This is a genomic window from Pseudomonas sp. P1_F1_2 (assembly GCF_056405815.1).
In genome coordinates, this window is the sequence record NZ_JBFUBK010000052.1 from 1 (window position 1) to 40,400 (window position 40,400).

Consider the following 40,400-nt stretch of genomic DNA (forward strand, 5'->3'; position numbering starts at 1 on the left):
TTCCCGCGCAGAGCGTGGGAGCGTGGGAGCGATCAGGCGGGCGCTCAACGCAGAATCACCGGCGCGGTATCCGGTGGCAGGTCGTTGTGTGGCTCCGCCTGCCCCGATGGCTGATCGCTGCCGTCCCCGAGCTGTTCGCTCAATTGCCGCGCCACATCCTCGCCCAAAGACCTCGATACTTCGCGCACCACCCGAGGCCGGTTCAGTGAAACGTGGATGTCCCGATCATTCACCAGCTTGGTGTCCTGAGCCTCACCCATGGCGGTGAAGGCCGAGGTGATCTCGTAGGTCCTGGTATTGATCAGGCTGAAGTCCGCCACCAGAGTCAGCGCCAACACCGCCGAATAGCTGTCGGTATTGGCCAGTTCGTTCATGTCCTGGGTGAAGTCGATGTCTGACAGCGTGCCAAACAATACGTAGTCGGCCCCCTTGAAATGGCCGGCCTTGATGCGTTCGATCACGTCATACACATCGGTTTTGGTGCTGACGGTGTAGGGCGTCCCCTGAATCAGCTGGAACATCCCGGTCTTGAGCATCTGACCTTTGATGTCCCCGCTGAATCGGCGGATTTCGGTCTGTTCCAGGTAGCTGTTCTGCGTCGTGTACTCGTCATAACGGGACGAGCCGCTGGCGCCGTAATAGTCCTGCTGATGATCGTCCCGGGCCGAAATCACGTGGACGTATTGATCCACGCTGGCCTCATAGGCAATGTCAGTGACCGCGATTTTCGGGGCCGCCTGAACGCCCAGGGCGCCGGTCAGGGCCATGATGCCAATCCATGCACGCATTGCTCAGCGCTCCGTGGTCTTGCGGATTTCTTTTTCGTCCATCCAGTCGGCCAGCCCGCTTTCGACGTCGATCAATTGCAGGCTGAACGTGTAGAAGACGTCCTTGTAATCGTTGCTGCGCTTGACGATTGAGCTGATCGACCCTTCCAGGCGATAGCGAGCGGCGATCATGTTGCCGGTTTTGGCCACGGTACTTTTCTTGTACAGGCCGCTCTGGTTTTGCAGTTTGAGGTGATCGACCTGGCTCTGCATGTCGGTGTTATCGCTGGCAAAGCGTGCAGTGCCGGAGCGCATCAGTTGGGTCTTGATTGACGTGGTGATGTCGCGAGTGTCGATGTACTCGCTGGTCTTGTTTCGCACGTCGTACACCTGGACCACCGGACGGCCTTTCAAGACCCCAGACTGGGCGAGTGAGCGGGTCATGCTTTCAGCGATCATTTGCAAATCGGTGGAACCGAATTCGTTGGTCACCAGCTCCACGGCTTTCGGATCACCGTAACTGATGTTGCCGCTGCCCAGCACCGGCGAGTGATTGGCCGCGCAGCCGCCGATCAGCAGGAGGCTGAGGGCGAGGGACGAAACACGTACAAGCATGGGCGTGGTCTCAAGTGGACGGTTCATGGCGTGTTGATTTCCAGGCGAAAGTCCACGGCTTGTGGTACCGGGGCGATGGCCGGCAGGAAGCTCGTCTGCTCGGCGTACAGGGTCAGGCTTTTCCAGGACTCGGCTTCGACCACTGGAAAACCTTCGGGGCCGAGCCATAGATAGCGGTAGTAGAGCGTCCGGTTATCGGTATCGGTGTTGCTCAGCTGCGTATTGACCGTCAGGAACCCGTTTTCCCGAGCCATGCGCATGGGACCGATAGCCAGGCTCTCAATCGGGCCGGTGGCCATGACTTTACTGGCTGCAGTGGGCGGCGCGGTGGCGCAGCCGGCCAACAGGGCTAGCGCGATAACGACGAAGCATTTCAATCCCATGAGGCGCTCCATTCAGGGTTGAGCACGGCTGGTGACAGCCTGCGGTGTTGGAGGGGGGGCGAGATCCAGGGCGACATCTGCGGCGAAAACCCGGTTATTCACCGCGCGCAGGCTGAAGGCCTGATAGGTCTGGCCGATCTTGAACCTGACCGGTGGGCGTTCCGGCGCATTGGGCAGGGTCAGTTGATGCTCGCCTTTCTTGAGGCGCAGGCGAGCGACGTATGTTTTGTCCGGCAGCGTGCGCCAGCCTCGTGTGTCGGCATCCTCTCGCTGGGTTTGCTGCAAGAGGGTTTCTTCAAGTTTCTCGGGCCTGTGTTTTTTCAAATAGGCCAGGTACTCGACGTTGGACCGGGCGCGATGAAGCGTGCGCTCAATGATGCCCGGCATGTCGTCACGCAAGGTGCGCCGCGACATGTCGCCATAACTGTTGAGCAACGTCAGTTTCTGTTTTTTTCCATCCACCGTGATGAAGTCCACGGGCGGTGTGGACGTGTCAGGGACGAGGATCGGGAACGACATGTTGGTGATGTAGGTTTCGCCCTCGACGTCCACCGAAATCGGCACACGCACGGAGTTGCGTGCAGGGGCGAGGCCGGTTTGCACGATCAGCAAGACATCACTTTCACCGGCCTTGAGCGGCGATTTGTCCAGGTTGCGCAGCGCCTGTTCAAGCAGCGGCGTGTTGGGGCGCAACTCCACGGCTTTGCGATAACCCGGTGCGGCGAGGTCTTTTTCACCCAGCGTTTCATAGACGAAACCTGCCAGGTAATGACTGAACGCACTTTGGTAGCTGTTTTTCAGCGCAATGACTTCGGGGGCATCAAGGGTTGCAACCGGGTAGCCCTGAAGGTCCTGGTATTTCAGGGGCACGCCTTGCTCTTGGGCCTGGTTTTCAAGTGCCAGGTATTGCAAGTCGCGCTTTTCGGCAATGGTTGCCTCGCGCTCGTGGGTTTTCTTGATCATCACCCGAGCGAGGTCGGGTTGGGCGCTGGACAGGCACGTCAGAGCCATTTGCGTGGTCAGGGCGACCTTCTCGAAGTCGTAGCCATCGTACAAACGCACTTTGTCATTGGCGCCGTAACTATTGAACTCGGTGAAAGCTTTGAAGGCGCCGAATCGTGGCGAGTTTTCCCACCCCTCAATCAGCCGGTCGGCGTAATCCCAACTGGCGTAACTACCGGTCATATCGCCAGTGAGCCGCAGCAGTTCGCCCTTCTCAAAGTTATAGAGCAGGTCGCCCGGGGCAATGGGATTGTTTCGATCCAGTACAGCAACGGCGGAGTCGATCTGGCCGGCTTTGAAATAGTCGAGGGTCTCGCTCAGCTCCGCGTTGTAGTCCCGCATGGTAGGGCAACCGCTCAGTAGCAAGCATGCACCGAGCACAAACATGAAGCGCAGGCGAGTAGCCATTTGCAGTGTGTCTTCCTTGAAGAAAAGCCGCCAAGAGGCGGCACACTGTAGAGCGCAATGATGGCACTTTGTTCCGCGGCTGCTGGCCTCAGTTGCAGACAAAGCTTGAGTGAAAGTGATTGGGAGGGAACAATGTGTTACTTCGTATTACCAATTGAGATTCATTCATGACTGCCCCGTCCCGTTTTCTGGCCTGGCTGGTGTTTCCACTGTTTGCCTTGTGCAGTTTCAATCTGCTGGCCGACACCGTGGAAGGTGCGCCGCAAGCGTTGCACCTGCTCGATTACATCAGCGCGGACTACCCGCAAACCGTGCAAGCGGGCAAGGTGATTGATGAGTCCGAGTACCGCAGGCAGCTGGAATCCATCAAGACGTTGCAGGGCCTGATTGCGGCGATGCCGGCCAAGCAGGAGAAGGCGGGGTTGGAGCAGGGCGTGAGCTCGCTGCGCAGTGCCGTCACTGCCCGTCAGGAAGGTGCGGACGTGGCCCGTCAGGCGCGGCAACTCGGTGCGAAACTGGCCGTGACTTATGAAGTCAGTCAGGCACCGATCATTACGCCGGACCCGACCCGTGGTGCGCCGCTGTATGCCCAGCATTGCTCGGTTTGCCACGGTGATGCGGGCGCTGGCGACGGCCCGGCGGGTGTCGGGCTGATGCCACCACCGTCCAATCTGCGAGATACGACGCGCCTGGATCATCTGAGCCTCTACGCGCTCTACAGCACCGTGGGCCTGGGTATTGAAGGCACCGACATGCCGGCTTTTGCCGATCAACTTGATGATCGTCAGCGCTGGGACCTGGCCACCTACATCGCCAGCTTCAGCGCCGACCCGGCGGCTGCAAAATCCGAAAAGACCTACAACATCGCCGACCTGGGGCGTCAGACGCCGGCAGAAGTGCAGGCCGCCGACGGTCCACAAGCCGCTGCGACATTCCGTGCGCAGCGGGCGCAACCGCCGCAGGTCAAGCGTGGCCCGGCGCAGTTGCTCGACTACACCGCTGCCACCCTCGACAAAAGCATCGCGGCCTACCGCGCCGGCGATCACGATCAGGCCTATGACCTGTCTGTCGCCGCGTATCTGGAAGGTTTCGAACTGGTCGAAAGCTCCCTGGACAACGTCAATGCCGTCGTGCGCAAAGACACTGAAAAATCGCTGATGGCCTACCGTCAGTCGTTGCAGGACGGGTTGCCGGTGGCAGAAGCCGAGCAGCGCCTGAACACGGCCAAGGCCAAGTTGAAGGAATCCGCTGACCTGTTGGGCAGCGATGGTTTGAGTTGGTCGCTGAGCTTCATTTCCGGTTTGCTGATTTTGTTGCGCGAAGGTCTGGAAGCGATTCTGGTGTTGGCTGCGATCCTGGCGTTCCTGCGCAACACTGGCCAGCAATCGGCCGTGCGCAGTGTCAATGTCGGCTGGGGACTGGCGCTGTTGGCCGGTCTGGGGACGTGGGCGCTGGCTGCATATGTGATCGATGTCAGCGGTTCGCAGCGCGAATTGCTGGAAGGCGCGACGGCGCTGTTTGCCTCGGTCATGGTGCTCTGGCTTGGCGTGTGGATGCACGACCGTCGTCACGCTGCGGCGTGGCAGGATTACATCAAGAGCAGCCTGGTGGGCGGCGGCGGCCGTTTCGGCTTTGCGATCCTGGCGTTCTTCTCGGTGTATCGCGAGTTGTTTGAAGTGATTCTGTTCTACGAAACCCTGTGGTTGCAGGCCGGACCTGCAGGGCACAACGCGGTGCTGGCCGGCGGCGGGACGGCGCTGGTGTTGCTGGTGGTTTTGGCGTGGGTCATCTTGCGTGGTTCGGCGAAGCTGCCGCTGGCGTTGTTCTTCAGCATCAACGCCGGCCTGTTGTGCGCGTTGTCGGTAGTGTTCGCCGGGCATGGCGTGAAGGCGTTGCAGGAAGCGGGGATCTTTGGTACCCGGCCGGTGCCGTTCTTTGATTTTGACTGGCTGGGGATTCACGCGGATGCCTATTCGCTGGGCGCTCAGGCGGTGGCGATCATTGCGATCTTCGTGTTGTACGGTCGCAGTTGGGTGGCCGAGAAGCGTCGGGTGCAGGTTTCCTAAACAACATTCGCTGCGCTCACAATCGCGGGCAAGCCATGTTCCCACGGGTTTAGGGTTAACCTTGTGGGGGCGAGGCGGCTCGCGATTTTTTTTGAAAGAGGAAAACACAATGCGTGTCTGGATCGACGCCGACGCCTGCCCACGGGCGGCCAAGGATCTGGTGGTGAAGTTCGCCCTCAAGCGCCAATACGAAGTGGTGCTGGTGGCGGGGCAGCCGCAGATCAAGCCGGGGCTGGCACTGGTGAAGTTGATCGTGGTGCCGAGTGGCCCGGACGCCGCCGATGATTACCTGGTGGAGCACGCGGTGCCGGGTGAACTGGTGATTTGCAGCGACGTGCCGCTGGCGGATCGTCTGGTCAAGAAGGGGGTGGCGGCACTGGACCCGCGTGGCAAGGAGTTCGATGCGCAGAACATGGGCGACCGGCTCGCGGTGCGCAACCTGTTCACCGACTTGCGTGAACAGGGGCAGATGGGCGGCGGGCCGGCACCGTTTGGCGAACGCGAGAAGCAGGCGTTCGCCAATGCACTGGACCGGATACTGACGCGGCTTACCCGCAAGCCCTGAGCCGTACCGAGAACCTGTGGGCGTGTGTCAGGCGTCGTTTTCGTGGGTCAGTTCGAGCACGCGGTCGACCATTTTGTTGATGCCGGACGCCGCTTCGCTGATGCTTTGCGCCAGCATGTAGGCCGGTGTACACACCAGCTTGCGCGCCTTGTCTTCGACGATTTCAGTCACGGCGCAATCGGTGTGGGTGGCGCCCATTTTGTTCATGACCGCAGCGGTCTCGGCATCATTGCCGATGGTGCAGTTCACCCCTGGCCCATAGATCTTCGCCGCCAGCGCTGGCGAAATACACATCAAGCCCACTGGTTTTCCAGCCTCGGCAAAGGCTTCGGTCAGCGCCAGGACATCCGGTTGCACGGTGCAACCGGCGCCTTCGATGGCGAAGTTCGACAGGTTCTTCGCCGAGCCGAATCCCCCAGGAACGATCAACGCATCGAAGTCGTCGACGTCGGCCTCGCGAATGTCCTTGATGTGGCCGCGAGCAATCCGTGCCGACTCCACCAACACGTTGCGTGACTCGGGCATCTCTTCGCCGGTCAGGTGATTGATCACATGCAATTGCGCGATGTTCGGGGCAAAGCACTGCACCTGAGCACCACGCTGGTCCAGTCTCAGCAGGGTAATCACGCTTTCGTGGATTTCGGCGCCGTCGTACACGCCACAGCCGGAAAGGATCACTGCAATTTTTTTGCTCATGGGCTTTTCTCCAGATTCATGGCGTTAAATGTCCACTAATTTGTCGCTCGTTGCCATAGGGTTAATTCGCGGCTACACCTAGCATCTGTCCTCGGATTCCGATCAGGGCGCGTCATGGACTTCATTCTGTATGCAGTGCCGTTTTTCTTTGCGCTGATCGCTGTCGAGCTGCTGGCCGACCGTTGGCGCGGGGTCAGCCATTATCGCGTGGCGGATGCGATCAACAGCTTGAGCACTGGCGTGCTGTCGACCACTACGGGCCTGTTGACCAAGGGTGTCGGGCTGGTCACCTATGCCTTTGCCCTTGAGCATGTGGCGCTGTTCCAGTTGTCGGCCGAGAGTATCTGGGTCTGGGTGTTTGCCTTCGTCCTCTACGACTTCTGCTACTACTGGCTGCATCGTATGGGGCACGAGCGCAATATCCTCTGGGCGGCGCACTCGGTGCATCACCAGAGCGAGGAGTACAACCTGTCCACGGCGTTGCGCCAGACCAGCACCGGCTTCTTGCTGAGCTGGATTTTCTACCTGCCGATGGCCGTGCTCGGTGTTCCGCTGCTGGTGTTCGTCAGCGTGGCGGTGCTGAATCTGCTGTATCAGTTCTGGGTGCACACCCGGCACATTCCCAAGCTCGGCTGGTTCGAATGGTTCTTCGTGTCGCCGTCCAATCATCGGGCTCACCATGCACAGAACGCTCTCTACATGGATCGCAACTACGGTGGGGTGTTCATTATTTGGGACCGCCTGTTTGGCTCGTTCCAGGAAGAAGACGACAACGAACCGGTGATTTTTGGCGTGACGACGCCGTTGGCGAGCTGGAACCCTCTGTGGGCAAACCTGCAGTTTTATGTGCAGTTGTGGGATGACGCGCGGCGCGCCGAGAGCACGTGGGACAAGCTGCGGATCTGGTTTATGCGCACCGGTTGGCGGCCGGCGGATGTGGCGGCCAGCTACCCGATGAACAAGCCTGAGTTGAGCCAGTTCCGCAAGTTCGAGGTGCCGCTGGACGGTCGTCAGCAACTGTATGTGGCGTTGCAGTTTTGCGCCTACATCGCGTTGGGCAGCTATTTGATGAACCTGGAACGGAGCCTGCCGACCGCCGCCTTGGTGCTCGGCTGGAGTGCGGTGGCGCTGGGGTTGTTTGCCTTGGGCGTGGCCCTGGAGAATCGCCCGTGGGCGTTGACGCTGGAGCTGCTGCGGCTGGCATCGAACGTGCCGCTGGTGTGGCTGGCGCCGGTGGTCGGGTTGTGGCCGGCCAGCACGGTGGGCTGGATCGGCCTGCTCAGTTACAGCGTGTTGAGCGCTATCGGTCTCTACTGTTGCACAAACCGCTTCACTCGCTTGGCGTCTTAGTCGCTTCGACGGTAGCCTGTCTGGCTTTCAAGGCTTGCTCCTCGGCGTATATCTTCTTCGCCAGACGCGCATTTTTGAACCGTCGGCGCAGCCACAGGCCAAGTCCCAGCACCAGCAAGGCGCCGAGTACCCACAATTCATATTTCTTGACGCTGCCGAGCATGCCTTCCAGTACGGCGCCAAAGTGGTAGGCCGCCGCCGCCAGGGCCGCCGCCCAGATCGCGGCCCCAATCCCGTTGAGCAGCAGGTAACGTCCCGGTGGATAGCCTGACAGGCCGATGGCCACTGGCATCACCGTGCGCAAACCGTAGACAAAGCGGAAGCTCAGCACCCAGATGTCCGGGTGCTTGCGGATGTGCTCCAGCGCCCGGTCGCCCATCATTTGCCAGCGCGGCTTGCGTGCCAGCAGTTTTCGCCCGTGCTTGCGCCCCAGGAAGTACCACAGCTGATCGCCGGCATAACTGCCGAAGAACGCCACGACCACCACCAGGTTGATGTCCATGTATCCGCGGAACGCGAGGAAGCCTGCGAGCACAAGAATGGTTTCGCCTTCGAAGAACGTGCCGAGGAACAAGGCAAAGTAGCCAAAGTCATGCAGAAATTGTTGGAGCATTGTCTGGGTGCTGGCGAAATGAACGCGCAGCCTAACCCTTCGTGCACATTCATGAAAGTGTCCAAATGTGTCTCGACGTGAACATTTCCTACAATGACAATGGAATGCGGCTACCTGTCACAGGGGTGCACATAACTGTCATGCGTTGGTCATAATGGTCGCTTATAACTGTCACGCTCGCCCGTAAGCGCGGGCTCAGGAGTCTGCCGTGAGCTTTACCCCCGCCAACCGTCTGTTCCCCGCAACCCGCCTGCGCCGCAACCGTCGTGATGATTTTTCGCGTCGACTGGTCCGTGAAAACGTTCTGACCGTTGATGACCTGATCTTGCCGGTGTTTGTGCTGGACGGTGAAAACCGTCGTGAAGCGGTGACTTCGATGCCGGGCGTCGAACGCCTGACCATCGACCTGTTGCTGGAAGAGGCGGCCAAATGGGTCGAACTGGGGATTCCTGCGCTGGCACTGTTCCCGGTGACACCGCCTGAGCTCAAATCGCTGGACGCCGCCGAAGCCTGGAACCCCGAAGGCATTGCCCAGCGCGCCACTCGCGCGCTGCGGGCGCGGTTCCCGGAGCTGGGTGTGATCACCGATGTTGCCCTCGATCCGTTTACCACCCACGGTCAGGACGGCATCCTCGACGAAGAAGGCTACGTGCAGAACGACATTACCGTCGACGCACTGGTCAAGCAGGCCCTGTCGCACGCTGAAGCCGGTGCACAGGTGGTGGCTCCGTCCGACATGATGGACGGTCGCATCCAGGCAATCCGTGAAGCCCTTGAGGTGGCCGAGCACGTCAATGTGCGCATCATGGCCTACTCGGCGAAGTACGCCAGCGCCTATTATGGTCCGTTCCGTGATGCGGTCGGTTCGGCGCTGAACCTGGGCAAGGCCAACAAGGCCAGCTATCAGATGGACCCGGCCAACAGCAACGAAGCCCTGCACGAAGTGGCGGCGGACTTGTCAGAAGGTGCGGACATGGTCATGGTCAAGCCAGGCATGCCCTACCTGGACATCCTTTACCGGGTCAAAGAAGAATTCAAAGTGCCAACGTTTGTTTACCAAGTCAGCGGCGAATACGCCATGCACATGGCGGCAATCCAGAATGGCTGGTTGAGCGAGGGGGTTATTCTCGAATCCCTGACCGCTTTTAAACGTGCAGGCGCCGATGGCATCCTGACTTACTTCGCCGTCCGTGCCGCTCAATTGTTACGAGAGCAAAAATAGCCCTCCCAGGAACATTTCATGAATACCGAAGGACTCACTGAAGTTGCTGTAAAAGAGGCTCAACCCGTGGTCGAGCAAATCGCCGAAACCCCACCGGAGCTGGAGCCCGCTCCGCCCGTGGTGGTGGCCGAAGCCGCCGCAGCGGCGCCAGCGATTGCCATTCCCGGACTGGATGACAGCAGCCTGTACATCCATCGCGAGCTCTCGCAACTGCAATTCAACATCCGCGTGCTTGAGCAGGCGCTGGATGAGTCCTATCCATTGCTTGAGCGGCTGAAGTTTCTGCTGATCTTCTCCAGCAACCTGGACGAGTTCTTCGAAATTCGTGTGGCAGGTCTTAAAAAGCAGATCACCTTCGCCCGTGAACAAGCCGGCGCCGATGGTCTGCAACCGCATCAGGCCCTGGCCCGCATCAGCGAACTGGTACACGGTCACGTTGACCGCCAGTACGCGATCCTCAACGACATTCTGTTGCCGGAACTGGAAAAACATCAGGTCCGCTTCATCCGTCGCCGCTACTGGACGGCCAAGCTCAAGACTTGGGTTCGCCGTTACTTCCGCGACGAAATTGCCCCGATCATTACGCCGATCGGTCTCGACCCGACGCACCCGTTCCCGTTGTTGGTGAACAAGAGCCTGAACTTCATCGTCGAGCTCGAAGGCGTCGACGCCTTTGGTCGCGATTCCGGTCTGGCGATCATCCCGGCGCCGCGTTTGCTGCCGCGGATCATCAAGGTGCCGGAAGAAGTCGGCGGCGCCGGCGACAACTATGTGTTCCTGTCGTCGATGATCCACGCCCACGCCGATGATCTGTTCCAGGGCATGAAGGTCAAGGGCTGCTACCAGTTCCGCCTGACCCGAAACGCCGACCTGGCGCTGGACTCCGAGGATGTCGAAGACCTGGCGCGCGCATTGCGCGGCGAGCTGTTCTCCCGTCGTTATGGCGATGCGGTGCGTCTGGAAGTGGCCGACACTTGCCCGAAACACCTGTCCGATTATTTGCTCAAACAGTTCAACCTGGGCGAGACCGAGCTGTATCAAGTCAACGGTCCGGTGAACCTGACGCGCCTGTTCAGCATCACCGGCCTGGACAGCCAGCGCGAACTGCAATACCTGCCGTTCACCCCGCAGATCCCGAAACTGCTGCAAAACAGCGAAAACATCTTCAGCGTGATCAGCAAGCAGGACATCCTGTTGCTGCACCCGTTCGAATCGTTTACCCCGGTGGTCGACCTGCTGCGTCAGGCCGCCAAAGACCCGCACGTGTTGGCTGTGCGTCAGACCCTGTACCGCTCCGGCGCCAACTCGGAAATCGTCGATGCGCTGGTGGATGCGGCGCGTAACGGTAAAGAGGTCACGGCGGTCATCGAGTTGCGTGCGCGATTCGACGAAGAGTCCAACCTGCAACTGGCCAGCCGTCTGCAAGCGGCCGGTGCGGTAGTGATCTACGGTGTGGTCGGCTTCAAGACCCACGCCAAGATGATGCTGATCCTGCGTCGCGAGGCGGGCGAAATCGTCCGTTACGCACACTTGGGCACGGGCAACTACCACGCTGGCAACGCCCGTCTGTATACCGACTACAGCCTGCTGACCTCCGACGACGCCTTGTGCGAAGACGTCGGCAAACTGTTCAGTCAGTTGATCGGCATGGGTAAGACCCTGCGCATGAAGAAGTTGCTGCACGCGCCGTTCACCCTGAAGAAGGGCATGCTCGACATGATTGCCCGAGAGACGCAGTTCGCCCTCGACGGCAAACCGGCGCACATCATCGCCAAGTTCAACTCGCTGACCGATCCGAAGATCATCCGCGCGCTGTACAAGGCCAGTCAGTCCGGGGTGCGTATCGACCTGATCGTGCGCGGCATGTGCTGCCTGCGTCCAGGCATCGCCGGGGTTTCGCACAACATCCACGTACGTTCGATCATCGGCCGCTTCCTGGAACACACCCGGGTCTTCTACTTCCTCAACGGCGGTGACGAGCAGATGTTCCTGTCCAGTGCCGACTGGATGGAGCGCAACCTCGACAAGCGGGTCGAGACCTGCTTCCCGGTGGAAGGTCGCAAGCTGATTGTGCGGGTCAAGAAAGAGCTGGAGCTGTACCTCACCGATAACACCCACAGCTGGAGCCTGCAGTCGGACGGTCGATACATTCGTAACACACCGACCGGCAACCAAAACCCGCGCAGCGCCCAGGCGACGTTGCTGGAACGTTTGGGCAGTCCGATCCTGACCGTGCGTTAACGCGAACCCGGTGGGCAAAAAAAGGGCGATCCATGTGGATCGCCCTTTTTTTCACCTGCCTCCCTGTAGGAGCACAGCTTGCTGGCGATGACGTCCATTAGATCGCCATCGCCAGCAAGCTGAGCTCCTACCGAAGGGTGTTTTAGCGTGCGTTCAGAACGATATCGACGCGGGTGAGCCATTCCGCTTCAATGGCGAAGTCGGCCTGGGTCAGCTGGTTGTCGTCCAGCCATTTGTCCGGGAATACCACTTCCAGGCTGTTGCCATTGGCTTTCAATTCCACCTGAGGCATTTGCTGGGTGCCGCGGATGTGATGGAACAGGATCGCAAAGCGCAGCAGCACGCACAGACGGATCAGCTTGGTGCCGTCATCGCCGATCTCGGCGAATTTGTCCTTGGGAATATTGCGTCGGTGACCGCGCACCAGCAGCGCCAGCATTTGCTGGTCTTCGCGAGAGAACCCGGCCAGGTCCGAGTGCTCGATCAGGTAGGCGCCATGCTTGTGGTACTGATAGTGGGCGATGTCCAGGCCTACTTCATGGACCTTGGCAGCCCAGCCGAGCAGTTCACGCCAGACACCATCGTCCAGGTCCCAATCCTCGGCCACTTGATCGAAGGCGTGCAGCGCCTTGCGCTCGACCCGCGCCGCTTGTTCCAGGTCGACGTGATAACGCTCCATCAGCGAACTGAGTGTGCGTTCACGGACGTCTTCGTGATGATGACGGCCCAACAGATCGTAGAGCACGCCTTCACGCAGGGCGCCTTCGCAGTGGTCCATGCGTTGCAGTTCGAGCGAGTCGAAAATCGCTTCGAGAATCGCCAGGCCTGCCGGGAAAATGGCCCGGCGGTCGGGCTTGATGCCGTCGAAGTCGATTTTCTCGACGTCGCCGAGCTTGATCAGCTTGCGTTTGAGCCAGGCCAGGCCTTCGGCATTCACTTCGCCTGTGCCGTGGCCGCCGGCCTTCAGTGCCAGGCCGATGGCGCGAATGGTGCCCGAGGAGCCAATGGCTTCATCCCAGGTCAGGCGATGCAGGGCATGCTCGATGCTCATGATCTCCAGCCGCGCGGCGGTGTACGCCTGGGCGTAACGGGCCGGGGTGATCTTGCCATCCTTGAAATAGCGCTGGGTGTAGCTGACGCAACCCATTTGCAGGCTTTCGCGCAGCAGCGGTTCGAAGCGCTGGCCGATGATGAATTCGGTACTGCCGCCGCCGATGTCGGCCACCAGGCGCTTGCCCGGGGTGTCTGCGAGGGTGTGGGAGACGCCAAGGTAGATCAGGCGCGCTTCTTCACGACCGGAGATGACTTCCACCGGGTGGCCGAGAATTTCTTCGGCGCGGCGGATGAATTCGGCGCGGTTGCGCGCTTCACGCAGGGCGTTGGTGCCGACGATGCGGACGGCGCCCGGGGGCATACCGTTGATCAGTTGGGCAAAACGCTTCAGGCAGTCGAGCCCGCGCTGCATGGATTCTTCGTTGAGGTGGCGTTCTTCGTCGATGCCCGCGGCCAGTTGAACCTTCTCCCCGAGACGCTCGAGAATACGGATTTCGCCGTTCTGGGCCTTGGCCACGACCATGTGAAAGCTGTTGGAGCCCAGGTCTATTGCGGCGATCAGGGACAGATTCTTGGCTTGGGATTGCGGCATGGTCAGGGGGTCTCGGTCGATAACCTCGACATCGTGCCACGATCAAAGGCTGGCGCCAACGCGCAGTGTTCAAAGCCTTGATCCAGCACAACCCTGTGGCGAGGGGCTCGCCCCGTTGAGCGGCGAAGCAGCCCCCCTCGCCACGAATTCTCGCCAGGCAGGGATATGAGCTATACCCAAACTCATGCAGCACCATAGCGAGACTCAATCATCTGCACCTTCCTGAACAAGGGAAGGGCAGCTATGATGGGCCACGTTTTTTTGCTTACAACCTGGAGACTTCCATGAGCAGCGATCTTATCAAACACGTTAGCGACGCTAGCTTCGAGGCCGACGTACTCAAGGCCGAAGGCGCTGTACTGGTCGACTACTGGGCTGAATGGTGCGGCCCTTGCAAAATGATCGCTCCTGTTCTGGACGAAATTGCTGAAACCTACAAAGGCAAGCTGACCGTTGCCAAATTGAACATCGACGAAAACCAGGAAACCCCGGCCAAGCATGGCGTGCGTGGTATCCCGACGCTGATGCTGTTCAAGAACGGCAACGTTGAAGCGACCAAGGTCGGCGCGCTGTCGAAGTCGCAACTGGCTGCCTTCCTCGACGCCAACATCTAAGCGTTGATCAAAGCGTCATCAAAAAGGCCCCGCATATTGCGGGGCCTTTTCGTTATTGAGGGCTAGACGCTCCGAAACTCAGGTGGTACATTCGGCCCCGCACTGGTTTCTCCATTGCCCCCTGCTAGCCGTCGCCGACGCACTCCTTTTCGAATAAGTACGCGATCCTGTCGCCTTCTCCGCGGCGCGGCCTCATTAAGCCAAAAGCTTAATTTCCCCCCTCCATAAATGATTACGTCATTCCTATATGAATCTGACTGAACTCAAGCAAAAGCCGATTACCGAACTGCTCGAATTGGCCGAACAGATGGGCATAGAAAATATGGCCCGTTCGCGCAAGCAGGACGTGATTTTCTCCCTGCTCAAAAAGCACGCTAAAAGCGGCGAGGAAATCTCCGGTGATGGCGTGCTGGAGATTCTCCAGGACGGCTTCGGCTTCCTGCGCTCCGCTGACGCTTCCTATCTCGCAGGTCCAGACGATATCTACGTCTCGCCGAGCCAGATCCGCCGCTTCAACTTGCGCACCGGTGACACCATCGTTGGCAAGATCCGTCCTCCAAAGGAAGGCGAGCGTTATTTCGCGCTGCTCAAGGTTGATACGATCAACTACGATCGTCCCGAGAACGCGAAAAACAAGATTCTCTTCGAGAACCTGACCCCGCTGTTCCCGACTGTGCGCATGAAGATGGAAGCCGGCAACGGTTCCACCGAAGACTTGACCGGTCGTGTCATCGACCTGTGCGCCCCGATCGGCAAAGGCCAGCGCGGTCTGATCGTTGCACCGCCGAAAGCCGGTAAAACCATCATGCTGCAGAACATTGCGGCAAACATCGCCCGTAACAACCCGGAAGTTCATCTGATCGTGCTGCTGATCGACGAACGTCCGGAAGAAGTGACCGAAATGCAGCGCACCGTGCGCGGCGAAGTGGTTGCCTCGACGTTCGACGAGCCGCCAACCCGTCACGTGCAGGTTGCCGAGATGGTGATCGAGAAGGCCAAGCGCCTGGTCGAACACAAGAAAGACGTGGTGATCCTGCTCGACTCCATCACCCGTCTGGCCCGTGCCTACAACACCGTGATCCCGAGCTCCGGCAAAGTGCTCACCGGTGGTGTCGATGCCCACGCCCTGGAGAAACCGAAACGTTTCTTCGGCGCCGCGCGGAACATCGAAGAAGGCGGTTCGCTGACCATCATCGCCACCGCGCTGGTTGAAACCGGCTCGAAGATGGACGAAGTGATCTACGAAGAATTCAAAGGCACCGGCAACATGGAACTGCCTCTGGATCGCCGTATCGCTGAAAAACGCGTCTTCCCGGCCATCAACATCAACCGTTCCGGTACCCGCCGCGAAGAGTTGCTGACGGCCGACGACGAGTTGCAGCGCATGTGGATCCTGCGCAAGCTGCTGCACCCGATGGACGAAATCGCTGCCATCGAGTTCCTGGTCGACAAGCTGAAAACGACCAAGACCAACGACGAGTTCTTCTTGTCGATGAAGCGCAAGTAAGACGGTTTACAAGCCGCTAAAAATGGCGTCCTTCGGGACGCCATTTTTTTTGCAAAAAAAAAGGGAGGTTTGTGGTGACGGTTGGTCAGTACAAAAGCGAATTGGGCGTGCGACCCCAATAATTTCAACTGATTGGCTTTCTTGCTTATGACCACGCTTGCTTATCGAAGAGACATCGACGGCTTACGCGCAATCGCCGTGATTGCGGTGGTGTTGTTCCATTTCGGTGTTCCTGGCTTCACCGGCGGTTTCGTCGGTGTAGACATCTTTTTTGTGATTTCCGGCTACCTGATCACCTCGATTATCTGGAATCAGCGACAGACCGGGCACTTCAGCTTTGTCGATTTCTGGGCCCGTCGCGCGCGGCGAATCCTGCCCGCGCTGTTCGTGATGATCGCTGCCGTGCTTGCAGTCGGCTGGTTCCTGCTGGCGCCCAAGGATTACGAAGAGCTGGGCCGCTCGGTGCGCTACCAGGTGATGTTCGTCTCCAACCTCTTGTTCATGCGTCAGGATGGTTACTTTGATGTGGCTTCCGACCTCAAGCCGTTGCTGCATACGTGGTCGCTGGCGGTTGAGGAGCAGTTCTACATTGTTTTTCCGTTACTGCTGATCCTGCTGTCGAGTCGCCTGAACCATTGGCGACTGGCGCTGTTCGCCGTGTTGCTGGTGTCGTTCGGGCTCAGTGTGTGGGCCGTTGCGCATCACCCTGAAAAAGCATTTTTCCTGTTGCCGATGCGTGCCTGGGAGCTGTTGGCCGGTGGCATGCTGGCCGTTGCGCCCAGAAGCCAATGGCGTCTGACAACGATGGGGGCACAAGCGATCAGCCTGGCTGGCTTGGCGCTGATTCTGTTGGCGGTGTTGTGCTACGACAAAAGCACGCCATTTCCCGGTGCTGCGGCATTGCTGCCGACACTCGGTGTGGTCGCGCTGATCCGGGCCAACGGGCATCAGCCGACATTTGTCGGCAGACTGCTGGCCAGTCGTGTGCTGGTCGGTCTCGGACTGATTTCCTATTCCTGGTACTTGTGGCACTGGCCGGTGTTTGTTTTTGCCAACTACGCCAGTCTTGATGAGCTTGGCCCCTTCGATATCACAGGATTGATCTTGCTCAGCCTGGTGTTGGGTTATCTGTCGTGGCGATTTGTCGAGACGCCGTTTCGCGAGCGGCGGTTGTGGGCGGGGCGCCGGCAGATCCTGCTTGCCGCCGCGTGCGGTGTGCTGGTGCTCGGCCTGGCCGGTCAGGCATTGCGCTGGACCGATGGATTACCCACGCGCTTATCTGAACAGGCCCTTCAATACGCCAAAGCGAAGGAGTGGCGGCCGGAACTGATGCGCTGCCTGGCCGACGACAAAACCCCGGACGACCAACTCTTTTGTCACTATGGCACGCCAACGCCGACCGTATCAACGGCGCTGGTCTGGGGTGACAGTCATGCCACCGCACTGATCCCGGTGTTCGATGAGGGGGCGCACCAGCACGGTGTCAGTGTGATGCTCGCCAGCTCCCCCGGCTGCATCCCGGTTGAAGGGCTGGAGCATGAAGCGCAGTGTGCCCGGTTCAATCGCCGGGTCGAACAAGCCTTGACCCGGCAATCGGTCGGCGATGTGGTGCTGGTCGCGCACTGGAGTCTGTATCTGTATGGCGATGTGAAAGGCGATCTTGGTCATGTCCTGACGGACGCCCGTGGCCGTTATGACCGCGCCATCGCCGAGCAACGATTGGCCGAAGGATTACAGGCGACCGTGCGGCAGCTACGAGAGGGTGGGCATCGCGTCTGGCTGGTAAAGGAAGCGCCGCTGCAAACCTTCAGTCCGCCTTATCGTCTCAGCCGCCTGGCGATGCTGCATCGCCCGACCGACGACGTGGGGCTGGCGGTGACTGAACACCTCAAGCGCCAAGCGTTCATCAGTCAACTGTTCACGCAACTGGCGCAAGCCAACCCGGGCGTGACGGTGGTGGATCCGGCGCCGGTGCTGTGTGATGAAGCGGGACTTTGCCGCGCCGAACTCGGTGGTCAGTCGTTGTACACCGACACCAATCACCTGTCCGAGGCCGGCGCGCGGTTCATCGCCCCGGTCCTTGAGCCGTTGTTCAAGCACTTGCGAGCACGGGCAGCACTGGGCAATGGCAACGCGAATGCAGCCAACTGAACAGCGATAAGCTGCCAGCGGACGGCAGAGCAGGTAGGATGTACGCCTATTTTAGGGGTGCCATCGTCAATGAAATTCAAGGACCTTCGGGATTTCGTGCAGCAGCTTGAGCAGCGCGGAGAGTTGAAACGCATCCAGATCCCCGTCTCTCCAGTGCTGGAGATGACCGAAGTCTGTGATCGCACGCTGCGGGCCAAGGGGCCGGCGCTGCTGTTCGAAAACCCTACCGGCTACGACATTCCGGTGCTCGGCAACCTGTTTGGCACCCCCGAGCGGGTCGCCATGGGCATGGGCGCCGAGTCGGTCAGCGAGCTGCGCGAGATCGGCAAGCTGCTGGCCTTCCTCAAAGAGCCCGAGCCGCCGAAGGGCTTGAAAGACGCCTGGTCGAAGTTGCCGATCTTCCGCAAGATCATTGCCATGGCGCCGAAAGTCGTCAAAGACGCGGTGTGCCAGGAAGTGGTCATCGAAGGCGACGACGTCGACCTGGCGATGCTCCCCGTGCAAACCTGCTGGCCGGGCGATGTCGGCCCGTTGATCACCTGGGGCCTGACGGTCACAAAGGGGCCGAACAAGGACCGCCAGAACCTCGGCATCTACCGTCAGCAAGTGATTGGCCGCAACAAGGTCATCATGCGCTGGTTGAGCCATCGAGGTGGCGCGCTGGACTACCGCGAGTGGTGCGAGAAGCACCCGGGCCAGCCGTTCCCGGTGTCCGTGGCGTTGGGTGCTGACCCGGCGACCATCCTTGGTGCCGTGACGCCGGTACCGGACAGCCTTTCCGAATACGCTTTCGCCGGTCTGCTGCGCGGCAATCGCACCGAGCTGGTGAAGTGCCGGGGCAACGACCTGCAAGTCCCTGCGACTGCCGAGATCATTCTCGAAGGCGTGATCCATCCCGGCGAAATGGCCGATGAAGGTCCGTATGGCGACCACACCGGTTACTACAACGAAGTCGACAGCTTCCCGGTGTTCACCGTCGAGCGCATCACGCATCGGATCAAACCGATTTACCACAGCACTTACACCGGCCGTCCGCCGGATGAGCCGGCGATTCTCGGTGTGGCGCTGAACGAAGTGTTCGTGCCGATCCTGCAGAAGCAGTTCCCGGAAATCACCGACTTCTATCTGCCGCCCGAAGGCTGCTCGTACCGCATGGCCATCGTGACCATGAAGAAGTCGTATCCGGGGCACGCCAAGCGGGTAATGCTGGGTGTCTGGTCGTTTTTGCGACAGTTCATGTACACCAAGTTCGTTATCGTCACTGACGACGATATCAACGCCCGGGACTGGAACGACGTGATCTGGGCCATTACCACGCGCATGGACCCCAAGCGCGACACGGTGATGATCGACAACACGCCGATCGACTACCTCGACTTCGCCTCGCCGGTCTCAGGCCTGGGGTCGAAAATGGGGCTCGATGCCACGCATAAATGGCCGGGCGAAACCACTCGCGAGTGGGGCCGGGTGATCGTCAAGGACGACGCCGTGACCCAACGGATCGATGCCATCTGGAATCAGTTAGGAATAGATTGATGCGTGTAACCTTGCAGCCCTCCGGAGCAGTGCTAGAGATTCTGCCCGGCGAGCGGATTCTCGATGGTGCGCGGCGCCTGGGCTACGAATGCCCGCAAAGCTGCCGCAATGGCAATTGCCACGTATGTGGCGCGTTGCTGGTGGAAGGTCGGGTCGAGCAGGCAGGCCATGTGCGTGACCATGGCGAGTTCTACACTTGCATAGCAGAGCCGCTGGAAGACTGCATCGTGCTGTGGGATGGCGTGCTCGCGCTGGGAGAACTGCCGGTGCGCAGCGTGTCGTGTCAGGTCATTGAATGCAGGGACGTCGGCGGCGACACCTGGCGTGTGCGCCTGCGCGCGCCGGCCGGTAAGCCACCGCGTTATCACGCTGGCCAGTATTTGATGATCGAACGTGAGAATGGCGAGAAATCCGCGTTCTCGCTGGCCTCGGCACCCCATGGCGGACGAGATCTGGAGATCCATGTGCTGGCGCGCGAAAACAGTGCGCTGAGCCTGATCGCACAGTTGCAACGCAACCCGATAGTGCGGGTCGAGCTGCCATTCGGCGATACCCACCTTGCAGAGTTGCCGGACGGTCCGCTGGTGCTGATCGGCGCGGGCACCGGCATGGGCCAGATTCACAGCCTGATCGAACACTGCCGCGCCGCAGGCTTCAAGCATCCAGTGCACCTGTATTGGGGCGTGCGCCGTCCTGAAGACTTTTACCAGATTGAGCATTGGGATGAGTGGCTGAAACTGCCCAACCTGTTCCTGCACAAAGTCGTCAGTGATCAGTGCGGTTGGCAAGGGCGTTGCGGGATGTTGCACGAGATAGTGTGTGAGGATTTCCCGGATCTTAAATCCTTGCATGTCTACGCCAGCGGATCTCCGGCGATGGTCTATGGCACGCTGGATGCCTTGGTCGAAGCCGGGATGGACGCTCATCAAATGCGCGCGGATGTGTTTGCGTACGCGCCGCGATCTTGATCCGCGATCTTGATCCGTGATCTTGATCCTCAATCTTGATCCAAGCCTTTAGAACCGCACCCCGGTCGTAACCATGGCTGCGTTGGCGCCGAGAAAAACCAGCTCGGCGGCCAACGGTCCATAGTGAGTGCCGACCGACGGAATGATCACCGGCGCAACGCCGTAGCGGTTCAATGGAATCTTATCCTTGTAGTCACCGCTATAACCCTGCAACAGGCCGCCAGTCACTTTCAGGTACACCGGATAATTGGCGCTGTCATAGCGTTTACCGGCGTAGGCGTAGTTAGAGCGCTGCCTGAACGAGTTACGAAAAGTCGCCCCGCCAAATACCCAGCCCGATGCCTGATTGCGCTCAATACCAATCAAATCCTGATTGTTATTGTGTTCTGGGTCCGGTGAGTAATGTTTGGTATAGACACTGGTCTGTGCGTACCAAAAACCTTTGCCCTGTGAGTCCTCCAGCGCCATTGCCTGGTCGAACGGAATCAATAGGAAGAGGGTGAAAAGCCCTGGAATTTTCATCATGCAGCCTCGGTTAAACGGGGTGGCTTGCGCCAGAGGAAGGCCGTTATACGTAGGCGTTCAGTGACAGAGAAGTCAGAAAGTCCGATATTTTAGTAGGAAGTTTCCTGCATCTTCTTGAACCGAACCTGAACGAGTGGAAGGCTTATGCATATTTCATTCAGGTATTTAAGATATTCCTGCGATGGTATTAGGCTATATAAAACTCGATAGCGAGGCTGATAATCCCGATTTAGCGCTATTGCGAGTGTCATACATCCTTTAGCACTTTTCGTTTTACGGTTACTGCTATATGTTCTATGAAGCGAGTTTTGCTTACATCTTGTAATACTTGTGGGGCCGAACACTTTCATCATGACCGCCATTGAATCTGCTTTTGTGAATCCGGCTTACCCTCCGCGTCTCGATCTGGGGCCGCAGCTGACGCACGAACAACTTCTCGTCTCGATGCAATCGACCATGGCGCGTCACAAGGGCGGGCCGGTGTGGTTGTTCGCTTACGGTTCGCTGATCTGGCGACCAGAGTGTTCGGCAGTAGAGCGCGTTCGCGGCCGAGTGCATGGTTACCATCGCGGTTTGTACCTGTGGTCCCACGAACATCGCGGCACGCCGGAAATGCCTGGTCTGGTGTTCGGCCTGGACCGCGGCGGCTCCTGCAGTGGTTTCGCCTATCGCCTGCCCGAAGAACAACTTGAAGCTTCGCTTTACGCACTGTGGCAACGCGAAATGCCCGTCCCGTCCTATCGCCCGCACTGGCTCAACTGCCGTCTCGAAGACGGAAGCCAGGTGCAGGCGTTGGGATTTGTTCTGGAGCGGCACCTGCCCAGCTATGCCGGCAACTTGCCGGATCATGTGCTGAGCCAGGTGTTCGAAAGCGCTTGCGGGCGGTACGGCACCACTCGCGATTATGTCGAGCAGACCGCTCATGCCCTGCGTAGCCACGCCATGCCAGACCGGAATCTGGAGGCGCGGCTCAAGCGCTGCAAATCAAAAGCCGATCAGGCAATCGCTTCGCGGGTCTGACTGACGACGTTCCTTTACGAACCTGTCGCTCAGCTGTAAGAACGGGGTGTTTTCACCACCTGTGGACATGGGGGGGCTTAGACTCGCGGACAGTCCAGCCGATTGATCAACAGAGATAAGAGATGCCCCTGACGGTTCGCATGTTGGTGCCGAGATTATTGGTGGCGGCCGCTCTCACTGTTGGGTTGCTGGCATTGGTGATTGCCGACCATCCCGTCCAGTCCGGTCTGCGCAACACTACCGTGATGATCATTCGTCATGCGGAAAAACCCAGCGTGGGCACGGAGCTCAATGCCCGAGGCGAACAACGGGCAGCCGCCTATGTCGACTATTTCAATCCGCTGAAGCTGGAGGGGCAGACACTGACCCCTCAACGGCTGATTGCTGCCGGCGACAGTCCGGAGAGTTCGCGCTCGCGCTTGACCCTGACTCCGCTGGCGCAACATTTGAACTTGCCGATCGAGCAGCCTTACATCAACGTTGATGTTCATAAATTGGTCAAACTGTTGCGCCAGAGCAATCAGGCGCAAACGGTGTTGATCGCCTGGCACCACGGGCGCATCAACAAATTGATTGCAGCTTTCGGCGGCAACAGCATGGCACTGATGGGGCAGGAGAAATGGCCGGACGGCGTCTATGACTGGGTGATCGTTTTACGCTTCGATGAGAATGGGCGACTGATCCCGTCGCGCAGCGAGAAGGTTCAGCCGCATCTGTTGCCGGGCGATGGAGCGGTCCCGCCCGGCAATTGACGGCAACTTTGCGGCTGTCAGCGAACCTGCACCACAACCTTGCCCACAGCCTTGCGCTGCCCAAGATCATTGATCGCCTGTGCCGCATTGCTCAGCGGATACACCTGTGACACCAGCGGCTTCAACTTGCCCTCGGCAAACCAGCCGAACAACTGCTGGAAATTCGCTGCATTGTCCTGCGGCTGGCGTTGAGCAAACGAGCCCCAGAACACGCCGACCACGGCGGCCCCTTTGAGCAGTGCCAGGTTGACCGGGAATTCCGGAATGCGTCCGCTGGCGAAACCGACCACCAGCAGTCGGCCGTTCCAGGCGATGGCGCGCACAGCCTGATCAAACAGGTCGCCGCCGACCGGGTCGTAGATCACGTCGGCGCCTTGGCCGTCGGTGAGGCGTTTGATTTCGTCCTTGAGGCTGGTTTCGCTGTAGTTGATCAGCTCATCGGCGCCAGCGGCCTTGGCCACGGCAAGCTTTTCGGCACTGCTGGCAGCGGCGATCACGCGGGCGCCCATGGCTTTGCCGATTTCCACCGCCGCCAGGCCAACACCGCCGGAAGCACCCAGCACCAGCAGCGTTTCGCCGGGTTGCAGGTTGCCGCGTTGCTTGAGGGCGTGCATCGAGGTGCCATAGGTCATGCTGAAGGCGGCGGCCGTGTTGAAGTCCATCGAGGGCGGGATCGGTAATACGTTGTAGCCTGGTACTGCGATTTGCTCGGCAAAACTGCCCCAGCCGGTCAGGGCCATGACCCGGTCGCCGACCTTGAGATGACTGACCTTTTCGCCCACTGCGCTGATCACGCCGGCGGCTTCACCTCCCGGGGAGAAAGGGAAGGGCGGCTTGAATTGATATTTGCCCTCGATGATCAGCGTGTCCGGGAAGTTGACCCCGGCGGCGTGCACGTCCAGCAGGATTTCATTCTTCTTGGCGACAGGACTGGCGACGTCTTCCAGTACCAGCGATTCGGCAGGGCCGAAGGCTTTGCACAGCACGGCTTTCATCAGGGCTATTCCTTTGGGAGTGATGGCCGATAAGTGTAGGTGTGTGAGTCGATGGGTCAACGAGCATGCCCGACCCTGATAGTCAGCCATAAGCTTGTGCTTGAGCGGCGGGTCGTTATGCTAGGCCGCAAACCGGATAAGGAGCGAATTGTGAAAGCGTGGATCATGTTGTTGCTGGCCCTGTCTCTGCCTGTGGCAGCGATGGCCGAAGAAGCCAAAGAAGGTGAAGCTCCGAAGGTCAATTACATCACCCTGAGTCCGCCGTTCGTGGGCAACTATGGGCTGGACGGTACGCCGAAGCTCAAGGTCTACAAGGCAGATGTGGCATTGCGCGTGACCGGTGAGGACGCCACCAAGGCCGTGAAGGCCAATGAACCGCTGATCCGCAATCAGCTGGTGGCGTTGTTTGCCCAGCAAACCACCGAGACGATGAACAACGTCGAAGCCAAGGAAAAACTGCGCCAGGAAGCCTTGAAGCAGACCCAGCAGGTGATGAACGACGAAACCGGCAAGCCGGTGGTTGAGGATTTGTTGTTCAACAACCTGATCATTCAATAAGACTTCTGTTGTCTGATCCGGCCTCATCGCGGGCAAGCCCGCTCCCACAATATTCTCCAGTGTATGCWGGTTTTGCATCCACCCCAGATCTCTGTGGGAGCGGGCTTGCCCGCGATGGCATTCTCAGACGCGCAGGCGTTTCTACGGTTTGAGCGCGATGACTGCCGCCCACTGTTCAGCCGTGACAGGCATCACCGACAACCGCGAGCCCTTCTGCACCAATGGCATCTCGGCCAGCGCGGTCTGCTGCTTCAGATAGTCGAGCTTCAACACCCTGGCAAACGTCTCGACATGTGCGACATCGATCGCGCTCCAGGCGTTTTTTTCTGCCGTGGCCTTCGGATCGTAATAATGACTCTCCGGCTCCAATGCCGTGGGGTCCGGATAGGCCGCTTCGACAATTTTCCCTATCCCGGCAATTCCCGGCTCCGGGCAACTGGAGTGGTAGAAGAAAAACTCGTCACCGACCGCCATCGACCGCAAAAAATTACGCGCCTGATAGTTGCGAACCCCGTCCCAGCGCGCTTGGCCGAGCTTCTCCAGGCCCTTGATCGAGAGTTCGTCCGGCTCGGATTTCATCAGCCAATAGGCCATGGATTTTGCTCCTTGCGAGGTGAGTGGACAGGTTGTCCGGCAATTTTATGACAAACCGACAGTCGGTTGACGCCAGCGTTTGCGTGTCAGTTCACGTTGTCGCAAAATGCCGGCCTTCTAAGCTTGACGCTGCTGCACGGCCTACACCTACAACGGAAACCGCTGCTGTCATCGTGTTGATGTGCCTTTGGGGGGCAATCGATGAAACGCAAACCGGATTTACTATGGATTTTGGTTATTTTGTTCGGCCTCGGCGTCGTAACCACCGGTTATGCCCAAAGCCTGTGGAATAACAAGACTGACGCGCCGATCGAAATCGCGCAGCAACAGCAACCGTCGGCCTTCAAGCGCTAAACCTGTCTTTTGGACGCCGCTCTTGGCAGTGGCGTCTAGCGTGCGAAGTACCACGCCTTGTCTGTCACCGTTCCCTGCAGCGGTACATCCCAGCTCGCCTGAGCCAATCGTTCGACTTTCTGACATTCATGGGCCAGCCCCAGCAGCGTCGGCTTGCGCCAGGATTTGCGGCGCGCCAGATAGGCCAGGCTTCGATCGTAGAAACCACCGCCCATGCCCAGGCGCCCGCCGACATCGTCAAACCCCACCAACGGCAACAGGATCAGATCCAGCGCCCAGACTTTGCGTTGTCGGGCGAGGTTGTGCCGGGGTTCGAGAATACGAAAGCGGTTGGGTATGAGTTTTTCGCCGGGGCGAATGCGCTGGAAGACCATTTTGGTTCGCGGCCAGGCACTGAGCACCGGCAGATACGTCGCCTTGCCCCGACGTTGGGCGGCACGCAGCAATACGCGCGGGTCAATTTCACCGTCGGTCGGCAGGTACAGGGAGATGTGTCTGGCGYGGCGAAACAACGGCTGTTGGGCCAATTGCTTGTACAGCCCGCGAGCAGCCTGGCGCTGTTGACTGGGAGTCAGTGCGCGGCGGGCCTTGCGCAGCATGCGTCGAAGTTGCGGGCGGGGCAGCAGCGCAGGTTCGGTCATGAATTCAGGCTTCGACAGGACGAATACGTAAAGCGTACCCGTAAAAAAGCCGATGCCGGTAATTAAACCGGCATCGGACTGGAATCAGGCTCCCCGGATGAACCGCTGCTGACTTAGCCCTTGAACCCGAAAGTTCAAGGTGGAAGATGCAGTAGGCTTTAAGGCTTTCCGTCTAGCGGACATGCACACCAGCCCAACGTGCAGCCTCCAGGGTAGTGCGAATCGGCTCAGGGACGTGGTCAACTGGCAAGCACCCCAGGGAGTGTTGCGAGTATAACCCAAGCGGTTCGACGAATCAGCCTTTGGTGACGTCCGGATCGGTGGCGAGCACCAGATCGACGCGATCCAGCAAGTCGCGCACTTGTTCGCGAGTCGAGCCGCTGGCCTGTACATCCGGGCGTTCTTCCTTGTGCAGCAGGTCGTGCGTAATGTTCAGCGCGGCCATGACGGCAATGCGGTCGGCGCCGATGACTTTGCCGCTGCTGCGGATTTCACGCATCTTGCCGTCCAGGTAGCGGGCGGCGCTCACCAGGTTGCTGCGTTCTTCCTGGGGGCAAATGATCGAATATTCTTTGTCGAGGATCTGCACGGTAACGCTATTGCTTGAACTCATGAGTCTTGCTCCAGGGCCTTGAGGCGCGAAATCATCGATTCGACCTTACGCCGGGCGATTTCGTTTTTTTCAATGAGGTGCGCGCGTTCCTCGCGCCAGGTCTTTTCCTGAGCTAGTAAGAGTCCATTTTGACTCTTAAGTTGCTCGACTCGATTAATCAGCAGTTCGAGTCTGGCCATCAGCGCTTGCAGGTCGGTGTCTTCCATTGTGTCCACTGATATTGTGCTTGATGGGTGGTAGCTGGCGGACAGCCTTTAATAGTCTTGGCGAGTCTGTCGATGTAGGATACAAGGCCTTCATTCTAGACATAGCGCCGTCTGGCGCCTAGCTGCCCATGACCAATCAGAATTCCCCGTACCAAGCCTTTGCCACCCTGCTGACTTCCAGCGGCCATAACGTTTCGCCTGCCGAACTGCATGGCCTGTTGCTCGGCCGCAGTTGCGCCGGTGCCGGCTTCGAAGCCGAAGAGTGGTTGATCGATGCCGCCGAACTGCTGGAAAGCGAACCGCAGGACAACGTCCGCAACGCCTTGATCGGCTTGCAGGAGATGGTCAAGGGTGAGCTCACCGGCGACGACGTGACCGTCGTTCTGCTGCTGCCGACCGATGACGCACCGCTGGCTGATCGTGCCGTCGCACTGGGCCAATGGTGTCAGGGTTTCCTCAGCGGTTTCGGCTTGAACTGCCGCGACAGCAGCATGCTCAGCACCGAGGCCACCGAAGTGTTGCAGGACCTGGCGGCGATTTCCCAGGTGCAAGACGCCCTGGAAGAGTCCGAAGATGGCGAAAGCGATTACATGGAAGTCATGGAATACCTGCGCGTAGCGCCGCTGCTGCTGTTCTCCGAGACCAAAAAAGACGTGCCGGCCGCTGCCAAACCGTCTTTGCATTAATCGTAAAAGGGAAAACCATCTGCCCATGATTCATATCCCGAAATCGGAATACAGCCGTCGCCGCAAGGCCTTGATGGCGCAGATGGAACCCAACAGCATCGCCATCCTGCCCGCCGCCGCGGTGGCCATCCGCAACCGCGACGTCGAGCACGTCTATCGTCAGGACAGCGATTTCCAGTACCTCAGCGGTTTTCCCGAGCCTCAGGCGGTCTTTGTCTTGATGCCGGGGCGTGCGCATGGCGAATACATCCTGTTCTGCCGTGAGCGCAACGCCGAGCGCGAGTTGTGGGACGGCTTGCGCGCCGGTCAGGAGGGCGCGATCCGCGACTTCGGTGCCGACGATGCCTTCCCCATCACTGACATCGACGACATCCTGCCGGGCCTGATCGAAGGCCGTGACCGGGTGTATTCGGCCATGGGCAGTAACCCCGAATTCGATCGGCACCTGATGGACTGGATCAACGTGATCCGCTCCAAAGCGCACCTCGGTGCCCAGCCGCCGAACGAATTTGTTGCCCTGGATCATCTGCTTCACGACATGCGCCTGTATAAATCGGCGGCAGAAGTGAAGGTGATGCGTGAAGCCGCACGGATTTCTGCCCAGGCGCATATCCGGGCGATGCAGGCCAGCCGCGCCGGGCTCCACGAGTTCAGCCTCGAAGCCGAGCTTGATTACGAGTTCCGCAAGGGCGGGGCGAAGATGCCGGCCTACGGTTCGATCGTCGCGGCGGGGCGCAACAGTTGCATCCTGCATTACCAGCAGAATGACGCCGTGCTCAAGGACGGTGACCTGGTGCTGATCGACGCCGGTTGCGAGATCGACTGCTACGCCAGCGACATCACCCGCACCTGGCCGGTCAACGGCAAGTATTCACCGGAGCAGAAGGCGATCTACGAGTTGGTGCTGGCGTCGCAAGAAGCCGCGTTTGCCGAAATCGCCCCGAACAAGCACTGGAATCAGGCGCACGAAGCCACGGTTAAAGTGATTACTGCCGGCCTGGTGAAGCTTGGCCTGTTGCAGGGTGACGTCGACGAGTTGATCGCCAGCGAAGCCTACAAGGCGTTTTACATGCACCGCGCCGGTCACTGGCTGGGGATGGATGTGCATGACGTCGGCGAATACAAGGTCGGTGGCGAATGGCGTGTGCTGGAAGTCGGCATGGCGCTCACCGTGGAGCCGGGAATCTACATTTCCCCGGACAACCAGAACGTGGCGAAGAAATGGCGCGGTATCGGCGTGCGCATCGAGGACGACGTGGTGGTGACCAAGACCGGTTGTGAAATATTGACCAAAGGCGTACCGAAAACGGTTGCCGAGATCGAGGCCCTGATGGCGCAAGCGCGGACACAAGCAGCATGAGCCGGGTCAATCTGGCAATCATCGGTGGCGGCCTGGTGGGCGCCAGCCTGGCGTTGGCGTTGCAGGCCGGGGCCAAGTCTCGCGGCTGGAAAATCGTCCTGATCGAGCCATTCGCCCCGGGTGATACGTACCAGCCGAGCTACGATGCTCGCTCCTCGGCGCTGTCCTATGGTGCCAAACAGATTTATCAACGGTTGGGCGTCTGGCAGGAAATTTCCCGCCGCGCCGAGCCGATCAAGCAGATTCATGTGTCCGACCGTGGACGTTTTTCCACCGCGCGTTTATCGGCAATGGAAGAGGGCGTTCCGGCACTGGGTTATGTGGTGGAAAACGCCTGGCTGGGCCAATGCCTCTGGCAAGGCCTGGACAAGGACGTGGTCACTTGGCGCTGCCCGGCGGAAGTCACCCGCATGGAACCGCTGACTGACGGTTACCGCCTGACCCTCAATGACGAAACCACCCTGGAGTGCGACTTGGCGGTGCTCGCCGATGGCGGCCGTTCAGGCCTGCGCGAGCAACTGGGGATCGGCATCAAGAAACGCCCGTATAACCAAAGTGCCCTGATCGCCAACATCACCCCGAGCGAAGCGCACAACGGCATGGCGTTCGAGCGATTCACCGACGACGGCCCGATGGCATTGCTGCCGCTGCCGGAGAACCGTTGTGCGTTGGTCTGGACCCGTCTGGGCATGGACGCGCAACGGCTGGCGGCACTGGATGACCGTAGCTTCCTCAGCGAGTTGCAAGGTGTGTTCGGATATCGCCTCGGCACGTTGAAGCAGGTCGGCGCGCGACATCTTTACCCGCTGACACTGATCGAAGCCGAAGAGCAGGTGCGCCCGCATCTGGCGATTCTCGGTAACGCGGCGCACAGCCTGCATCCGATTGCGGGGCAAGGTTTCAACCTGTCGCTGCGTGATGCTCAGGCCTTGGCCGATGCGTTATTGGCGAGCGAGGCATCGCTGGGCGATTTCGCCACATTGCAGGCTTACCGTGAGCGCCAACGCCTGGATCAGAACCTGACGGTAGGTTTTTCCGATCAGGTCACCCGTTTGTTCGGCAGCACTCAGCCGCTGGTTTCGCTGGGCCGCAACCTCGGCTTGCTCGGTCTCGACCTGCTGCCGCCGGCCAAGCGCTGGTTCGCCCGGCAGGCCATGGGCCTGGGTACGCGTCCCGATGCTTAAGTGGTTGACGAACACATTCGGCAAAGCGCGATTGATGCGTTGCTTCATGTCGTTTTACCCGCCGTACATGGGTGCCGGGGTTCGGGTGCGGCACATCAGCGATGACTTTCGCGACATCACGGTGTCCATGGGCCTGAGCTGGTACAACCGCAATTACGTAGGCACCCAGTTTGGCGGCAGCCTGTATTCGATGGTTGATCCGTTCTACATGTTGATGCTGATGGAAAACCTCGGGCGCCATTACATCGTCTGGGATAAGGCGGCGGACATCGATTTCATTTCGCCGGGCAAAGGCCCGGTGTTCGCCAATTTCCGGATCGATGAGACGTTGCTCGACGAGATCCGTCGGCAAACGGCCGGTGGCGAGAAATACCTGCCGCAATTGCAGGTCGATATTCACGACGGCGCCGGCACCTTGGTGGCGCGAGTCGAAAAAACCCTTTACGTGCGGCTCAAGCCGCCAGCGAGACAGGCTTAAAGCATGGACATGCGCGCAGATGTGCTGATTGTCGGGGCCGGAATGGTCGGCAGCGCCCTGGCGCTGGCGTTGCAGGACAGCGGGCTGGAAGTCCTGCTGCTGGACGGCAGCCCCTTGAGCGTCAAACCCTTCGATGACCAGGCACCGTTCGAACCGCGGGTGAGCGCCTTGTCGGCGGCCAGCCAACGAATTCTCGAGCGCTTGGGCGTGTGGGACGGCATCGCCAAGCGGCGCAGCAGTCCTTACACCGATATGCACGTCTGGGATGGCAGCGGCACCGGGCAGGTCCATTTCTCGGCCACCAGCGTGCATGCCGACGTACTGGGGCATATCGTCGAGAACCGCGTGGTTCAGGACGCCTTGCTCGATCGCCTGCACGACTGCGACCTCGGGATGCTGGCCAATGCGCGCCTGGAACAGATGCGCCGCTCGGGCGACGACTGGCTGCTGACCCTGGCCGACGGCCGCACGTTGCGTGCGCCGTTGGTGATCGCGGCCGATGGCGCCAACTCGGCTGTTCGGCGTCTGACCGGCGTGGCGACACGCGAGTGGGACTATATGCACCACGCGATTGTCACCAGTGTACGCAGCTCCAAATCCCATCAGATGACAGCCTGGCAGCGCTTCACCGACAACGGTCCGTTGGCGTTTTTGCCGCTGGAACGCGACGGCCAGCAGGACTGGTGTTCAATCGTCTGGTCGACCACGCCGAGTGAAGCCGAACGCCTGATGGCGCTGGACGACGATGGTTTCTGCAAGGCACTCGAGCGGGCCTTCGAGGGCCAACTCGGTACGGTGCTTGGCGCTGATCCGCGTCTGTGCGTGCCCCTGCGTCAGCGCCATGCCAAGCGTTATGTAGCCGAAGGCCTGGCGCTGATCGGCGACGCGGCGCACACCATTCACCCGCTGGCGGGGCAGGGGGTGAACCTCGGCTTTCTCGATGCCGCCGTGCTGGCGGAAGTGCTGTTGCAAGCGTCCGCTCGTGGTGAACGCTTGGCGGACGTGAAAGTGCTCAGCCGCTATGAACGTCGACGCATGCCCCACAACCTGGCGCTGATGGCGGCGATGGAAGGGTTTGAGCGATTGTTTCAGGCTGACCCGCTGCCGGTGCGCTGGTTGCGCAATGCCGGGTTGAAGATGGTCGACCAGATGCCCGAGGCCAAGGCGTTGTTTGTGCGGGAGGCCCTTGGACTCACCGGGGATTTGCCGGCTCTCGCCAAGGCCTGACATATTCGCAGCGGCTGATGGCCCCTTCGCGAGCAAGCCCGCTCCCACATTAGACCGCGATCAAATGTGGGAGCGGGCTTGCTCGCGAAGGCGGCCTCTCAATCACCGCAACTCTTGGACGATGCAACATCTGGTAACTCCTCCGCGAACGGATCGATTGAGAAGCTAAATGTGAGTCCTTATCATTTGGCCTCAATTTTTCAATCGAGAGATCGCTCCCATGCTACCGAAGCGTCTACTGACTGCACTCGCCCTGACCCTGATTGGCAGTACCGCCGCCCAGGCCGCTGACGAGGTGGTGGTTTACTCATCGCGTATCGACGAGCTGATCAAGCCGGTCTTCGACGCCTACACCGCCAAGACGGGCGTCAAGGTGAAGTTCATCACCGACAAGGAAGCGCCGCTGATGCAGCGGATCAAGGCCGAGGGCGAAAACGCCACCGCCGACCTGCTGTTGACGGTCGATGCCGGTAACCTCTGGCAGGCCGAGCAGATGGGCATCCTGCAACCGTTCACCTCCAAGGTGATCGACGCCAATATCCCGCTGCAATACCGCGCCTCCTCCCATGCCTGGACCGGCCTGAGCCTGCGGGCGCGGACCATCGCTTACTCGACTGATCGAGTGAAGCCGGGCGAGCTGACCACCTACGAAGCGCTGGCCGACAAAAACTGGGAAGGGCGCCTGTGCCTGCGCACGGCGAAGAAGGTCTACAACCAGTCCCTGACGGCCACCATGATCGAAATCCACGGCGCCGAAAAAACCGAGAAGATCCTCAAGGGCTGGGTGAACAACCTGTCCACCGACGTGTTCTCGGATGACGTTGCGGTGTTGGAAGCGATCAACGCGGGTCAATGCGATGTGGGCATCGTCAACACCTACTACTACGGTCGTTTGCACAAGCAGAAGCCGAACCTGCCAGTGAAACTGTTCTGGCCGAACCAGGCCGACCGCGGTGTACACGTCAATCTCTCCGGCGTTGGCCTGACCAGGCACGCCCCGCACCCGGAAGCCGCCAAGGCCCTGGTGGAGTGGATGACCACGCCGGAAGCACAGAAGATCTTCGCTGATGTGAATCAGGAGTTCCCGGCCAACCCGACGGTAGCGCCTTCTGAAGAAGTCGCGGCCTGGGGCAAGTTCGTTGCCGATACCCTGCCCGTGGAAGTGGCCGGCAAGCGCCAGGCTGAAGCGATTCGCATGATGGATCGGGCAGGCTGGAACTGACACCACTGATCGTTCCCACGCTCTGCTGATCGTTCCCATGCTCTGCGTGGGAATGCATCCCCCGACGCTCCGCGTCGAGCGTGACAAGATATGTGCCCACGCAGAGCGTGGGCACAATCATTTAACTTTCTAGAGAACCTCCTTGGCCCACCCCGCCCAACGCCGCTGGTATCCCCTGGTCTTCGCCATCGCTGCGCTGGTCCTGTTGCCTCTCAGTGTTTTACTGCTGTCCTGGCAAACCATCGATCAACAGATCTGGTCCMACCTCTGGGACACCCAGATGCCGCGCCTTTTGGGCAACACCCTGACGTTGATACTCGGTGTCGGTGTCGGCGTCACCCTGCTGGGCGTGAGCCTCGCCTGGCTCACCAGTCTCTGTGAGTTTCCCGGTCGACGCTGGCTCGACTGGGCACTGATGTTGCCGTTTGCGATTCCTGCCTACGTGCTGGCATTTGTCTTCGTCGGCCTGCTGGACTTTGCCGGCCCCGTGCAAACCCTGTTACGCGAATGGTTTGGCACGGGCCTGAGGTTGCCGCGCGTGCGCTCCACCGGCGGTGTCATCCTGGTGCTGGTGCTGGTTTTCTATCCTTACGTTTACCTCTTGGCTCGCACGGCATTCCTTGCTCAGGGCAAAGGCCTGATGGAAGCCGCCCGGGTTCTCGGACAATCCCCGTGGCAGGCGTTCTGGCGAGTGGCCTTGCCGATGGCTCGCCCGGCCATTGGCGCGGGGGTGGCGTTGGCGTTGATGGAAACCCTGGCGGATTTCGGTGCGGTGTCGGTGTTCAATTTCGACACGTTCACCACTGCGATCTATAAGACCTGGTACGGGTTTTYCAGCCTGGGCACTGCTACGCAACTGGCCAGCCTGTTGCTGTTGGTAGTGATGGTCGTGTTATACGGCGAGCGTCGTGCTCGCGGGGCCAACCGGACGAGTAACGAACGACCACGGGTCAAGGCGCTGTACCACTTGCGAGGCTTAAAGGCGCTGGCGGCGATGAGCTGGTGTGGCCTGGTGTTCGCCTGTGCGTTTGTCATTCCAATGCTGCAACTGGTGGCCTGGTTCTGGCAACGCGGGCGCTTTGATCTGGACGAGCGCTACACCGGGCTGATCCTCCATACCTTGTACCTGGGTGGCATGGCCGCATTGATTACGGTCAGTGTTGCCCTGGTGTTGGCGTTCGCGCGACGCTTGGCACCGACCCGAGCCATCCGCTCCGGCGTCAGCCTGGCCAACCTCGGCTACGCCTTGCCGGGTTCTGTGTTGGCGGTGTCGATCATGCTGGCGTTCAGTTACCTGGATCGCGAACTGGTGATCCCGCTGTCGGGCTGGCTCGGTGGTGCGGGCAAGCCGTTGCTGCTGGGCAGTCTGTCGGCGTTACTGCTGGCCTATCTGGTGCGTTTCATCGCAGTGGCTTACGGCCCACTGGAAAGCAGTCTGGCGCGTATACGGCCATCTTTGCCCGAAGCGGCACGTAGCCTTGGCGTCAGTGGGCCACGACTGTTTTTCAAGGTGTATCTGCCATTGCTGTTGCCCGGCACCTTGAGCGCGGGGTTGCTGGTGTTTGTCGATGTGCTCAAGGAAATGCCCGCGACCCTGCTAATGCGCCCGTTTGGCTGGGATACGCTGGCCGTTCGGATCTTTGAAATGACCAGCGAAGGTGAGTGGGCGAGGGCCTCTTTGCCGGCGCTGACTCTGGTCCTGGTCGGGCTGTTACCGGTCATCGGATTGATTCGACGTTCGGCGCATCGAAACAGCTAGGTGTCAGTCCTACACCTTGCGGCTACAATGCGCGGCATTCGGTGCGGTCCGTCTGACAGACCCGGTAGCTGAAATCGGCTGGAAACCTTCTATTTCAAGGTTTTCACCCCGGTGCAGCACCTGTCCGCACCTTCGCCACGCCCGGAAGGAGAAACCCATGGGACAGCGTACGCCTCTGTATGACCTTCATCTCGCCCTCGGCGCGAAGATGGTCGATTTTGGCGGTTGGGATATGCCTCTGCATTACGGCTCGCAGGTCGAGGAACACCATCAGGTGCGCCGCGATTGCGGGGTTTTCGATGTATCCCACATGACCGTGATCGATGTCAGCGGCCCCCAGGCCAAGGCCTGGCTCCAGCATTTGCTGGCCAATGACGTCGAACGCCTGCACAGCCCCGGCCGTGCCTTGTACAGCACCATGCTCAACGAGCGTGGCGGTATCGTCGACGACATGATTGTCTATCGTCTCGACGACGGTTATCGCCTGGTGGTCAACGCTTCCACCCGCAATCAGGACCTCGCCTGGATGCAGGCTCACCTCGATGGTTTCGATGTGCAGCTCAACGAGCGTGCCGAGCTGGCGATGCTGGCCATTCAAGGCCCTCAGGCCCGGCAAAAAGTCTGCGAACTGGTGTCCCAGGCCCGCAGTAACCTGATTCAGCTACTCAAGCCTTTCGAAGGCCAGCCCGAAGGGGACTGGTTCATCGCTCGCACCGGTTACACCGGGGAAGATGGATTGGAAATCGTGTTGCCGGCCAGTCAGGCGCCGGGTTTTTTCAACGATCTGGTCGGTGCGGGCATTTCTCCTATCGGCCTGGGTGCGCGGGATACCTTGCGCGTCGAAGCTGGCATGAACCTGTACGGCCAAGACATCCACCAGGATGTCTCACCGCTGGCCTCCAACATGGCCTGGAGCATTGCCTGGGAACCGGCCTCGCGCCAGTTCATCGGGCGCACGGCCCTGGAAGGCGAACGGGCCGGTGGCGTACAGCACAAACTGGTGGGGCTGGTCCTTGAGGAGCGAGGGGTTTTGCGCGCTCATCAAGTGGTCCGCATCGCCAATGTTGGCGAAGGGGAGATCACCAGTGGTAGTTTCTCTCCTACGCTTAGCAAGTCGATAGCACTGGCGCGCGTGCCGATGGCAACTGCCGACCGCGCCGAAGTGGAAATCCGTGGCAAGTGGTACCCGGTCCGAGTGGTCAAACCGACCTTCGTACGCCATGGCAAAACCTTGATCTAACCTTTTCTGGCGGACTACAGCCGCCGACACTTTTTTGAGGACACAGAACATGAGCGATATTCCTGCCGACCTGCGTTTTGCCGAAAGTCACGAATGGGCCCGCCTGGAAGCCGACGGCACCGTCACCGTGGGCATTAGCGATCACGCGCAGGAAGCGCTGGGTGATGTGGTGTTCGTGGAGCTGACTGAAGTCGGCAAAGCCTTCGCCGCCGGTGATCAATCCGGTGTGGTGGAATCGGTTAAAGCTGCTTCCGACATCTACTCCCCGATTGCCGGTGAAGTGATCGCGATCAACGAAGAACTGAGTGGATCGCCAGAGCTGCTCAACTCAGACCCGTACGGCGCGTGGATCTTCAAGCTCAAGCCAAGCAACGCTGCCGATCTGGAGAAGCTGCTCGACGCCGCCGGCTACAAGGCTGCCATCGGCGAATAACGTTGCTCTTGCAGGAGCATGGCTTGCCTGCGATGGYGTTTTCGAAAACGCCATCGCGGGCAAGCCATGCGCCTACAAGGAACGGTTCAAGGCTTTAGAACAGCTTTGACCGCCGCCACCGAACGCTCGACGTCCGCTTTGCTCATGGCCGTGAACATCGGCAGCGAGACAATCAGGCGTCCGACCCGTTCGGCGACCGGGAACATGCCCTCCTTGAAACCGCGCTCGCGGTAAAGACTCAACAAATGAATCGGCGGGTAGTGATAGCCGATGCCGACCCCCAGCGCCTGCATCTGCTCCATGAAGGTAGCCCGCGCCGGCTTGCCATCCCCGCGCTCCGGCAATACCAGCTGGAACAAGTGCCAGTTACTGTTCTCGAAATCCGCCGGGGGCAATTGAGCCCCGTACACCGACTYGAAATCCTCGCCAAAGCAGGCGAAATAGTGCCTGGCCAGTTCACGGCGATGGGCGGTGATGGCTTCAATGTGAGCAAATTGCCCAAGGCCGATGGCCGCTGCGACGTCGGTCATGTTGAATTTTCCGCCCAGCACATCGACATCCAGGCCATCGAAACCACTGCGGGTGACGCCCTGCAAGCGGTACTTCTGCGCCAGTCGAACTTCCTCATCGTTGTTCAGCACCAGGCAACCGCCCTCTGACGAGGTCACGTTTTTGTTCGCCTGGAAACTGAACGACACCAAATCCCCGGTCGAGCCAATGCGCTGGCCGTTCCAACTGGAGCCCAACGCCTGGGCCGCGTCTTCCAGCACCCGAAGGTTGTACTTTTTCGCCAGTGCGTACAGGTGCGTCATGTCCACCGGCAGGCCGGCGAGATACACCGGAAGGATGGCTTTGGTACGTGGGGTGATGGCGGCTTCGAGCTGAGCCAGGTCGATGTTGCGGGTGATCGGGTCAATGTCGGCAAACACCGGGGTGGCGCCGACTTCCAGAATCACGTTGGCGGTGGCCACCCAGGAAATCGGCGTGGTGATCACTTCATCACCTGGCCCGACACCGGCAATGCGCAAGGCGATTTCCATGGTGCAGGTGCCAGAGTTGAAGGTGAGTACCGGGCGCCCACCGAAATACTCCGAGAGTTGTTGCTCAAAGGCCTGGACCTTCGGGCCGCTGGTAATCCAGCCCGAGCGCAACACGTCGCCGACCGCGGCAATCGTCGCTTCATCGATGGTGGGTTTGGAAAACGGCAGGAACGGCAGTTGGTTCATGAATACAGGCACCTGATCAGCAGTCATTAGGCAGATGGCGTGCATGATGATCCGCAATGGTCGCGGCGCCAAGCCATCCGCCCGGATATCCGCTGCTATGCTGGTTTGACCGTGTTGCATCGACGCTGAGCGCCAGTCAAGAGAGAGCCCGTCATGTCCCAGTTGCCGTCCTTGAGCCAGTTACGCGACCCCAATGCCTTTCTGCGCCGCCACCTCGGGCCCGATGCCGCCGAGCAGCAGGCGATGCTCGACAGCCTCGGCCTCGGCAGCCGGGTCGAGCTGATTGAGCAGACGGTGCCGCCGGGCATCCGTCTGAACCGGGCGCTGGACCTGCCGCCCGCCCTGGACGAGCAAGCCGCACTGGCCAAGCTGCGTGGCTATGCCGAGCAGAACCAGGTCTGGACCAGCCTGATCGGCATGGGCTACCACGGCACCCTCACGCCGACGGTTATTTTACGCAACGTCCTGGAAAACCCCGGTTGGTACACCGCCTACACGCCTTATCAGCCAGAGATCGCCCAAGGACGACTCGAAGCGCTGCTGAATTTCCAGCAACTGACCATCGATCTGACTGGCCTGGAGCTGGCCAACGCTTCGTTGCTGGATGAAGCAACGGCAGCGGCGGAAGCCATGGCGCTGGCCAAGCGTGTCGCCAAGTCCAAAAGCAATCTGTTCTTCGTCGACCAGAACTGCCATCCGCAGACCATTTCGGTGGTGCAGACCCGCGCCGAAGGCTTTGGCTTCGAACTGATCATCGACGCTGTGGATAGCTTGAAACAACACCAGGTGTTCGGTGCCCTGCTGCAATACCCCGACACCCACGGCGAGATCCGCGATCTTCGGCCGCTGATCGATCACCTGCACGCACAGCAAGCCCTGGCGTGTGTCGCCACTGATCTGCTGAGCCTGTTGTTACTGACACCGCCGGGGGAGTTGGGCGCCGACGTGGTGTTCGGCTCATCCCAGCGTTTTGGCGTGCCGATGGGTTACGGCGGGCCACACGCGGCGTTCTTTGCCAGCCGCGATGAGTACAAACGGGCGATTCCCGGGCGGATCATCGGCGTGTCCAAAGATGCCCGCGGCAACGTGGCCCTGCGCATGGCCCTGCAAACTCGCGAGCAACATATTCGCCGGGAGAAGGCCAACTCGAATATTTGCACCGCTCAAGTATTGCTGGCCAACATCGCCAGTTTCTACGCGGTCTATCACGGTCCAGAGGGGCTCAAGCGCATTGCCCAGCGCGTGCACCGCTTGACGTGCATCCTCGCCGCCGGCCTCGAACGCCGTGGCATCAGCCGCCTCAACACACACTTCTTCGATACCCTGACCCTGGACGTCGGTGGGACCCAGACGGCGATCATCGAAAGCGCTCAAGCGGCGCAGATCAATTTACGCATCCTGGGGCGAGGGCAGTTGGGGTTGAGCCTTGACGAAACCTCTGACGAAACCACCGTCGCGCAGTTGTTCGCGGTGTTCCTGGGGGCCGATCATGGCCTGAGTGTCGACGATCTGGACGCTGAAACGCTGCCATCGGGCATACCCGACGGGCTGCAGCGCACTTCACCTTATCTGCGCCACCCCGTGTTCAATGCACACCACAGCGAAACCGAGATGCTGCGTTACCTCAAGCAACTGGAGAACAAAGACCTCGCCCTCAACCAGTCGATGATTCCGTTGGGCTCCTGCACCATGAAGCTCAACGCTACCAGCGAAATGATCCCCATCACCTGGCCGCAGTTCGCCAACCTGCACCCGTTCGTGCCCAAAGAGCAGGCTGCGGGGTATTCGCTGATGATCGAAGAGCTGGAGCGCTGGCTCTGCGCAATCACCGGTTTCGATGCGATTTGCATGCAACCCAACTCCGGCGCCCAGGGCGAGTACGCCGGGTTGCTGGCGATCCGCAAATACCACGAGAGTCGTCATCAAGGGGCGCGGGATCTCTGCCTGATTCCGTCCTCGGCCCACGGCACCAACCCGGCGTCGGCGCAGATGGCCGGGATGCGCGTGGTCATTGTCGAGTGCGACGAAGCCGGCAACGTCGATCTGGATGACCTCAAGGCAAAAGCGGCGGAGGCAGGGGACAAACTCGCGTGCCTGATGGCGACGTATCCCTCGACCCACGGCGTCTACGAGGAAGGCATCAGCGAGATCTGTGAAGTTATCCACAGCCACGGTGGTCAGGTGTACATGGACGGCGCCAACCTCAACGCCCAGGTCGGCCTGGCACGCCCGGCGGACATTGGCGCCGATGTGTCGCACATGAATTTGCACAAGACGTTCTGCATTCCCCATGGTGGCGGCGGCCCGGGCATGGGGCCGATTGGTGTGCGGGCGCACCTGGCGCCGTTCGTGGCCAATCACCCGGTGGTGCCCATCGACGGACCTTTACCGCAGAACGGCGCGGTGAGCGCCGCGCCTTGGGGCAGCGCGAGCATCCTGCCGATCAGCTGGATGTACATTGCGATGATGGGGCCACAGCTGGCGGACGCCAGTGAAGTGGCGATCCTTGCCGCAAACTACCTGGCCCAGCACTTATCCGGTGCGTTCCCGGTGCTCTACACCGGCCGCAATGGCCGGGTGGCTCACGAATGCATCCTCGATCTGCGACCGCTGAAGACGCTGACCGGCATCAGTGAAGAGGACGTTGCCAAGCGCCTGATGGATTATGGGTTCCATGCGCCAACGATGTCGTTTCCGGTGCCAGGGACACTGATGGTCGAGCCGACCGAAAGTGAATCGAAGGCCGAGCTGGACCGGTTTATCGGAGCGATGCTGAGCATCCGCGCAGAAATCAGCGAGGTGGAACAAGGCAACTGGCCGGCGGAGGACAACCCGCTGAAACGTTCACCGCACACGCTGGCCGACATCACTGGTGTCTGGGAGCGGCCCTACAGCATCGAGCAAGCCGTGACGCCAGATGCGCACACCAAGGCGCATAAGTATTGGCCGGTGGTGAACCGGGTCGATAACGTCTATGG

The 40,400-nt window shown here is 59.9% G+C and carries 38 protein-coding genes and 1 other RNA gene; 24 read left to right on the plus strand and 15 right to left on the minus strand.

Annotated elements, in window-relative coordinates:
* Positions 1-44 precede the first annotated feature (44 nt).
* Genes AC1D2P_RS16620 through AC1D2P_RS16635 form a run of 4 tightly spaced genes read right to left on the minus strand, consistent with a single transcriptional unit; the run spans position 45 to position 3,175 of the window.
* Positions 45-788: a penicillin-binding protein activator LpoB gene (locus tag AC1D2P_RS16620; RefSeq protein ID WP_109785695.1), complete on the minus strand. Its 744-nt coding sequence runs from the start codon at positions 786-788 to the stop codon at positions 45-47.
* A 3-nt stretch (positions 789-791) separates the two neighbouring features.
* Entirely contained in the window at positions 792-1,382 is a 591-nt protein-coding gene (gene lpoB, locus AC1D2P_RS16625; protein ID WP_046032340.1) for a penicillin-binding protein activator LpoB, read from the minus strand.
* A gap of 23 nt (positions 1,383-1,405) precedes the next feature.
* The gene (locus tag AC1D2P_RS16630; RefSeq protein ID WP_077431060.1) at positions 1,406-1,765 is read right to left on the minus strand and encodes a YcfL family putative periplasmic lipoprotein; all 360 of its coding nucleotides are present in this window, start codon (positions 1,763-1,765) and stop codon (positions 1,406-1,408) included.
* A gap of 12 nt (positions 1,766-1,777) precedes the next feature.
* Entirely contained in the window at positions 1,778-3,175 is a 1,398-nt protein-coding gene (locus tag AC1D2P_RS16635; RefSeq protein WP_109785694.1) for a COG3014 family protein, read from the minus strand.
* 167 nt (positions 3,176-3,342) lie between these two features.
* Between AC1D2P_RS16635 and AC1D2P_RS16640 the strand changes: the two genes are divergently transcribed.
* Both AC1D2P_RS16640 and AC1D2P_RS16645 read left to right on the plus strand, forming a co-directional pair.
* Entirely contained in the window at positions 3,343-5,241 is a 1,899-nt protein-coding gene (locus AC1D2P_RS16640; RefSeq protein ID WP_109785693.1) for a cytochrome c/FTR1 family iron permease, read from the plus strand.
* A gap of 109 nt (positions 5,242-5,350) precedes the next feature.
* On the plus strand, positions 5,351-5,806 hold the full coding sequence (locus AC1D2P_RS16645; RefSeq protein ID WP_027926433.1) for a YaiI/YqxD family protein: 456 nt from the start codon (positions 5,351-5,353) through the stop codon (positions 5,804-5,806).
* 27 nt (positions 5,807-5,833) lie between these two features.
* Here AC1D2P_RS16645 and elbB read toward each other — a convergent pair whose 3' ends face one another.
* Positions 5,834-6,502, minus strand: a complete 669-nt coding sequence (gene elbB, locus AC1D2P_RS16650) for an isoprenoid biosynthesis glyoxalase ElbB (protein ID WP_046032244.1) — start codon at positions 6,500-6,502, stop codon at positions 5,834-5,836.
* A gap of 114 nt (positions 6,503-6,616) precedes the next feature.
* Here elbB and AC1D2P_RS16655 point away from each other — a divergent pair, with 114 nt between their 5' ends.
* A complete protein-coding gene (locus tag AC1D2P_RS16655) occupies positions 6,617-7,852 on the plus strand; it encodes a sterol desaturase family protein (protein WP_109785692.1) in 1,236 nt (411 codons plus the stop codon).
* Here the strand turns inward: AC1D2P_RS16655 and AC1D2P_RS16660 are convergent.
* Positions 7,833-8,465, minus strand: coding sequence for a DedA family protein (locus AC1D2P_RS16660; protein WP_046032246.1), 633 nt, complete (start codon positions 8,463-8,465; stop codon positions 7,833-7,835). The two genes, AC1D2P_RS16655 and AC1D2P_RS16660, sit on opposite strands and share 20 nt — an antisense overlap.
* A gap of 208 nt (positions 8,466-8,673) precedes the next feature.
* On the opposite strand from AC1D2P_RS16660, the gene hemB reads away from it, so the two are divergent.
* The gene (hemB, locus tag AC1D2P_RS16665) at positions 8,674-9,687 is read left to right on the plus strand and encodes a porphobilinogen synthase (RefSeq protein ID WP_077431063.1); all 1,014 of its coding nucleotides are present in this window, start codon (positions 8,674-8,676) and stop codon (positions 9,685-9,687) included.
* A gap of 18 nt (positions 9,688-9,705) precedes the next feature.
* Positions 9,706-11,928 (plus strand): polyphosphate kinase 1, encoded by a 2,223-nt coding sequence (ppk1, locus tag AC1D2P_RS16670; protein WP_046032248.1) that lies wholly within the window; start codon positions 9,706-9,708, stop codon positions 11,926-11,928.
* Positions 11,929-12,070: 142 nt separating this feature from the next.
* Here ppk1 and ppx read toward each other — a convergent pair whose 3' ends face one another.
* Positions 12,071-13,573, minus strand: coding sequence for an exopolyphosphatase (gene ppx, locus AC1D2P_RS16675; RefSeq protein ID WP_046032249.1), 1,503 nt, complete (start codon positions 13,571-13,573; stop codon positions 12,071-12,073).
* A 284-nt stretch (positions 13,574-13,857) separates the two neighbouring features.
* Between ppx and trxA the strand changes: the two genes are divergently transcribed.
* The 5 genes from trxA (at position 13,858) to AC1D2P_RS16700 (ending at position 20,349) form a co-directional block, all read left to right on the plus strand.
* Positions 13,858-14,187 carry a thioredoxin TrxA gene (gene trxA, locus AC1D2P_RS16680; RefSeq protein WP_003206727.1) on the plus strand — a complete coding sequence of 110 codons (330 nt, stop codon included), beginning with the start codon at positions 13,858-13,860 and terminating at the stop codon, positions 14,185-14,187.
* A 247-nt stretch (positions 14,188-14,434) separates the two neighbouring features.
* Positions 14,435-15,694, plus strand: coding sequence for a transcription termination factor Rho (rho, locus tag AC1D2P_RS16685; RefSeq protein ID WP_007942421.1), 1,260 nt, complete (start codon positions 14,435-14,437; stop codon positions 15,692-15,694).
* Between the two features lie 147 nt (positions 15,695-15,841).
* Positions 15,842-17,845: an acyltransferase family protein gene (locus AC1D2P_RS16690; RefSeq protein ID WP_109785691.1), complete on the plus strand. Its 2,004-nt coding sequence runs from the start codon at positions 15,842-15,844 to the stop codon at positions 17,843-17,845.
* Positions 17,846-17,914: 69 nt separating this feature from the next.
* Entirely contained in the window at positions 17,915-19,381 is a 1,467-nt protein-coding gene (gene ubiD / locus AC1D2P_RS16695; protein WP_046032251.1) for a 4-hydroxy-3-polyprenylbenzoate decarboxylase, read from the plus strand.
* The gene (locus AC1D2P_RS16700; RefSeq protein WP_046032252.1) at positions 19,381-20,349 is read left to right on the plus strand and encodes a CDP-6-deoxy-delta-3,4-glucoseen reductase; all 969 of its coding nucleotides are present in this window, start codon (positions 19,381-19,383) and stop codon (positions 20,347-20,349) included. Before ubiD ends, AC1D2P_RS16700 begins: the two co-directional genes overlap by 1 nt.
* Before the next feature lie 48 nt (positions 20,350-20,397).
* Here AC1D2P_RS16700 and AC1D2P_RS16705 read toward each other — a convergent pair whose 3' ends face one another.
* The gene (locus tag AC1D2P_RS16705) at positions 20,398-20,871 is read right to left on the minus strand and encodes a hypothetical protein (RefSeq protein WP_046032253.1); all 474 of its coding nucleotides are present in this window, start codon (positions 20,869-20,871) and stop codon (positions 20,398-20,400) included.
* 354 nt (positions 20,872-21,225) lie between these two features.
* Here AC1D2P_RS16705 and AC1D2P_RS16710 point away from each other — a divergent pair, with 354 nt between their 5' ends.
* Both AC1D2P_RS16710 and AC1D2P_RS16715 read left to right on the plus strand, forming a co-directional pair.
* Positions 21,226-21,894, plus strand: a complete 669-nt coding sequence (locus AC1D2P_RS16710; protein WP_046032341.1) for a gamma-glutamylcyclotransferase — start codon at positions 21,226-21,228, stop codon at positions 21,892-21,894.
* Between the two features lie 122 nt (positions 21,895-22,016).
* Entirely contained in the window at positions 22,017-22,646 is a 630-nt protein-coding gene (locus tag AC1D2P_RS16715; protein ID WP_109785690.1) for a flagellar basal body-associated protein FliL, read from the plus strand.
* Between the two features lie 17 nt (positions 22,647-22,663).
* Here the strand turns inward: AC1D2P_RS16715 and AC1D2P_RS16720 are convergent, their stop codons facing one another.
* Positions 22,664-23,641 (minus strand): NADPH:quinone oxidoreductase family protein, encoded by a 978-nt coding sequence (locus AC1D2P_RS16720; RefSeq protein WP_109785689.1) that lies wholly within the window; start codon positions 23,639-23,641, stop codon positions 22,664-22,666.
* 150 nt (positions 23,642-23,791) lie between these two features.
* Here AC1D2P_RS16720 and AC1D2P_RS16725 point away from each other — a divergent pair, with 150 nt between their 5' ends.
* Positions 23,792-24,199, plus strand: a complete 408-nt coding sequence (locus AC1D2P_RS16725; protein WP_046032257.1) for a flagellar basal body-associated protein FliL — start codon at positions 23,792-23,794, stop codon at positions 24,197-24,199.
* A 141-nt stretch (positions 24,200-24,340) separates the two neighbouring features.
* On the opposite strand, the gene AC1D2P_RS16730 is transcribed toward AC1D2P_RS16725, so the two are convergent.
* Positions 24,341-24,793, minus strand: a complete 453-nt coding sequence (locus AC1D2P_RS16730; RefSeq protein ID WP_109785688.1) for an EVE domain-containing protein — start codon at positions 24,791-24,793, stop codon at positions 24,341-24,343.
* 201 nt (positions 24,794-24,994) lie between these two features.
* On the opposite strand from AC1D2P_RS16730, the gene AC1D2P_RS16735 reads away from it, so the two are divergent.
* Positions 24,995-25,147, plus strand: coding sequence for a hypothetical protein (locus AC1D2P_RS16735; protein ID WP_007942433.1), 153 nt, complete (start codon positions 24,995-24,997; stop codon positions 25,145-25,147).
* Positions 25,148-25,182: 35 nt separating this feature from the next.
* Here the strand turns inward: AC1D2P_RS16735 and AC1D2P_RS16740 are convergent, their stop codons facing one another.
* From AC1D2P_RS16740 to AC1D2P_RS16755, 4 genes are all read right to left on the minus strand, one after another.
* Entirely contained in the window at positions 25,183-25,788 is a 606-nt protein-coding gene (locus AC1D2P_RS16740) for a 5-formyltetrahydrofolate cyclo-ligase (protein ID WP_477811511.1), read from the minus strand.
* An 86-nt stretch (positions 25,789-25,874) separates the two neighbouring features.
* A non-coding RNA gene (ssrS, locus tag AC1D2P_RS16745) (6S RNA) lies at positions 25,875-26,053 on the minus strand.
* A gap of 30 nt (positions 26,054-26,083) precedes the next feature.
* On the minus strand, positions 26,084-26,401 hold the full coding sequence (locus AC1D2P_RS16750) for a cell division protein ZapA (protein ID WP_007942435.1): 318 nt from the start codon (positions 26,399-26,401) through the stop codon (positions 26,084-26,086).
* Positions 26,398-26,607, minus strand: a complete 210-nt coding sequence (locus tag AC1D2P_RS16755; protein ID WP_003213954.1) for a TIGR02449 family protein — start codon at positions 26,605-26,607, stop codon at positions 26,398-26,400. Before AC1D2P_RS16755 ends, AC1D2P_RS16750 begins: the two co-directional genes overlap by 4 nt.
* 128 nt (positions 26,608-26,735) lie before the next feature.
* Between AC1D2P_RS16755 and AC1D2P_RS16760 the strand changes: the two genes are divergently transcribed.
* The 9 genes from AC1D2P_RS16760 (at position 26,736) to gcvH (ending at position 36,196) form a co-directional block, all read left to right on the plus strand.
* Complete coding sequence (locus AC1D2P_RS16760; protein WP_109785686.1) at positions 26,736-27,293, plus strand: YecA/YgfB family protein; 558 nt, start codon at positions 26,736-26,738, stop codon at positions 27,291-27,293.
* 25 nt (positions 27,294-27,318) lie between these two features.
* A complete protein-coding gene (pepP, locus tag AC1D2P_RS16765) occupies positions 27,319-28,653 on the plus strand; it encodes a Xaa-Pro aminopeptidase (RefSeq protein ID WP_109785685.1) in 1,335 nt (444 codons plus the stop codon).
* A complete protein-coding gene (gene ubiH / locus AC1D2P_RS16770) occupies positions 28,650-29,837 on the plus strand; it encodes a 2-octaprenyl-6-methoxyphenyl hydroxylase (protein WP_077431067.1) in 1,188 nt (395 codons plus the stop codon). Before pepP ends, ubiH begins: the two co-directional genes overlap by 4 nt.
* A complete protein-coding gene (locus tag AC1D2P_RS16775) occupies positions 29,830-30,315 on the plus strand; it encodes a DUF4442 domain-containing protein (RefSeq protein WP_077431068.1) in 486 nt (161 codons plus the stop codon). Before ubiH ends, AC1D2P_RS16775 begins: the two co-directional genes overlap by 8 nt.
* A gap of 9 nt (positions 30,316-30,324) precedes the next feature.
* Positions 30,325-31,542 carry a 2-octaprenyl-3-methyl-6-methoxy-1,4-benzoquinol hydroxylase gene (locus tag AC1D2P_RS16780; protein ID WP_177412232.1) on the plus strand — a complete coding sequence of 406 codons (1,218 nt, stop codon included), beginning with the start codon at positions 30,325-30,327 and terminating at the stop codon, positions 31,540-31,542.
* 220 nt (positions 31,543-31,762) lie between these two features.
* Positions 31,763-32,764 (plus strand): extracellular solute-binding protein, encoded by a 1,002-nt coding sequence (locus AC1D2P_RS16785; RefSeq protein WP_109785683.1) that lies wholly within the window; start codon positions 31,763-31,765, stop codon positions 32,762-32,764.
* A 142-nt stretch (positions 32,765-32,906) separates the two neighbouring features.
* Positions 32,907-34,523, plus strand: coding sequence for an ABC transporter permease (locus AC1D2P_RS16790; protein ID WP_477811512.1), 1,617 nt, complete (start codon positions 32,907-32,909; stop codon positions 34,521-34,523).
* Positions 34,524-34,680: 157 nt separating this feature from the next.
* Complete coding sequence (gcvT, locus tag AC1D2P_RS16795) at positions 34,681-35,763, plus strand: glycine cleavage system aminomethyltransferase GcvT (protein ID WP_109785681.1); 1,083 nt, start codon at positions 34,681-34,683, stop codon at positions 35,761-35,763.
* 49 nt (positions 35,764-35,812) lie between these two features.
* On the plus strand, positions 35,813-36,196 hold the full coding sequence (gcvH, locus tag AC1D2P_RS16800) for a glycine cleavage system protein GcvH (protein ID WP_109785680.1): 384 nt from the start codon (positions 35,813-35,815) through the stop codon (positions 36,194-36,196).
* An 86-nt stretch (positions 36,197-36,282) separates the two neighbouring features.
* Here gcvH and AC1D2P_RS16805 read toward each other — a convergent pair whose 3' ends face one another.
* Positions 36,283-37,422, minus strand: coding sequence for a DegT/DnrJ/EryC1/StrS family aminotransferase (locus AC1D2P_RS16805; protein ID WP_477811513.1), 1,140 nt, complete (start codon positions 37,420-37,422; stop codon positions 36,283-36,285).
* Between the two features lie 153 nt (positions 37,423-37,575).
* Between AC1D2P_RS16805 and gcvP the strand changes: the two genes are divergently transcribed.
* The coding region (gene gcvP / locus AC1D2P_RS16810) for an aminomethyl-transferring glycine dehydrogenase (RefSeq protein WP_477811514.1) at positions 37,576-40,400 on the plus strand (2,825 nt) is incomplete at its 3' end.

Excerpts from the sequence above, each read along its gene's own strand:
- AC1D2P_RS16620 (WP_109785695.1), bottom strand. The coding sequence starts at position 788 with ATGCGTGCATGGATTGGCATCATGGCCCTGACCGGCGCCCTGGGCGTT.
- lpoB (WP_046032340.1), bottom strand. The coding sequence starts at position 1,382 with ATGCTTGTACGTGTTTCGTCCCTCGCCCTCAGCCTCCTGCTGATCGGC.
- AC1D2P_RS16630 (WP_077431060.1), bottom strand. The coding sequence starts at position 1,765 with ATGGGATTGAAATGCTTCGTCGTTATCGCGCTAGCCCTGTTGGCCGGC.
- AC1D2P_RS16635 (WP_109785694.1), bottom strand. The coding sequence starts at position 3,175 with ATGGCTACTCGCCTGCGCTTCATGTTTGTGCTCGGTGCATGCTTGCTA.
- AC1D2P_RS16640 (WP_109785693.1), top strand. The coding sequence starts at position 3,343 with ATGACTGCCCCGTCCCGTTTTCTGGCCTGGCTGGTGTTTCCACTGTTT.
- AC1D2P_RS16645 (WP_027926433.1), top strand. The coding sequence starts at position 5,351 with ATGCGTGTCTGGATCGACGCCGACGCCTGCCCACGGGCGGCCAAGGAT.
- elbB (WP_046032244.1), bottom strand. The coding sequence starts at position 6,502 with ATGAGCAAAAAAATTGCAGTGATCCTTTCCGGCTGTGGCGTGTACGAC.
- AC1D2P_RS16655 (WP_109785692.1), top strand. The coding sequence starts at position 6,617 with ATGGACTTCATTCTGTATGCAGTGCCGTTTTTCTTTGCGCTGATCGCT.
- AC1D2P_RS16660 (WP_046032246.1), bottom strand. The coding sequence starts at position 8,465 with ATGCTCCAACAATTTCTGCATGACTTTGGCTACTTTGCCTTGTTCCTC.
- ppk1 (WP_046032248.1), top strand. The coding sequence starts at position 9,706 with ATGAATACCGAAGGACTCACTGAAGTTGCTGTAAAAGAGGCTCAACCC.
- ppx (WP_046032249.1), bottom strand. The coding sequence starts at position 13,573 with ATGCCGCAATCCCAAGCCAAGAATCTGTCCCTGATCGCCGCAATAGAC.
- trxA (WP_003206727.1), top strand. The coding sequence starts at position 13,858 with ATGAGCAGCGATCTTATCAAACACGTTAGCGACGCTAGCTTCGAGGCC.
- rho (WP_007942421.1), top strand. The coding sequence starts at position 14,435 with ATGAATCTGACTGAACTCAAGCAAAAGCCGATTACCGAACTGCTCGAA.
- AC1D2P_RS16690 (WP_109785691.1), top strand. The coding sequence starts at position 15,842 with ATGACCACGCTTGCTTATCGAAGAGACATCGACGGCTTACGCGCAATC.
- ubiD (WP_046032251.1), top strand. The coding sequence starts at position 17,915 with ATGAAATTCAAGGACCTTCGGGATTTCGTGCAGCAGCTTGAGCAGCGC.
- AC1D2P_RS16700 (WP_046032252.1), top strand. The coding sequence starts at position 19,381 with ATGCGTGTAACCTTGCAGCCCTCCGGAGCAGTGCTAGAGATTCTGCCC.
- AC1D2P_RS16705 (WP_046032253.1), bottom strand. The coding sequence starts at position 20,871 with ATGAAAATTCCAGGGCTTTTCACCCTCTTCCTATTGATTCCGTTCGAC.
- AC1D2P_RS16710 (WP_046032341.1), top strand. The coding sequence starts at position 21,226 with ATGACCGCCATTGAATCTGCTTTTGTGAATCCGGCTTACCCTCCGCGT.
- AC1D2P_RS16715 (WP_109785690.1), top strand. The coding sequence starts at position 22,017 with ATGCCCCTGACGGTTCGCATGTTGGTGCCGAGATTATTGGTGGCGGCC.
- AC1D2P_RS16720 (WP_109785689.1), bottom strand. The coding sequence starts at position 23,641 with ATGAAAGCCGTGCTGTGCAAAGCCTTCGGCCCTGCCGAATCGCTGGTA.
- AC1D2P_RS16730 (WP_109785688.1), bottom strand. The coding sequence starts at position 24,793 with ATGGCCTATTGGCTGATGAAATCCGAGCCGGACGAACTCTCGATCAAG.
- AC1D2P_RS16735 (WP_007942433.1), top strand. The coding sequence starts at position 24,995 with ATGAAACGCAAACCGGATTTACTATGGATTTTGGTTATTTTGTTCGGC.
- AC1D2P_RS16750 (WP_007942435.1), bottom strand. The coding sequence starts at position 26,401 with ATGAGTTCAAGCAATAGCGTTACCGTGCAGATCCTCGACAAAGAATAT.
- AC1D2P_RS16755 (WP_003213954.1), bottom strand. The coding sequence starts at position 26,607 with ATGGAAGACACCGACCTGCAAGCGCTGATGGCCAGACTCGAACTGCTG.
- AC1D2P_RS16760 (WP_109785686.1), top strand. The coding sequence starts at position 26,736 with ATGACCAATCAGAATTCCCCGTACCAAGCCTTTGCCACCCTGCTGACT.
- pepP (WP_109785685.1), top strand. The coding sequence starts at position 27,319 with ATGATTCATATCCCGAAATCGGAATACAGCCGTCGCCGCAAGGCCTTG.
- ubiH (WP_077431067.1), top strand. The coding sequence starts at position 28,650 with ATGAGCCGGGTCAATCTGGCAATCATCGGTGGCGGCCTGGTGGGCGCC.
- AC1D2P_RS16775 (WP_077431068.1), top strand. The coding sequence starts at position 29,830 with ATGCTTAAGTGGTTGACGAACACATTCGGCAAAGCGCGATTGATGCGT.
- AC1D2P_RS16780 (WP_177412232.1), top strand. The coding sequence starts at position 30,325 with ATGCGCGCAGATGTGCTGATTGTCGGGGCCGGAATGGTCGGCAGCGCC.
- AC1D2P_RS16785 (WP_109785683.1), top strand. The coding sequence starts at position 31,763 with ATGCTACCGAAGCGTCTACTGACTGCACTCGCCCTGACCCTGATTGGC.
- gcvT (WP_109785681.1), top strand. The coding sequence starts at position 34,681 with ATGGGACAGCGTACGCCTCTGTATGACCTTCATCTCGCCCTCGGCGCG.
- gcvH (WP_109785680.1), top strand. The coding sequence starts at position 35,813 with ATGAGCGATATTCCTGCCGACCTGCGTTTTGCCGAAAGTCACGAATGG.